The 56,104-nt window shown below is 65.0% G+C and carries 54 protein-coding genes and 1 pseudogene (1 of these 55 cut by a window edge); 41 read left to right on the top strand and 14 right to left on the bottom strand.

Features of this window, described 5'->3' with window-relative positions:
• The 5 genes from AC0L3B_RS17975 to AC0L3B_RS17955 form a co-directional block, all read left to right on the top strand.
• Window positions 1-459 carry the 3' portion of a calcium:cation antiporter gene (locus tag AC0L3B_RS17975; RefSeq protein WP_018453047.1) on the top strand. Its footprint begins 624 nt before the window's first position, so the window shows 459 of its 1,083 coding nt (coding positions 625-1,083); its start codon lies off the left edge, out of view; the stop codon is at window positions 457-459.
• 91 nt (window positions 460-550) lie between these two features.
• Window positions 551-1,636, top strand: coding sequence for an efflux RND transporter periplasmic adaptor subunit (locus AC0L3B_RS17970; protein WP_204512565.1), 1,086 nt, complete (start codon window positions 551-553; stop codon window positions 1,634-1,636).
• Window positions 1,633-4,671 (top strand): efflux RND transporter permease subunit, encoded by a 3,039-nt coding sequence (locus AC0L3B_RS17965; RefSeq protein WP_026232448.1) that lies wholly within the window; start codon window positions 1,633-1,635, stop codon window positions 4,669-4,671. Before AC0L3B_RS17970 ends, AC0L3B_RS17965 begins: the two co-directional genes overlap by 4 nt.
• Before the next feature lie 5 nt (window positions 4,672-4,676).
• Window positions 4,677-5,795: an alpha/beta hydrolase gene (locus tag AC0L3B_RS17960; RefSeq protein ID WP_231190189.1), complete on the top strand. Its 1,119-nt coding sequence runs from the start codon at window positions 4,677-4,679 to the stop codon at window positions 5,793-5,795.
• A 76-nt stretch (window positions 5,796-5,871) separates the two neighbouring features.
• Window positions 5,872-6,417 (top strand): hypothetical protein, encoded by a 546-nt coding sequence (locus AC0L3B_RS17955; protein WP_018453052.1) that lies wholly within the window; start codon window positions 5,872-5,874, stop codon window positions 6,415-6,417.
• Window positions 6,418-7,077: 660 nt separating this feature from the next.
• Here AC0L3B_RS17955 and AC0L3B_RS17950 read toward each other — a convergent pair.
• Window positions 7,078-9,099: a YgiQ family radical SAM protein gene (locus AC0L3B_RS17950; protein ID WP_085361149.1), complete on the bottom strand. Its 2,022-nt coding sequence runs from the start codon at window positions 9,097-9,099 to the stop codon at window positions 7,078-7,080.
• A gap of 266 nt (window positions 9,100-9,365) precedes the next feature.
• Between AC0L3B_RS17950 and AC0L3B_RS17945 the strand changes: the two genes are divergently transcribed.
• A complete protein-coding gene (locus AC0L3B_RS17945; protein ID WP_162847272.1) occupies window positions 9,366-9,530 on the top strand; it encodes a hypothetical protein in 165 nt (54 codons plus the stop codon).
• Window positions 9,531-9,536: 6 nt separating this feature from the next.
• Here AC0L3B_RS17945 and AC0L3B_RS17940 read toward each other — a convergent pair whose 3' ends face one another.
• Entirely contained in the window at window positions 9,537-10,202 is a 666-nt protein-coding gene (locus AC0L3B_RS17940; RefSeq protein WP_473380839.1) for a GntR family transcriptional regulator, read from the bottom strand.
• 8 nt (window positions 10,203-10,210) lie between these two features.
• Window positions 10,211-11,623, bottom strand: coding sequence for an FAD-binding oxidoreductase (locus AC0L3B_RS17935; RefSeq protein WP_473380838.1), 1,413 nt, complete (start codon window positions 11,621-11,623; stop codon window positions 10,211-10,213).
• A 178-nt stretch (window positions 11,624-11,801) separates the two neighbouring features.
• Between AC0L3B_RS17935 and AC0L3B_RS17930 the strand changes: the two genes are divergently transcribed.
• The 6 genes and pseudogenes from AC0L3B_RS17930 to AC0L3B_RS17905 all read left to right on the top strand — a co-directional run bounded on the left by AC0L3B_RS17930 (window position 11,802) and on the right by AC0L3B_RS17905 (window position 20,864).
• Window positions 11,802-12,686, top strand: a complete 885-nt coding sequence (locus AC0L3B_RS17930) for a dihydrodipicolinate synthase family protein (RefSeq protein WP_473380837.1) — start codon at window positions 11,802-11,804, stop codon at window positions 12,684-12,686.
• Between the two features lie 206 nt (window positions 12,687-12,892).
• Window positions 12,893-15,217 (top strand): TonB-dependent siderophore receptor, encoded by a 2,325-nt coding sequence (locus tag AC0L3B_RS17925; RefSeq protein ID WP_473380836.1) that lies wholly within the window; start codon window positions 12,893-12,895, stop codon window positions 15,215-15,217.
• Between the two features lie 63 nt (window positions 15,218-15,280).
• Window positions 15,281-16,473 (top strand): annotated as a pseudogene (locus AC0L3B_RS17920) (PepSY-associated TM helix domain-containing protein).
• Between the two features lie 78 nt (window positions 16,474-16,551).
• On the top strand, window positions 16,552-17,784 hold the full coding sequence (locus AC0L3B_RS17915) for a rhodanese-like domain-containing protein (RefSeq protein WP_473380835.1): 1,233 nt from the start codon (window positions 16,552-16,554) through the stop codon (window positions 17,782-17,784).
• A 99-nt stretch (window positions 17,785-17,883) separates the two neighbouring features.
• Entirely contained in the window at window positions 17,884-19,128 is a 1,245-nt protein-coding gene (gene serA, locus AC0L3B_RS17910; protein ID WP_085351563.1) for a phosphoglycerate dehydrogenase, read from the top strand.
• Between the two features lie 77 nt (window positions 19,129-19,205).
• Entirely contained in the window at window positions 19,206-20,864 is a 1,659-nt protein-coding gene (locus AC0L3B_RS17905) for a tannase/feruloyl esterase family alpha/beta hydrolase (protein WP_473380834.1), read from the top strand.
• Between the two features lie 21 nt (window positions 20,865-20,885).
• Here the strand turns inward: AC0L3B_RS17905 and AC0L3B_RS17900 are convergent, their stop codons facing one another.
• Window positions 20,886-22,604: an ATP-dependent Clp protease adaptor ClpS gene (locus AC0L3B_RS17900; RefSeq protein WP_473380890.1), complete on the bottom strand. Its 1,719-nt coding sequence runs from the start codon at window positions 22,602-22,604 to the stop codon at window positions 20,886-20,888.
• Window positions 22,605-22,813: 209 nt separating this feature from the next.
• Between AC0L3B_RS17900 and AC0L3B_RS17895 the strand changes: the two genes are divergently transcribed.
• The 6 genes from AC0L3B_RS17895 to AC0L3B_RS17870 all read left to right on the top strand — a co-directional run bounded on the left by AC0L3B_RS17895 (window position 22,814) and on the right by AC0L3B_RS17870 (window position 29,685).
• Window positions 22,814-23,281: a MarR family winged helix-turn-helix transcriptional regulator gene (locus tag AC0L3B_RS17895; RefSeq protein ID WP_085351560.1), complete on the top strand. Its 468-nt coding sequence runs from the start codon at window positions 22,814-22,816 to the stop codon at window positions 23,279-23,281.
• Window positions 23,282-23,298: 17 nt separating this feature from the next.
• The gene (locus AC0L3B_RS17890) at window positions 23,299-24,069 is read left to right on the top strand and encodes an enoyl-CoA hydratase (protein ID WP_018453065.1); all 771 of its coding nucleotides are present in this window, start codon (window positions 23,299-23,301) and stop codon (window positions 24,067-24,069) included.
• Window positions 24,070-24,207: 138 nt separating this feature from the next.
• Window positions 24,208-26,289: a methyl-accepting chemotaxis protein gene (locus AC0L3B_RS17885; protein ID WP_456653185.1), complete on the top strand. Its 2,082-nt coding sequence runs from the start codon at window positions 24,208-24,210 to the stop codon at window positions 26,287-26,289.
• A 124-nt stretch (window positions 26,290-26,413) separates the two neighbouring features.
• Window positions 26,414-27,355, top strand: a complete 942-nt coding sequence (locus AC0L3B_RS17880; RefSeq protein ID WP_026232453.1) for a dihydrodipicolinate synthase family protein — start codon at window positions 26,414-26,416, stop codon at window positions 27,353-27,355.
• Between the two features lie 258 nt (window positions 27,356-27,613).
• Entirely contained in the window at window positions 27,614-29,014 is a 1,401-nt protein-coding gene (locus tag AC0L3B_RS17875; protein ID WP_085351558.1) for a selenium-binding protein SBP56-related protein, read from the top strand.
• A 77-nt stretch (window positions 29,015-29,091) separates the two neighbouring features.
• Window positions 29,092-29,685, top strand: a complete 594-nt coding sequence (locus AC0L3B_RS17870) for a hypothetical protein (RefSeq protein ID WP_018453069.1) — start codon at window positions 29,092-29,094, stop codon at window positions 29,683-29,685.
• A gap of 3 nt (window positions 29,686-29,688) precedes the next feature.
• Here AC0L3B_RS17870 and AC0L3B_RS17865 read toward each other — a convergent pair whose 3' ends face one another.
• From AC0L3B_RS17865 to AC0L3B_RS17855, 3 genes are read right to left on the bottom strand one after another with little or no spacing between them, the layout of a single operon-like run.
• Window positions 29,689-30,387 carry a DUF1045 domain-containing protein gene (locus AC0L3B_RS17865; protein ID WP_018453070.1) on the bottom strand — a complete coding sequence of 233 codons (699 nt, stop codon included), beginning with the start codon at window positions 30,385-30,387 and terminating at the stop codon, window positions 29,689-29,691.
• Between the two features lie 18 nt (window positions 30,388-30,405).
• Window positions 30,406-31,599 carry an alpha-D-ribose 1-methylphosphonate 5-triphosphate diphosphatase gene (locus AC0L3B_RS17860; protein WP_018453071.1) on the bottom strand — a complete coding sequence of 398 codons (1,194 nt, stop codon included), beginning with the start codon at window positions 31,597-31,599 and terminating at the stop codon, window positions 30,406-30,408.
• Complete coding sequence (locus tag AC0L3B_RS17855) at window positions 31,596-32,255, bottom strand: LbetaH domain-containing protein (RefSeq protein WP_377791257.1); 660 nt, start codon at window positions 32,253-32,255, stop codon at window positions 31,596-31,598. The genes AC0L3B_RS17860 and AC0L3B_RS17855 overlap by 4 nt, the downstream gene beginning before the upstream one ends.
• 183 nt (window positions 32,256-32,438) lie before the next feature.
• On the opposite strand from AC0L3B_RS17855, the gene phnC reads away from it, so the two are divergent.
• From phnC to phnE (AC0L3B_RS17835), 4 genes are all read left to right on the top strand, one after another.
• A complete protein-coding gene (gene phnC / locus AC0L3B_RS17850) occupies window positions 32,439-33,248 on the top strand; it encodes a phosphonate ABC transporter ATP-binding protein (RefSeq protein ID WP_085361140.1) in 810 nt (269 codons plus the stop codon).
• Between the two features lie 63 nt (window positions 33,249-33,311).
• Window positions 33,312-34,247: a phosphonate ABC transporter substrate-binding protein gene (gene phnD, locus AC0L3B_RS17845; RefSeq protein WP_085351553.1), complete on the top strand. Its 936-nt coding sequence runs from the start codon at window positions 33,312-33,314 to the stop codon at window positions 34,245-34,247.
• Window positions 34,248-34,323: 76 nt separating this feature from the next.
• Entirely contained in the window at window positions 34,324-35,208 is an 885-nt protein-coding gene (phnE, locus tag AC0L3B_RS17840) for a phosphonate ABC transporter, permease protein PhnE (RefSeq protein ID WP_085351552.1), read from the top strand.
• Entirely contained in the window at window positions 35,166-36,053 is an 888-nt protein-coding gene (phnE, locus tag AC0L3B_RS17835) for a phosphonate ABC transporter, permease protein PhnE (RefSeq protein WP_473380833.1), read from the top strand. Before phnE (AC0L3B_RS17840) ends, phnE (AC0L3B_RS17835) begins: the two co-directional genes overlap by 43 nt.
• 163 nt (window positions 36,054-36,216) lie before the next feature.
• Here the strand turns inward: phnE (AC0L3B_RS17835) and phnF are convergent, their stop codons facing one another.
• On the bottom strand, window positions 36,217-36,948 hold the full coding sequence (phnF, locus tag AC0L3B_RS17830) for a phosphonate metabolism transcriptional regulator PhnF (protein WP_018453077.1): 732 nt from the start codon (window positions 36,946-36,948) through the stop codon (window positions 36,217-36,219).
• 118 nt (window positions 36,949-37,066) lie between these two features.
• On the opposite strand from phnF, the gene phnG reads away from it, so the two are divergent.
• From phnG to AC0L3B_RS17785, 9 genes are read left to right on the top strand one after another with little or no spacing between them, the layout of a single operon-like run.
• Entirely contained in the window at window positions 37,067-37,531 is a 465-nt protein-coding gene (phnG, locus tag AC0L3B_RS17825; protein ID WP_473380832.1) for a phosphonate C-P lyase system protein PhnG, read from the top strand.
• A 4-nt stretch (window positions 37,532-37,535) separates the two neighbouring features.
• A complete protein-coding gene (gene phnH / locus AC0L3B_RS17820; protein ID WP_473380831.1) occupies window positions 37,536-38,144 on the top strand; it encodes a phosphonate C-P lyase system protein PhnH in 609 nt (202 codons plus the stop codon).
• Window positions 38,145-38,146: 2 nt separating this feature from the next.
• Entirely contained in the window at window positions 38,147-39,250 is a 1,104-nt protein-coding gene (locus AC0L3B_RS17815; RefSeq protein WP_473380830.1) for a carbon-phosphorus lyase complex subunit, read from the top strand.
• A complete protein-coding gene (locus tag AC0L3B_RS17810) occupies window positions 39,247-40,143 on the top strand; it encodes an alpha-D-ribose 1-methylphosphonate 5-phosphate C-P-lyase PhnJ (RefSeq protein WP_473380829.1) in 897 nt (298 codons plus the stop codon). Before AC0L3B_RS17815 ends, AC0L3B_RS17810 begins: the two co-directional genes overlap by 4 nt.
• Entirely contained in the window at window positions 40,136-40,933 is a 798-nt protein-coding gene (phnK, locus tag AC0L3B_RS17805) for a phosphonate C-P lyase system protein PhnK (RefSeq protein WP_473380828.1), read from the top strand. The genes AC0L3B_RS17810 and phnK overlap by 8 nt, the downstream gene beginning before the upstream one ends.
• A gap of 39 nt (window positions 40,934-40,972) precedes the next feature.
• Entirely contained in the window at window positions 40,973-41,671 is a 699-nt protein-coding gene (phnL, locus tag AC0L3B_RS17800) for a phosphonate C-P lyase system protein PhnL (protein ID WP_473380827.1), read from the top strand.
• Window positions 41,672-41,682: 11 nt separating this feature from the next.
• Window positions 41,683-42,837 carry an alpha-D-ribose 1-methylphosphonate 5-triphosphate diphosphatase gene (locus AC0L3B_RS17795; protein WP_473380826.1) on the top strand — a complete coding sequence of 385 codons (1,155 nt, stop codon included), beginning with the start codon at window positions 41,683-41,685 and terminating at the stop codon, window positions 42,835-42,837.
• Complete coding sequence (gene phnN / locus AC0L3B_RS17790) at window positions 42,834-43,430, top strand: phosphonate metabolism protein/1,5-bisphosphokinase (PRPP-forming) PhnN (protein WP_473380825.1); 597 nt, start codon at window positions 42,834-42,836, stop codon at window positions 43,428-43,430. Before AC0L3B_RS17795 ends, phnN begins: the two co-directional genes overlap by 4 nt.
• A 22-nt stretch (window positions 43,431-43,452) precedes the next feature.
• Window positions 43,453-44,064, top strand: coding sequence for a pyridoxamine 5'-phosphate oxidase family protein (locus tag AC0L3B_RS17785; RefSeq protein ID WP_473380824.1), 612 nt, complete (start codon window positions 43,453-43,455; stop codon window positions 44,062-44,064).
• 327 nt (window positions 44,065-44,391) lie between these two features.
• Here AC0L3B_RS17785 and AC0L3B_RS17780 read toward each other — a convergent pair whose 3' ends face one another.
• Window positions 44,392-44,565 (bottom strand): hypothetical protein, encoded by a 174-nt coding sequence (locus AC0L3B_RS17780; protein WP_158091562.1) that lies wholly within the window; start codon window positions 44,563-44,565, stop codon window positions 44,392-44,394.
• Here AC0L3B_RS17780 and AC0L3B_RS17775 point away from each other — a divergent pair.
• Window positions 44,564-44,767: a hypothetical protein gene (locus tag AC0L3B_RS17775; RefSeq protein WP_473380823.1), complete on the top strand. Its 204-nt coding sequence runs from the start codon at window positions 44,564-44,566 to the stop codon at window positions 44,765-44,767. The two genes, AC0L3B_RS17780 and AC0L3B_RS17775, sit on opposite strands and share 2 nt — an antisense overlap.
• On the opposite strand, the gene AC0L3B_RS17770 is transcribed toward AC0L3B_RS17775, so the two are convergent.
• The 4 genes from AC0L3B_RS17770 to AC0L3B_RS17755 all read right to left on the bottom strand — a co-directional run bounded on the left by AC0L3B_RS17770 (window position 44,768) and on the right by AC0L3B_RS17755 (window position 48,303).
• Entirely contained in the window at window positions 44,768-45,271 is a 504-nt protein-coding gene (locus AC0L3B_RS17770) for a DUF6496 domain-containing protein (RefSeq protein ID WP_473380822.1), read from the bottom strand.
• Window positions 45,272-45,338: 67 nt separating this feature from the next.
• Window positions 45,339-46,121 (bottom strand): alpha/beta fold hydrolase, encoded by a 783-nt coding sequence (locus tag AC0L3B_RS17765; RefSeq protein WP_473380821.1) that lies wholly within the window; start codon window positions 46,119-46,121, stop codon window positions 45,339-45,341.
• 4 nt (window positions 46,122-46,125) lie between these two features.
• Window positions 46,126-47,421, bottom strand: coding sequence for an O-acetylhomoserine aminocarboxypropyltransferase (locus AC0L3B_RS17760; protein WP_456653197.1), 1,296 nt, complete (start codon window positions 47,419-47,421; stop codon window positions 46,126-46,128).
• Window positions 47,422-47,502: 81 nt separating this feature from the next.
• Window positions 47,503-48,303 carry an IclR family transcriptional regulator gene (locus AC0L3B_RS17755; protein WP_473380820.1) on the bottom strand — a complete coding sequence of 267 codons (801 nt, stop codon included), beginning with the start codon at window positions 48,301-48,303 and terminating at the stop codon, window positions 47,503-47,505.
• A gap of 132 nt (window positions 48,304-48,435) precedes the next feature.
• On the opposite strand from AC0L3B_RS17755, the gene AC0L3B_RS17750 reads away from it, so the two are divergent.
• Genes AC0L3B_RS17750 through AC0L3B_RS17725 form a run of 6 tightly spaced genes read left to right on the top strand, consistent with a single transcriptional unit; the run spans window position 48,436 to window position 53,041 of the window.
• Entirely contained in the window at window positions 48,436-49,401 is a 966-nt protein-coding gene (locus AC0L3B_RS17750; protein WP_473380819.1) for a Bug family tripartite tricarboxylate transporter substrate binding protein, read from the top strand.
• A gap of 3 nt (window positions 49,402-49,404) precedes the next feature.
• The gene (locus AC0L3B_RS17745) at window positions 49,405-50,022 is read left to right on the top strand and encodes a flavin reductase family protein (protein ID WP_368506954.1); all 618 of its coding nucleotides are present in this window, start codon (window positions 49,405-49,407) and stop codon (window positions 50,020-50,022) included.
• A gap of 44 nt (window positions 50,023-50,066) precedes the next feature.
• Window positions 50,067-50,927: a fumarylacetoacetate hydrolase family protein gene (locus AC0L3B_RS17740; RefSeq protein ID WP_473380818.1), complete on the top strand. Its 861-nt coding sequence runs from the start codon at window positions 50,067-50,069 to the stop codon at window positions 50,925-50,927.
• Between the two features lie 3 nt (window positions 50,928-50,930).
• Window positions 50,931-51,734: a 2-oxo-hept-4-ene-1,7-dioate hydratase gene (gene hpaH, locus AC0L3B_RS17735; protein WP_368506955.1), complete on the top strand. Its 804-nt coding sequence runs from the start codon at window positions 50,931-50,933 to the stop codon at window positions 51,732-51,734.
• A 25-nt stretch (window positions 51,735-51,759) separates the two neighbouring features.
• Window positions 51,760-52,152, top strand: coding sequence for a RidA family protein (locus AC0L3B_RS17730; protein WP_018453094.1), 393 nt, complete (start codon window positions 51,760-51,762; stop codon window positions 52,150-52,152).
• Window positions 52,153-52,165: 13 nt separating this feature from the next.
• Window positions 52,166-53,041, top strand: coding sequence for an amidohydrolase family protein (locus AC0L3B_RS17725; protein WP_473380817.1), 876 nt, complete (start codon window positions 52,166-52,168; stop codon window positions 53,039-53,041).
• A gap of 54 nt (window positions 53,042-53,095) precedes the next feature.
• Here the strand turns inward: AC0L3B_RS17725 and AC0L3B_RS17720 are convergent, their stop codons facing one another.
• Window positions 53,096-54,091: an LLM class flavin-dependent oxidoreductase gene (locus AC0L3B_RS17720; RefSeq protein WP_368506956.1), complete on the bottom strand. Its 996-nt coding sequence runs from the start codon at window positions 54,089-54,091 to the stop codon at window positions 53,096-53,098.
• Window positions 54,092-54,323: 232 nt separating this feature from the next.
• Here AC0L3B_RS17720 and AC0L3B_RS17715 point away from each other — a divergent pair, with 232 nt between their 5' ends.
• The 3 genes from AC0L3B_RS17715 (at window position 54,324) to AC0L3B_RS17705 (ending at window position 56,026) form a co-directional block, all read left to right on the top strand.
• Window positions 54,324-54,746 (top strand): MgtC/SapB family protein, encoded by a 423-nt coding sequence (locus AC0L3B_RS17715; protein WP_018453097.1) that lies wholly within the window; start codon window positions 54,324-54,326, stop codon window positions 54,744-54,746.
• Between the two features lie 135 nt (window positions 54,747-54,881).
• Complete coding sequence (locus AC0L3B_RS17710) at window positions 54,882-55,385, top strand: peptidase associated/transthyretin-like domain-containing protein (protein ID WP_018453098.1); 504 nt, start codon at window positions 54,882-54,884, stop codon at window positions 55,383-55,385.
• 11 nt (window positions 55,386-55,396) lie between these two features.
• Complete coding sequence (locus AC0L3B_RS17705; RefSeq protein WP_473380816.1) at window positions 55,397-56,026, top strand: ferric reductase-like transmembrane domain-containing protein; 630 nt, start codon at window positions 55,397-55,399, stop codon at window positions 56,024-56,026.
• Window positions 56,027-56,104 lie beyond the last annotated feature (78 nt).

Raw genomic sequence — 56,104 nt, 5'->3', positions numbered from 1 at the left:
GACAACAGAACGACCGGTCTGAGTGCCGCTCTCCTCGTCGTCTCCCTTGTGGCCGTCGTGGGCCTTGCAAAGGTCCTGACCCCCAGCGTGGAGAGCGCCATCGATTATCTTCAGGTGCCCAAGGCAGTCGTCGGCACGATCATCGCCGCGCTCGTTCTTCTTCCCGAGGCGGTGGCGGCCGTGAAGGCGGCCCAAAGCGACCGGCTGCAGACCAGTCTCAACCTGGCCCTGGGCTCGGCGCTTGCGACCATCGGGCTGACGATCCCCGCGGTCGCCGCGGTCTCGATCGCGATGGGTTATCGGCTCGAACTCGGGTTGGACATAAAGGATTTGGGCCTGCTGATGCTCACGCTGCTGTTGAGCGTAATCACGCTCGGGACCGGGCGCACCACGGTGCTGCAGGGCGTCGTCCACCTGGTCATCTTCGCCGCGTTTCTGTTTTTCGCGGTGGTGCCGTGATTTGCCGGAACTACGCGGCCGCTCCGAACGGTCGAATTCGGCAGGACTCGAGGAATGCCCGATGATCCGACATCTCGCGCGATTCACCGCTTTGGGCCTCCTTGTCGTCGGCCTGCAGGGCTGTGGAGAGAAGAAGAAGGAAGCGAACGAACAGCCTGTCCGCGGTCTGCGCGCCTACAAGGTCGCTGCGACAGCCGAAAGCCGTGTTCGGCGCTTTCCGAGCGTGCTGCAGCCGGCCGACGTCAGCAGCCTCTCGTTCGAGATCGGCGGGCAGTTGAAGACCGTTGGCCTCACCGTCGGCCAGAAGGTGCAACTCGGGGACGTCCTCGCCGAAATCGACCCGAGATCGCTGCAGAGCCAGGTGGACCAGGCCAGCGCCGGTGTGCAGCAGGCGCAGGCGCAGCTCGACAACGCTCAGTCGGACTTCCAGCGCAAGGAAGAGCTCCTGAAGCGGGGCGTCTCCACCCAAGCGGCTTTCGAACAGTCGAACGCCACCCTGCTCAGCTCCAGGGCCCAAGTTGACCAGGCACGGCGCCAACTCGAATTGGCCAACCAAAACCTGGACCGGAGCAAGCTGCTGGCCCCCTTCGCCGGGACCATCTCCCGGGTCGAAGTCAAATCGTTTGCGCAAGTCGCTGCGGGGCAGCCGGTGGCCACGCTCTACAGCGACGACAGCTTCGAGATGTCCTTTCTGGTCCCGGCCGCGACTTTCCAGAGTCTAAAGGTTGGAGCCAAGATTGCGGTCAAGGTCGCCGACAAGCCTGACCTGCCGCTCAAGGGCGAGATCAAGGAGCTCGGGTCGAAGGCGGAGCAAGTGTCGGCCTTCCCGGTTGTCGTCCGGCTCGAGAACACCGCCCCGGGTCTGAACGCCGGCATGTCGGTCGAGGTCACGATCGAAGAGCCCTTGGTCGTGGGTCGCAGCGGCTTCCTCGTCCCGCTCAGCGTGCTTGTGCCCGACGGCGGAAGGGTGCTGCAGAATACCGGGACCGTGTTTGGTTACGACGAGGCAAGTTCGACTGTGAAGAAACGCACCATCACCGTCGGCGGGATCCGGGACAATCGCCTGGTCGTCGTGGAGGGCGTCAAGCCAGGCGATATCCTGGCCTCGGCCGGGGTGTCGTACCTCGCCGACGGACAGAAGGTGAAGCTGCTTCCCTTGGAGGACGCCGCGCCGTGAATCTCCTCACCCGATTCGGACTTGCACGGTCTCGATTCACGATCATGGCCATGATCGGGCTTCTGATCGCCGGGATCGGGCTCTATCCGAACTTCCCGAAGCGCGAAGACCCCGTGATCGTCATCCGGACTGCGGTCGTGTCGGCCCTCTTCCCGGGCATGGCCCCCGAGCGGATGGAAAATCTAGTCGCGATTCCCATCGAACGAAAAGTACGCGAGCTCGCCGAGGTCAAGGACATCAGGACGCTTGCGGGCGAAGGATCCCTGACGATCTATGTCGACTTGAAGGACGAGGTCGCGAACGTCACTGCCACCTGGCAGCGGCTTCGCGACAAGATGGCCGATGCTAAGGTCGAACTGCCCGACGGCGTCGTTGGACCCTTTGTCAACAGCGACTTCGGCGACGTTGCGATCGCCACCATCGCCATCACGGGCGAAGGCTTTTCGCCGCGCGAGCTGAAGGATGCGGCCGAGGATTTCCGGAAGAAGCTGTATCAGATCGCCGGCATCTCCAAGGTCGAGCTTCACGGCGTACAGGACGAACGGGTCTGGCTCGAACTCGATACCCGGAAGTTGGCCGCGATCGGCGTTCAGGTGAACGCTTTGATCAAGGATCTACAGGGGCAGAACGTGGTGCTGCCGTCCGGCAACATCAACGCGGACGGCACGCGCCTCCTGCTGGAGACCTCCGGAGATTTCCCGAACGTGCGGGCGATCGAGACCATGCTGACCCGTGTGGGCAGCACCGACAGCCTGGTCCGGCTCGCTGACATCGTCACTGTCCGCCGGGATTACGTCTCTCCAAAGGTTAAGCCGATCTATTTCAACGGCCGTCCTGCTGTAGTCCTCAGCGTGATCATGCAGCCGGACCAGGATGTCACCCAGATCGGTGTCAAGCTCCGTACGGCGGCACGCGAATTTGAGCAGCGGCTCCCGATCGGCTTCGCCCTCTCCTTCCCCACCTACCAGGCCGATCAGGTCAGCGCCTCCGTCAATTCGGCCCTCTCCAGCGTGGCCCAGACCTTCGTCGTGGTGGCCGTGCTGGTGGTGGTCTTCTTGGGCCTGCGGGCGGGCACCATCGCCGCGATGATCGTGCCGTTCGCCGTGATGTTCTCGTTGATCGGGATGCGGGCTCTTGGGATCGCGCTTGAGCAGGTCTCGATCGCGGCGATCATCATCGCGCTCGGTCTGCTGGTCGACAATGGCGTCGTGATCGTCGAGGACATCGTGAGCCGGATCGGCCGCGGAGTGCCTCCCGAGGAGGCCGGATTGGCGTCCGGAGCACAGTATGCGCTGCCGCTCCTGATCTCTTCGATCACTACGATAGCGGCGTTCTTGCCGCTCATGCTGCTGTCCGGAGCGTCCGGCGAGTATGCGTTCTCGCTCGCGGCCGTGGTGGCGCTCACGCTTGGGGGATCCTGGATCACGGCGCTGTACATCCTTCCCGCTTTGACCGTGTGGCTCATCGGCCGGCGAGCCGGCTCCGGAACGGAGGATGCCGCGCCCTCACGGCTGCAGCGGCTCTATGCCACCGCGCTCGGCCGGGCCTTGCGCTTCTCGCCCATCGTCCTCGCCGGTTGCGTCGCGCTGGTCGTGATCGCGCTTACACAATTCCCACGCATTCCAAAGGAGATGTTTCCGCTCAGCGAACGGAGCCAGTTTCTGGTCTACATGAACATGCCTGACGGGACCGACATCTCGCAGACCGAAGCTCGCGCGCGCGAGATCGAGCGATGGCTGGGCGACAAAACGGCCAACCCTGAAATCTCCAGCCAGATCCTGTACGTCGGAGATGGCGGCCCGAGGTTCTACCTCACCTTGACCCCCGTCCCTCCGGACCCGGCGTCCGCTTTCTTCCTGGTCAATACCACGGACTATCAAGGCGCGGTGCGTGCGGCCGATCGCGCCTGGAAGTATCTCTACGCCAACCATCCGGAGGCAAGCTTCAAAATCAAGCGGCTGGCCATGGGCGCGGTGGAATCCGGCGTCGTGGAGCTCGAGATCTCGGGGTCCGATGGGGACCGGCTGCTTGGCTTCAGCGAACGGGTCCGATCCCTGCTGCAGGCGGCTCCGGACGTGCGCGAGAACGACGACGATTGGGGCAACAAGATCGTCAAGGTGGTCGTCGAGATCGACCAGGACCGTGCCCGCCAGCTCGGGGTGACCTCGGAGGAAGTGACCCGACTGCTGAACACCTACTTCAGCGGCACCGCGGTCTCGATATACCGCGAAGGCGACAACGCCATCCCCATCGTACTGCGCGCCGGCGCCTACACCTCGCAGAGCCTGGAAGGCCTCACCAGCGCCACCTTCGCGAAGAACGGCGGGCTTATCTCGCTGGCGCAGGTCGCCAGGCTGAAGCCCGGGTTCGACTTCGCGCGGATCCGCCGCAAGAACCAGGAACGGACGATCACGGTCACGGCCCGCAGCACCTCCCTGACGGCCGGGCAGCTACTGGAATCGATCCAGCCCCGGCTCGACGAGATGGACATGACCGGCGGCTATCACGTGACCGTGGGGGGCGAGATCCAGAAAAGCGCCGAGACGAACCAGAAGCTGGCCGCCGGCTTTCCCGTCGCGCTCGCCGTGATGGTGCTGGCGATCATCCTGCAATTCAACTCCTTCCGTCGTACGCTCCTGACCTTCGTCAGCATACCGCTGATCCTGATTGGCATTCCGTTCGGGCTGTTGGCGACGGGACAACCGCTCTCGTTCTTCGGCACGCTGGGCATCATCAGCCTGTCGGGGATCATCATCAACAACGCCATCGTGCTGATCGATCAGATCGACATCGAGCGCGAGACGCTCCCGCTGCGGAAAGCCCTCGTCGCTGCGTCGGAAAAACGGCTTCGTCCGATCCTCCTGACGTCCGCCACCACGGTGCTCGGGCTCGCACCGATGGCACTGGCCGGCGGCGCGTTGTGGCAGCCCATGGCGGTGCTCATGATGTCGGGACTAGCCGTCGCATCCGTCCTGACACTCTTCTTCGTGCCGGCAGGATACTTTCTGCTGTTCCGCTCGGCTAAAGGAGCCTGACTCCCTTGTGGCGCGCGCCCCTCAGCCATGGCGAAACCGGGAAGATCTGCCGGTCAACCCTCGGCCTCATCGTCTTGGCGCTGTGCTGCTGCGCCTGCAGCCGCGTGCCTCTGGACACGCTGCTACCCGTCGGACAGGTCGAAGCGGAAGGCGTGTCGGTCGTCCCGCTGCTGGTGGCAACGACGCGCAACCGAACGGCTGCCGGAAATGCAGCGATGTTCGACAGCGAACGGGCGGACCAGGTGAACTACGCCTCCATCGCCGTTTCCATCCCGCCGGACGCATCGCGCACTGTCGGTCAGGTTCAGTGGCCGACTTCCTCGCCCGGGGATCCACGACTAAACTTCGTGACGGTCTCGGCCGAAGCGGCCGAAAAACCGGCATTTGGCGCTGCGCTGGCGGCGGCCGCAAAGAAGCCGCGAGCACGTGGAAGAGTCCTTGTATTCGTCCATGGCTTCAACAACAGGTTCGATGAAGCCGTGTACCGGTTCGCCCAGATCGTTCATGATTCCGGAGCGCCGGGGGCTCCCGTCCTGTTCTCCTGGCCGTCGCGGGGGTCCGTCAGCCTGGAAGCCTACAAGGAGGATGCGGAGAGCGCGGCGCAGTCTCGAGATGCATTTTCGCAAGTGCTCGATGCGATCGCCGCTACTCCGAACGTCAAGGAAGTGACCGTCCTGTGTCACTCGATGGGGTGCTATCTCACGTTCGAAACCTTGCGCGCGCGAGCGATAGCTGGCCGCATTGGGGCCAAGATCAAGAACGTGCTGTTCGTTGCGCCCGACGTAGACGCCGACAGTTTCCGTACGCAATTGCACGACATGGGAGCGGTACGGCCAGGCTTCGCATTGTTCGTGTCGCGGGACGATGCCCCATTGAAGCTATCGAAGTCTCTCCATGGAGGCGCAATCCGCCTCGGCGGCATCGATCCGGACCAAGAGCCGTATGCCGCTGAATTTCGGCGGGAGGGCGTCGAGCTATTCGATTTGACCCGCCTGCATGGACGCGCTCATTCGCGAGCGTTCGACGACGTGACGACCGTCATGAGTATGATCCAGGCACGCCTTGTCGGCGAGCAGCAGGGTACGGGCGGCGTCTCGAGGCGCCAGGGAGCCGCGCTGCGATGATACGGTGGAGTGGACTCGCATTGCTCATTCGGAAGGCATTGGCCGAAATCGAAACCCAATCAGTTGGAAGGCGCCCTTGATCAAGCGCGGAGAAACACCATCCGATTCCATAGCTGAGGAAATCCCTGAGCCCCTGGCAGAGCCGATTTCCCATTCTTCCGCGGGGCGCGGTGTGCTCACCTACCTGCTCTTGATGGCGGTCCAATTGTTCGGATCGGATTTCATCGTATGGAAGGGCCTGCCGGCCTTCCGGGAGCTGGTGCTCGCGCCTGGTCAGCAGCCGGCCAATACGCCCTATGACGACAATCTGACCCTTGCTGTTCTCATGCTTATGCAGGCGGCTTACTGGTACCGCCTCTTGAAGGTGGCGATCCCGTTCAAAGGCGGACGGCTGTCCCTGAGCCACCTCTTCCTGTTCCTAGGCCGGCTGAACTTCATCTTCGGCAGCGCTGTGTTCTCGATCGTGCTGTTTCGCCACCTTCCCGAACTCGGCCCCGATACCGACGTGGTCTTGATGGCCCGACGTGGGGTGTTGATGGTGATTACGCTGTTCGCGCTGTTCTGCTTCACGTTAGAACTCGAGCGTCTGGGGGATGCACTTGGCGAGAACAAACGAGAGTAGCGCATGCGGCTCGACCGCGCTCTCCACCGAGGTCTGCCGGAGACTATCACCGCTACTACCAGGCCGCCGCGATTACTGTCCAATTTCCTCCTGTGCTTCGGAGGGACCAGGGATCCCGAGCGGAGCGACGCGAAGTCACCGTACTCTGCGATCGCCCCCCTTTAAGAGAGCACTGTCATGACCGCCGTTGGCCCCTAGCTGACTCACAAGGCGGGACTGGCTATGTCCGGTTTCGCGGACAGAGCGGACACCGGCTACCCCGCGAGCTATCGGGTTTACGACTACGCTCCCCAGCGCATCCGGGCGCGCATCGACGCCTGCTGTGTTGAATGGATTCAAGTCGGAGGACGGTTGCTTCGAGCCTCCGCGCGGGACGCGGTGTGAAGCTCGAGGATATCGATACGGAGTAGCGGTTGGGGCTCGCCCTGCCACGCGTGCCGCGACAATGGCATCTTGCGCCTGTTTTGCCCGACGAGTCAATATTTCGTCAAAACATAATTTCGGTTTTTCCGTTATCTCACCCCGCGGATTCAACGGATTCGGCAATCGCCTAAGTCATTGATCCCGCTCATGCCGGCTACTGTGCATGGGGTTGTTTTCGAGGTTTTTGTTTTGAGGGCGACAATGCGAAGCTGAACCGGACCTGATCCGGCTCGCCCGCTACTTCATCACCCGCAAATTCTTGGTCGTGAACCGCTGCGTCTTGCCGTCTGGACGAACCGGCCGCCGCGTGCCGGCGGCCTTGCCGGTGCCGGGCGGCTGGTGCGCGGGGACCAGCTGGTCGGGGCGCGAACCGATCAGATCGGCGCGGCCCATCTCTTTCAGGGCTTCACGCAGTACCGGCCAATTGTCGGGGTCGTGGTAGCGCAGGAACGCCTTGTGCAAGCGGCGCTGGCGCAGGCCCTTGATCGCCTCGACCTTGTCGCTGCCGCCGCGCCGCACGCCGCGCAGCGGGTTGACGCCGGTGTGGTACATCGCCGTTGCGGTCGCCATCGGCGAGGGCAGGAAGGTCTGCACCTGATCGGCGCGGTAGCGGTTCTTCTTCAGCCACAGCGCGAGGTTCATCATGTCCTCGTCGGTCGTGCCCGGATGCGCCGCGATGAAATACGGGATCAGGTAGTATTTCTTGCCGGCCTGTTCGGCCGCGGCATCGAACATCCGCTTGAACTGGTTGTAGGCGCCGATGCCGGGCTTCATCATTTTGTCGAGCGGTCCGCGCTCGGTATGCTCCGGCGCGATCTTCAGATAGCCGCCGACGTGATGGGTGACGAGCTCCTTGATGTATTCGGGGCTCTCGACCGCGAGGTCGTAGCGCACGCCGGAGGCCACCATCACCTTCTTGATGCCCTTGGTCTCGCGCACCTTGCGATAGAGCCGGATCAGATCGTCATGCGAGGTGTTGAGATTCGGGCAGATCTCGGGGAAGACGCAGGACGGCCGCCGGCACGCGGCCTCGACCTTCGGGTCCTTGCACGCCATCCGGTACATGTTGGCGGTGGGACCGCCGATGTCCGAGATCACGCCGGTGAAGCCCGGCGTCTTGTCGCGGATCTTCTCGATCTCGCGCAGGATCGAGCCCTCGGACCGGTTCTGGATGATGCGGCCCTCGTGCTCGGTGATCGAGCAGAAGGTGCAGCCGCCAAAACAGCCGCGCATGATCGTCACCGAGAACTTGATCATGTCCCACGCCGGGATCTTCGCGTCACCGTAGGACGGATGCGGGGCGCGCGCGTAAGGAAGATCGTAGACGGCGTCCATCTCCTCGCTGGTCAGCGGAATCGGCGGCGGGTTGAGCCAGAGATCGCGATCGCCGTGGCGCTGCACCAGCGGCCGCGCATTGCCGGGATTGCTCTCCCGGTGCAGCACGCGGGACGCGCGCGCATAGGCTTCCTTGTCCTGCTCGACCTGCTCCAAAGCGGGCAGCCGGATCACGGTCAAGCCTTTCGTGCGCGAAGCGCCCTCATCGGCGGAGTCGATATCGTCGGCGTGCAGCTCGGTGTAATCGTCGGGCACGCGGCGGAACAGCGCGACGCCCCTGATGTCGTCGAGCTCGCGCGGCGCCTCGCCGGCGGCGAGACGATTGGCCACTTCGACGACGGCGCGCTCGGCATTGCCGTAGAGCAGCAGGTCCGCCTTGGCGTCGGCCAGCACCGAGCGGCGCACCTTGTCGGACCAGTAATCGTAATGCGCGATCCGGCGCAGCGAGGCCTCGATGCCGCCGAGCACGACCGGGACGCCCTTGAACGCCTCGCGGCAACGCTGCGCGTAGACGACGGTGCAGCGGTCCGGCCGCTTGCCACCTTCGCCGCCCGCGGTATAGGCATCGTCATGGCGCAGGCGACGATCCGCGGTGTAGCGGTTCACCATGGAGTCCATGTTGCCGCCGGTGACGCCGAAGAAGACTTTTGGCTTGCCCAACGCCTTGAACGGCTCGGCCGAATGCCAGTCCGGCTGCGAGATGATGCCGACCCGAAAGCCCTGCGCCTCCAGCAGCCGGCCGATGATGGCCATGCCGAAGCTGGGATGGTCGACATAGGCATCGCCCGTCACCAGCACGATGTCGCAAGCGTCCCAGCCGAGCGCATCCATCTCGGCGCGACTCATCGGCAGGAACGGCGCCGGCTTGTGCGGGCGTGCCTGCGCCATCAGGGGTTTTTCGGCGGCGATGATCTGGATGTCCATGGCGCATACGCATAGGACTCCGGGCCTCCGAATACAACCGACGGGCAGGTGAAAGATCCGGTTCCGCGACCGGCAGCCCGGGCGTGCGACCGCGTTAACCGTTCGCGAGCGCCGCCATCAGCTGTCTGCACCTTCTCGGGTCACGCGCAGGAACCAACTGCCCTCGCGAACATTCTGATGCAGGGTTGCGCTGGGCCCGGCTGGCGCGCGCTCGCCTCCGGGGTGTAATATTGCCTCGATGTTCGCCCCTGGCGGATGGGGGAGCCGTGAGTACAGTCATAGAGAACTTGCTGCTCCGAAAGCAGAAGCTGGTTGAGCAGCTCGAGAAGGCGCCCACGGCCGAGGACCGCGACAAAATCGAACACCAGCTCGAACAGATCAACACCGCGCTGGATTTTCTGGACAGGCCCGGCACGAAAAATGCGCGGTAGCAGCGCTCAATCGACCTGCAGCGCTTTGGCGTAGACCACGCCAGAATTGGTGACGTGCGTGGTCATCAGCGTCGCGAAGGCGGCAAACTCGCCGCGGGCGAACAGATCGAGCAGCTTGCGATGCTCGTCGAAAGACGTGCGCGTGCGCACGTCGATCGGCGAAGTCAAATTGGTGCGGAGTGCCGCGACGCGGCTAGATGCGAGCTGATAGGATTCGGCGAGATAGCGGTTGCCGCAATGGGCGAACAGCGCCTCATGGAAAGCGGCATCGGCGCGGCCATAGGCGATGTTGTCCCTGGCTGCAATCGCCGGCTCCATCGCCGCGATCGCCTCGCTCATCGTCGCGATCGCACCGGCGCGATCATGGTGGAAGGCGAGCTCAGCGGCCTTGGGCTCCAGCGCGATCCTGAACGTGCAGAGCGCGGTGATGTCTTCCGCGCTTGGCGTAAAGACAAAACTGCCGACCTGCGGCCGGATCACGACGAGGCCCTGCGCCTGCAGCTGACCCATCGCCTCGCGCACCGGGGTGCGGCTGACGCCGAAGGAGTTTGCCACCATCTCCTCGGAGATGGCGGCGCCGAGCGCGAACTCGCCGTCGATGATGGCCTGGCGCAGCCGCTGCATCACCCGCTGCGACAGCGATTTCGGCGCATCGAGCTTCAGCGATCGCATTGGCTCTCTCAGATCACCTTGCCGGGGTTGAGCAGATGATCGGGATCGAGCGCGGCCTTCAGCGTTCGCATCAGCGCGATCTCGGCCTCGCTGCGGGCATGACCCAGCCACTTCTTCTTCAACGTGCCGATGCCGTGCTCGGCCGAGACGCTGCCGCCCATCTCGCGCACGAGACCGTAAATGATCGCGTCCATCTCTTCCTTCGGCTGCTGCTCGACGGCAAGGCCGGTGACCCAGGAGACGAGATGCAGATTGCCGTCGCCGATATGGCCGTAATAGACGCTTTCGCATCCCTCGACGCCATCAGCCAGCGCCGCCTTGCAGCGCGTGACGAACTCGTCCATCCGCGCCACGGCGAGGCCGATGTCGTAGGAGATGTGCGGACCCAACACCTGGCCGAACTCGGCGCAGATGTCGCGCACGCGCCAGAAGCTTCGCGTCTGCGCCAGCGATTGCGCCACGGCGGCGTCGGCGAGCAGCCCGCGCTCCATCAGCTCTTCGAGCCAGCTTTGGAAGCGCGGCGCGTCGAGGCTCTCGTCGGCGCCCTGCGCTTCCACCAGCACGTAGAGGCCGTGGCCTGCGGCGACCGGCGGCTTGACGCCGGCGCGATTCGTGATCACGTCCCAGTAATCCGGCCACATCACCTCGAACGCCGACAGCAGCGGGCCGAGCCCGCTTCGCGCGGCGCCGAGCAGCGCGATCACCGCGGCATAGTCCTCGAGCGCGCAGAGCGCGGCCATGGTCGAGCGCGGCTTTGGAAACAGCCGCAGCACCACGCGGGTGATGATGCCGAGCGTGCCTTCCGAGCCGATGAACAGATGCTTCAGATCGTAGCCGGCATTGTTCTTCATCAGCTTGTTGAGGCTAGTGATGATGGTGCCGTCGGGCAGCACGACTTCGAGCCCGAGCACCAGTTCGCGCGTCATGCCATAGCGGATCACGCGATTGCCGCCGGCATTGGTCGAGAGGTTGCCGCCGATGGCGCAGGAGCCGCGCGAGCCGAGATCGAGCGGAAAGAAGAAGCCGGCTTCGTCGGCTGCCATCTGGATCGTCTGAAGCGGCGTGCCTGCTTTCACCGTCATCGTCATCGAGGCGTGATCGATCTCCTCGATCCCGCTCATGCGCTCGAGCGAGATCGCGACCCAGCCTGCTTCAGGCGATGCGCCGCGGCACAGCCCAGTCAATCCGCCCTGCGGCACGAACGGCAGATGCGCCTGCCGGCAGGTCAGAATCGCGTCGGCCACGCCTTGCGCATCGACCGGGCGGATCACCGCGAGCGGCGTTTGCGGCAGGCTCGCGCTCCAGTCGTTGCAATTGCGCGCGGGCACGTCCGGGCCAACGAGCACGGCGGCCGCGCCGAGGCTGTCGCGCAAGGCGCCGAGCAACTGGGTGGGCCGCTCGACCGGGGTCACCATGTCCATGCGAGACCTCCTCGGAATCTGGCTGCGTGTTATGCGCGCCATGACGGCGGAAAGGATTTGCGCCTTTGTTGTATGTAAGGTACAAGCCGCAAAGTAAAGCAAAAACAAGGCTTGCCAAGCTCTGGGTTTGATCGTCCGAGATCAGACGTGGTGCGAAGCCACAGCAACGGATGGTGCGATGACGGAGGCAATTCGCGGGTTCTGGGTGGCTTCGGCGACGCCGCTGGCGACGGACGGCAGCGTGGACTCCGCCAAGCTCGCCGCCCACGCCAAGCAACTCTTCGGTAAGGGCATCGACGGTGTCGTGCTGTTCGGCACCACCGGCGAGGGCACCTCGTTCAATGTCGTCGAACGCGTCGCGACCATCGAAGCCGTGCTCAAGGCCGGCGTTGCGCCGGACCGAATTGGAATCGGCGGCGGCTTCCCCGCGATCGGCGACAGCATCGCATTGACGCGTGCCGTGCTCGGTCTCGGCCTGCGCCACGTGCTGTATCTGCCGCCTTACTTTGACCGAAGCGTCAGCGCTGAAGGCATCGAGGATGCCTTTGCGGCGATCCTCGACGGCGTCGCCGACGATCGCCTGCGTGCCTATCTCTACCATATCCCGCAGATCTCGGGTGTCGCGATCCCGACCGGCGTCGCCGCGAATTTGCGCAAGCGCTACGGCAAGGTCGTTGCGGGCCTGAAAGACTCCAGCGGCGACTTCAAGCAATTCCAGGCCTTCCGCGCCGCCGCCCCCGAGCTCGCCATCACCGTCGGCAACGAGGTTGACATCACCCGCGCGATCGCCGCCGGCGGTGCCGGCACCATCTGCGGCATGGCCAACATCGCGCCGGAGCTGGTCAAGGCAATGATCGACGGCAAGGATGTCGAAGCACGGATGCAGGCTGCCGTGGACATCGTGGTGAAATCACCATCCTTCCTCACGACGCTGAAAGCCATCCTCGCGGCACAGACGGGCGACGCGAGCTGGCTACGCGTGCGGCCGCCGCTCCGGGCCTTGTCCGACGGCACCGCGCTCAAGCGCAAGCTCGACGAGCTGATGGCTCCCGCGATCGCGTGAGATCGCGCGAAGCCGCGACACGTTGCCGCGAATTCGCGCGCTGCGTGTCGCGGTCGCTGCGCAATCCATCGAGGATTGCCGAACAGCGCGATCAAAGCCTAGAACCATTCAACACTAGAGCGATTCAAGGCCGCTTGCGGTTCTCTTCACGAACAACGGCTGTTAGACGCGCCAGCTTCTGCGTCTGACTTGGAAGTGAATCGAAAGTGCGTGCTCATCTGGATGGCCAGCGCGTCAGCGGCGGTCGAACTCCTGCCGGCACGAGCTGCGCAGTCCTCCTCATTGGAGCAGCCGTTCTGCTCGGCGCACCTTCCTTCAGCGCGACGGCCGCCCAAGCGCAATCGGCTCTGCCGCCGGTGACGGTCGAGGCGCCGGCACCGCGGCCGAAAGCGGCGCGTGCATCGGACCAGTCCCCACGCCGCGCTCAGACCGCCGCGCGCCAGCGCAATCGCAATCCCGCACCCGCAGCGCCGACGCTCTCGGAGCGCGCGGCCGCGGAAGCCGCCGCGCAACAGGCCGCCAAGCTCGGCTACCGCGCGATGCCGAGCGCGACCACGCTGCGCAGCGGCGCTTCGCCGCTCGATACGTCGCAGGCTGTCAACGTGGTGCCCGAGCAGGTGCTGAAGGACCAGCTCCCGCGAAACATCGACGACGCGCTGATCAACGTCAGCGGCATCACCCAGACCAACACGCTCGCCGGCAGCCAGGACGCGGTCATCCGCCGCGGCTTCGGCGACAACCGCGACGGCTCGATCATGCGCAACGGCATGCCGCTGGTGCAGGGGCGCAGCTTCAATCCCGCAGTCGAAAGCGTCGAGGTGCTGAAGGGGCCGGCCTCGCTGCTCTACGGCATCATGGATCCCGGCGGCATCGTCAACACGATCAGCAAGCGGCCGGAGCTGTACCAGCACGGCTCGGTTACGCTGCTTGGTTCGGCCTTCAGTGCTTCCAAGACCGGCGCCGACGGCTTGCTCGACATCACCGGTCCGATCGGTGATCAAGGCCTGGCCTATCGCTTCATCGGCTACGGCGTCAGCGAGGATTACTGGCGGAATTTCGGCCGCCATCGCGAGATGCTGGTTGCGCCGTCACTGGCCTGGTACGGCCAGGACACCACGGTGCAGCTCAACTACGAGCATCGCGAGTTCATCTATCCGTTCGATCGCGGCACGGCGTTCAATCCGGTGACGAAGGCGCCGCTGGCGGTGCCCAAGACGCGCCGGCTCGACGAGCCCTTCAATAACACGTGGGGCACGTCGGACCTGATCCAGGCGTCTGTCGAGCACCGTTTCAATCAGGATTGGAAGCTCTCCGCCGGCTACAGCTACAACACCGAGACCTTCAGCGCCAACCAGCTTCGTATCACCGGCATCAACTTCACGACAGGCGCCGAGACCCGCAGCAACGACGGCACGCAGGGTTCGCTCAGCAACGCAAGCTACGGAACGTCCTACGTTTCTGGCGGCTTCTGGCTCGGCGAGATGCGCAATGACGTGGTGTTCGGTGGCGACGGCCAGTATCGCACCATCTACCGGGACAATCTGATCCGGCAGACAACGCCCGCCTTCAATGTCTACAATCCCGTTTACGGCCTGATCGGGCCGGGAACGACGGTGTCCAATCCAGACAGTGCGCAGACCGACAAGCTTGGCCAGTGGTCGATATTCGTCCAGGACACGTTGCATCTGACAGAGCGGTTCGCCTTGGTCGGCGGCGTGCGCTACATGGACTACGACCAGATCGCCGGGCGCGGGAAGCCGTTTGTCACCAACACCAATGTGTCCCAGGACAAGATGCTTCCGCTCGGCGGCGCCATTTTCAAGCTCACCGACCAGATATCGCTCTATGCGAGCTATACTGAATCGTTGAAGCCGAATTCGACCATTGCGCCGATCGGCGTCACGATCGGCTCCAACGTCGCGCCGGAAGAAGGCGTGTCATACGAGACCGGCGTCAAGTTCGATTTGAACAAGCGCATCTCCGGAACGCTGGCGCTCTACGATCTCGACAAGAAGAACGTGCAGACGACCAAGACGAACAGCGCAGGCGTCGTGGAACTCCACACCGTGGGCCGTGCTCATTCGCGCGGCGTCGAGCTGGATGTCACCGGCAGGCTCACCGACAGCTGGGCCTTGATCGGCAGTTACGGCTACACCGATGCCCGCGTGACGGCATCCGAGGATGTCACGCTGCTCGGCAGGAAGCTGCAGAACGTCGCGCTGAACACGGCCTCGCTCTATCTGGTCTATGACTTCGGCACAGCCCTGCCGGGTCAGCTCCGCCTCGGCGGCGGCGCGCGTTATGTCGGTGATCGTCCCGGCGATTCGATCAACTCCTTCTTCCTGCCCCCTTATGTGGTCGCCGATATTTTCGCGACCTATGAGATGAAATACCAGAACACGCCGGTGATCTACCAGCTCAACGTCAAGAACCTGTTCGACACTGTCTACTATCCCTCCGCCGTCAATAATCTGAACGTCGCCCTCGGCGACGCGCGGCGGGTCTCGCTGTCGGCGACGGTGAAGTTTTAGCGATGGGCATGTCGCGCAGGGACGCCCTTCGGATGATCGCGCCGAGCAGGAGGGCTCGCGCCGATGCGTGAGTCCTGGCGCGCGATCAAGGCCGCTCTGCTTCATGTCCATTCCATCGCGGGCCTCGTGCTGGCGCTGCTGCTCGCCGTGATCGCACTGACCGGTGCGATCATGAGTTTTGAGGACGAGATCGTCGATCATCTCAACGCCGGCATCATGCAGGTCGCGCCGCGCCAGGCACCGGCGCTGATGCCGGACGAACTGGTTGCGCGCCTGACTGCGGCGCAGGACGTCGGCAAAATCTCCGCCGTGACGCTGGCGAGTGATCCGTCCGCCGCGGTGCATGTGCGCTTCGCCCGCGACGAACGAGGCGCGCGGCCGTCCTCGCTCTATGTCGATCCCTATGACGCGCGCGTGTTGGGCACACCGGACGGCGAAGAGTTTTTCGCGACCGTGCGCAAGCTGCATCGCTGGCTGTTGATTCCCGGCGACGCCAAGGGCTGGGGGCGCCAGATCACGGGCGTGGCCGCGCTCGGCCTGATCGTGATGCTGATCTCGGGCCTCGTGCTGCGCTGGCCGCGTCGTGCAGGCAGCGTGAAGATGTGGCTGAAGCCGAATCTCGGGCTCAGTGGCCGCGGTCTGCATCGGTCGCTGCATGCGGTGATCGGCACCTGGGTCCTGCCGGTCTATCTGGTGATGACGTTCACCGGGCTCTGGTACTCGTTCGACTGGTACAAGGATGGCGTCGTCTGGTTGCTGTCGCGCCCGCAGATCGCCGCGGCGAAGATGCAGCCCAAGATGCCCACAAAGGCGTCGCGTGCTGCCGGTGTCAGCGAGACGGCACAGCCGATCGGCTTGATCGCGCGTGGGCCGCCTTCCTGCACGAAGAGGGCGGCCGTTTCTCCAAGGCGTTGCTGACGCTGCCCGCCGGTCCGGGCACGGTGATACGGATCCGCTCCTGGGGGAAAGACTCGACCCTCGACACCACCCGTGACGAATTCCGCGTCGATGCCATCACAGGCCAATTCGTGTCTGCGGAGCGTTATTCCGATAAGACCCTCGGCGAGAAGACCATCGCGAACGTGCTCGATATCCACCGCGGCGCATTTCTGGGCTGGCCCGGCAAGCTCGCGTTCATGCTCGCGGCTGTGCTGATGCCGCTGTTCGCGGTCACCGGCGTTTTGCTTTATTTGTCGCGTCGAAAGCTGAGGCGGCTGGCGCAGCCACGGCTCGGGCGGCTTGTTCCCGGCGAATGAACGGGCTGCCGCAAAGGCTAGCCAACACTTCTGCAATCGTTCAAAAGCCCATGGCCAATCCTCGTCAGGGTTTACGCCATGAAGATCACCACCGTCACTCCCGCCGACATCCGCCGTGCACTGCTGCTCCGCGAGGAGATCGCGTTGCTTGATCTCAGGCACGAGGCTGGTTTCGCGACGGGACATCCGCTGTTCGCCGCCAACATGGCTGCCGATCGGATTGCGATCGAAGCGGACGTCAGGCTGCCGCGCAAGAATGTGCCGATCGTGCTCTATGATGACGGCGAAGGGCTCGTCACCGCGGGTGCCGAGCGGCTGGCCGCGCTCGGCTATACCAACGTCCGCGCGCTCGATGGCGGACTGAAGGCCTGGCGCGACGCGGGCCATCAAATGTTCGAGGACGTCAACTCCTACTCCAAAGCCTTTGGCGAGCTGGTCGAGTCGCGTAGGCACACGCCCTCGTTCAGTGCCGACGAGGTGGCAAAACTCATCGCGGACAAGGCCAACATTGCCATCCTCGACGTCCGCCGCTTCGACGAATATGCTACCATGAACATTCCGGGCTCGGTCAGCGTGCCCGGCGCGGAGCTGGTGCTGCGGGCAGGACAGGCGGCACCCGATGCCGACACCACCATCATCGTCAATTGCGCCGGCCGCACCCGCTCGATCATCGGCACCCAATCGCTGATCAATGCCGGCGTGCCGAACAAGGTCCGGGCGCTGCGCAACGGCACTATCGGCTGGACGCTGGCGCGGCATACGCTCGACCACGGTGCTAACAGGCGTGGCGCGATCGGGCCGTTCGAGGGCGGTCCGGCCAATGCGCGCGATGTCGCCTATCGCGCCGGCGTGCGCCACATCGGTGCGAGCGAGATGGCTGCGCTTGTCGCGCAGACCGATCGCACGCTCTATCGCTTCGACGTGCGTGACGCCGAGGAATATGCAGCCGGCCATCTCCCGGGCTTTCGCCATTATCCCGGCGGCCAGCTCGTCCAGGAAACCGACATGGCCGCACCGGTACGCGGCGCGCGCATCGCGCTGACCGACGACAAGGGCGTCCGCGCCGACATGACGGCGTCCTGGCTCGCGCAGATGGGCTGGGAGGTCTATGTACAGGAAGGCGGCTACGACGGCGCGCTCGAAATCGGGCCGCCGCACGTCTTCCTCAAGCCGGACCCCGCTCACCGCTACCGCCGCCCCTATGAAGGCACCGGCGTCGACGAACGCGCGATGCAGGCCTATCTCGACTGGGAATATGGCCTGGTCGAACAATTGCGTCTGGACGGGACGCACGGGTTTTACGTGATCTGACGACCGCTCCGCCATCTTCTCCCCGTATCCGAACCCTATTGTGCTGCGCATCCCCCGCGGTCTATGAGCTGCGGCGAAGCTGTGACCCACGGAGATTTCATGTCAGTCCCAGGCCGAAGCCCTGAGCGGAGCGCGAAGGCGCTGCTGCTCGAAGGCGTCAATGACAGCGCCGTGGACCTGTTCAGAACGGCGGGTTTCACCAATGTCGAGCGCCTGACCAAGGCGCTGGACGGCGAGGATTTGCGGCGGGCGCTCAAGGGCGTGTCATTGCTGGGCATCCGCTCGCGCACCCAGATCACCGATGAGGTGCTGGAGGCCGCCGACCAGCTTCTCGCCGTCGGCTGCTTCAGCGTCGGCACCAACCAGGTCGATCTGCTGGCGGCGCGCAAGCGCGGCATTCCGGTGTTCAACGCGCCGTTCTCCAACACGCGCAGCGTCGCCGAGCTCGTGATCGGCGAGATCGTGATGCTGCTGCGGCGCATTTTCCCGCGCTCGGTGTCGGCCCATGAGGGCGGCTGGGACAAGTCGGCGACCGGCAGCCGCGAGGTGCGCGGCCGCACCCTCGGCATCATCGGCTACGGCAATATCGGCTCGCAGCTCTCGACCCTGGCCGAGGCGATCGGCATGCGCGTGATCTATTTCGACCGCACCGACAAGCTCCGCCACGGCAACACCGAGCCAGTCGAGAAGCTGGAGGAGCTGCTCGCGCAGAGCGACGTCGTCAGCCTGCACGTGCCGGAGACGCCGGAGACATCAGGGATGATCGGCGAGAAGGAGCTGCGGGCGATGAAGCCCGGCTCGCTCCTGATCAACAACAGCCGCGGCACCGTCGTCGATCTCGATGCGTTGGCGGGGGCTCTGCGCGACGGCCATCTCGCGGGTGCCGCCATCGACGTGTTTCCGGTCGAGCCGTCCTCGAATTCGGACCGCTTCAACAGCCCGGTGCAGGGCCTCGGCAATGTCATCCTCACGCCGCATATCGGCGGCTCGACCGAGGAGGCGCAGGAGCGCATCGGCGGCGAGGTGGCGCGCAAGCTGGTCGACTTTTTCATCACCGGATCGACCACGGGCGCGGTGAATTTTCCGGAAGTGCAGCTGCATCTGCGTCCCTCCGGCGCGCGCTTCAGCCACGTCCATCGCAACGTGCCCGGCATGCTGCGCCGGCTCAACGAGGTCTTCCTCCAGCGCGACATCAATATCGCCGCGCAATATCTGGAGACCTCCGGCGACCTCGGTTACGTCGTGCTCGATGCCGACCTCGGCGGCCAGGATTCAGGCGCGCTGCTGCAGCAGATCCGCAGCCTCGAGGGCACCGTCGGCGCGCGGCTGGTGTTTGAGCACTAGCACTGCATTGACGAGCGGCCGCAGGGCGCCTTGAATGCGGCCTGCTGGCAGAACGAACAGAAACTCAGGGGGAAACGATGGCGCAAATCCATGTGAAGCTGTGCGCATTGCTGGTGGGCGCAGCGGGCGCGCTGGGCGCGAATTCCGCTTCAGCGGTGACGCTGACTGAGGATGCGGACACTGTCTGCAACGGCCTCGTCGGCGGCGCCGACGCCGTGATCGATTCGGCGACGTTGCTGGCGCCCTCGCAACTGGCCGTCGCCGAACGCGGCCCGACGCCGTCGGGGCGCGTCACGCCCGCCAATCCCGGCTTCTGCAAGGTGCTCGGCCACATCGATCCCACCGATCCCAAGGCGCCGCCGATCAAGTTTCAGGTCAATTTGCCCGTCGAATGGAACGGCCGTTCGCTGCAATATGGCGGCGGCGGATTCAATGGCGTGCTGATCACGGGCCTGGCGCTGCCGCCGGCCTATCCCTTCGACAAGCCGTCGCCGCTCGCGCGCGGCTTCGTCACCTACGGCACCGATTCCGGTCACGAGTCCAAGCCGGGCGAGCCGCCGCAGCTGTTCGCGCTCAACGACGAAGCCTTCGAGAATTTCGCCCATCGCGCCTACAAGAAGGTGCGCGATGCCGCCGTCGCGCTGATGCAGCGCGCTTACGGCAAGGCGCCGGAGAAAATGTACTTCATGGGGTCGTCCGAAGGCGGCCGCGAAGGCCTCACCATGGCGCAGCGCTACCCTGTTGATTTCGACGGCATCTTTGCTCGCGTGCCCGTCATCAACTGGGTCGGCCTGCAGCATGCCGGCACGCGTTCGGGGCTCGTGACCATGGGTGATGGCTGGATCAATCCGGCGCAGGTGAAGCTAGTCGGCGATGCCGTGCGGGCCGCTTGCGACAAGGCCGACGGCTCCGATGACGCGCTGGTGCAAGATCCCGTTTCCTGCAAGGCGGCCTTCAAGGCGGAGACGCTGCGTTGCGCGAGCGGCAAGACGGGCGATCAGTGCCTCACCGACGCACAGATCAAGGCGATCGAGACCTTGCATGCGACCTACAAATTCCCGTTCGCGCTCGCCAATGGCCTCGACGATTATCCGGGCTGGGGCGTGTCGGGCGAGGACACGCCGGCGGTCGGCCCGACCGGCGGCTGGGTCGCGTGGTGGCTTGGCACGGCGCCTCCCGCGCAGCCGCCCGCGCCCAATAATGGCATCGCCTGGATCTACGGCGCCGGCGGCATCCAATACGTGTTCGCGCGCGATCCCAAGCTCGACGTGACGACGTATAAGCCCGAAGCGCACAAGGCGCGGCTGCTCGAGGTCTCCAGCCTGATGGATTCCACCGACCCCGACCTCAGCCGCTTCCGCGCTCGCGGCGGCCGGCTGATCATGCTCGAACATATGGCGGACTACGCGCAAAGCCCCTATGCCGGCATCCGCTATTTCGAGAACGTCGAACGCAAGGTCGGCAAAGCCGAGACGGCCGAGTTCGCGCGGCTCTACACCGCGCCAGGGGTCGACCATGTCGGCTCCGGCGCGCCGGCCAATGTCGACATGCTGAGCGTGCTGGTCGACTGGGTCGAAAAGGGCAGGGCGCCCGGCGATCTGGAAGTTACCGAGCAGAAGGTCGAGGCGCCGTCGTTTGCGACGCTTCGCGCGCAGCCGCTGTGCCGCTGGCCAACGTGGCCGCACTACAAGAGCGGCCCAGTGACGGAGGCGTCGAGCTTCACCTGCGCGCCGTAGCAGGCGCGCCACTTCGGAGCGTCACCCGGTGGCCATTGCCTGCGCGCCGCCGAGCAGCTGCGCGTTAAGCCGGCCGCCGGAGAACAGCATGTCGTCAAGCGCCTCGTCGATATCGGCGGAGATCACGGTGTTGCCGCCGTCCCGCGCGATGCTTCCTTGCGCCAGTCGTCGCATCAATTCCTTGATGAAGGCGCAACTTGTGCCCGCGCTGCGCCGGGCAGCCTCTGCGATCACCGCCCCATCGAGCGGCAGTCCCTTGCCGTAGAGCCGGACCAGCTTGCCGCGGCCGGTCTCGTCGGGCAGCGGCACTTCGATGGCTTGATCGATGCGGCCGGGACGACCCGCGAGAGCTCCCTCGAGGTCCTCCGGCCGATTGGTGGTCAGGACGAACAGGATGTCGGCATCTTCCTTCAGCCCGTCCATCTCGTTGAGCAGCTTGTTCAGCATGGATTCCTCACACGGCCCCATGTCATCGCGGTCACGGGCGATGAGATCGACATCCTCGATCACCACCATCGACGGCTGGAGCAGCCGTGCCAGGCTCATATGGGCGCCGAGCAAACCGATCTGCTCGGCCGTGATGATCAGCGTCGTATGCCCGGGCAAATGCGTTGCCAGATAACGGATCGTGTGGGTCTTGCCGGTGCCCGGCGGCCCGTACAGCAAGATGCCTTTGCGTGTCGATTGGCCCAGCCGGCGCAATTGGTCTCGGGTGTTGACGAAGGTCAGAACGTTGCGATCGAGCAGCCGCAGGGTCTGCTCCGGCAGGATCACCTCGTCGCGCGTGACCTGCGGCAAGCGATGCACCGTGATGCCGCGCGAGCGACCGCGATAGTCGGAATCGGCATCGAGCGACAGGATCTTGCCGCGATAGGTCCGCGCAGCCTGTACGGCTTCTTCCAATTCACTGAAGCATTGCTGGACGAGAGCCGCGCCTGCGGAACCTGAGGGTACCAGGATTTCGATCCGAATTCCGGGCTCGCGACTGTATTCGCGGTGTGCGCAGAGCAAAACCGCATAGCGGAGATGATCCTGCTCACACAGCCACAGCCCGTTATCCAGACACTTGACCGGGCTCTTCTCGCCTACGTCGACGTCGGAATATTGCAGCGGGGCAATCGCGATCGCATAGCGGCCCTCCTTGAGCAGTCGTGGAATCGACAGCGTTTCGTAGCGCTGCTCCTCGTTCAGTCCCACCAGCCGGATGGCCTTGCCGAAGAGCCGGTCGACGGCGGCCTGGAGATCGACCCGCATGTGGCCAGGAAACTGGCGGATCGTGGTCACGAGTTTGCTGCGCGCGGTGCTGGCAAGGTGCCAATCGAGAACGTCGCAAGCAAAGTCGAAATCTTCCTCTTGTTCGTTCGAGGGTTCATCCGCCGCACGCATGCAGTCGCTGCACAGCCAGACCGTTCGGTCGCCGATACGAACGTCGGTCTGTCCCTCAGGCTTGCCACAGAGTTCGCAAGGAGTCTTGACCGCCTCTAGCGTGACCTGCAGTTGGTGGCCGGCCAATTCGATGGATTGTTGCGCAGATTTGAAAAGGGCTTCGGCAACCGATTGCGGGTAAGGTCCGCAAACCGCTTTTTCCTTCTGCTCGATCTGGGTGATCAGCGCGGTCGCTTCACGGTCTGATTTGCCGAAAACCTGCCGAAGCAGATCCATCACGAATTGGTCCGGCGTATCATCGTCATTATGAATTACGAGCTGGGTCGGCTGGTTCTCGCCACGCATACTGTTCATCACGAAAGGTCTCCGGGACAATCTATGATTGAATAGAACGAATAGAGAACATAAAAGGAAGCGGCCGTCAAGCGTGACGGCGGCGGCTAATTGCGATTGGTGGGTGAGGTCCTGGTGCGCCGGGGCGGCCCTGTTCCTCGACGACTGCCGCGGCACATGTCCAGCTGCCGTCCTTTGACAATCTGATCCGCCTCAATTATCTATTTCGCATGCGAAATAAAGACGCGGGCGCGAGACACCATCGGTTGATCTACCTGTTGAGCGTGGCGCAGCGGCGCGTGCAGCGCTGGATGGCGGCGCAGCCTTCGAGCGAGGTCACGCCGGCGCAAGCGGGGCTGCTGTTCATCCTCGGCAAGCAGAACGGCGTCCTGATGGGTGAGGTGGGCGCGGCGCTCGACATGGGGCCGGCCGGCATCTCGGGGCTGGTCGACCGTACGGCGGCGGCTAAACTGGTCGAGCGGCGCGCGGATCACGAGGATGGTCGCGCCTGGCGCGTCTGGCTGACGCCGAAGGGGCGGACGGCACTGGCGCAGGCGAAGGCCAGCGCGGCACAGGTCAACGCGGCGTTGACGGACGGATTCACCAGTGCGGAGATCGATATCGTCGCGCGCTGGCTGACCAGCATTCAGGACAAGTTTCCAAGACAGCTTTCAACAGAGCTTTCTAGAGATCCATAGGAATAGAGGAGAGACCCATGACCGAGCACGTCCGGATCCGGAACGACGGCGGAATTCTCACGCTCACGCTGGCACGCCCCGACAAGAAGAATGCGCTGACGGATGCGATGTACGGCAAGCTCGCCGATGCCATCGAATCAGCCGAGCACGATCCGTCGGTCCGCGTGATCCTGATCCGCGGCGAAGGCGACATGTTTACCGCCGGCAACGATGTCGGCGAGTTCGCGGCGGTCGCGGCGGGCAAGTCGGAAGGAAGCCGCAACGTCGTGCGCTTCATCCAGTCGCTGGCGCGCTGCTCCCGGCCCTTGGTGGCCGCGGTGCAGGGCCGCGCCGTCGGCGTCGGCACCACGATGCTGCTGCATTGCGACCTCGTCGTGCTTGCCGCCAACGCGCAATTGTCGACGCCCTTCGTCAGCCTCGCACTGGTGCCGGAAGCAGCTTCCAGCCTGCTGATGCCGGCGCGCATCGGCTATGCGCGGGCCTACGAGATGTTCGCGCTGGGCGAGACGGTGCCGGCCAAATCCGCGCTGGAATGGGGGCTCGCCAACCGCGTCGTGCCGCTCGACAAGCTCGATGCCGAGGCGCTCGCGCTGGCGCAGCGTCTTGCCCGTCAGCCGGCCGGCGCACTCACCGCCACCAAGAAGCTGATGCGCAACGGCGAGACGCTGGTCGCGCAGATGAATGCCGAAGGCGAGCAGTTCGGGCTGCGCCTGCGCACCGCTGAGGCGCGCGAGGCCTTCACGGCGTTCGCGGAACGCCGCCCGCCGGATTTCACCAAGGTTGCGTGATATCCGGGACTGCGCTGAGGCCCGTCGGGCCGGAAACTCACGCCCATTCGATTAAAACCTTAATGGAACATTGGCATGTCGCGGGCAAGGTGGCGCTCGAAAGAATAGGCCCCCGACCCGACCCAGGCCCCCGACACCATGGCAATGTTTAAGAAATCGGTAAGTTCGCTCCTTCTGACCTTGATGGCCCTGCTGGCTGCGGGTGCGCTGGCCTCCACGGCGATCCAGATGGTTGGGGCGTTCGGCCGCTATAGCGACAGCCTCGAGACCGCGCGGCTTGCCGCGGCCGACAAGGCGATCTTCCATGGCGTGCTGGCGCTGCGCAACAATCGCGGCGATGCCCAGAGCGCGATCCTCGGCGAGGATGATCCGCGAGCAAAACTCGAGGCGGCGGAGAAGGCGGAGCAGGGCGGCTATGACGCCATCGGCGCCGCGCTCGCCACCGTCGACTTCGCCCGCCGCGACGAACTCGCCGGCACATTGAAGCAGGGCTGGAGCGCCGCCGCACCGCAGTTCCAGCTGTTCTACGACGAAGCCAAGCGCCCGCGCGCGGAGCGCAAGATCGAGCGCACCAACTCCTGGTATGATGGCGTCACCAAGGTGATCGAAACGGCCAACCTCGCTTCCACCGCGGTGTCGAACCGCGCCTGGATGGACGACCCCTTCATCGCCCGCATGATCCAGGTCCGGCGCTTCGCCTGGCAGGTGCGCGACCGTTATGGGATCCATTGTTCGTCGCTTCGCTCCAACGTCAACAGCAGCAAGCCGCTCGACGACGCCCAGAAGCGGTCAGTGGCGCAATGGGATGGCACGATCGCCTCCGGCTGGGCAGGCATGGCCGAGTTGCTGGCCTCGCCCGACGTGGCGGCGGAGCTGGTGACGGCCGCGACGGACGCGAAGGCCAAGACCGACGGTGCGCTCAAGCAGATCGGCGACCTCACCAAGAATTTCGACGGCAGCGGTAAGCCCGCGATGCCCGCCGCTGAATGGAATACGCTGTGTCAGTCACCCTTTGCGTCCATCGTCGCGGTGGCCAACAAGGCGCTCGACCAGTCAATCGTCCGGGCGGAAACGGTGCAGGCCAAGGCGCTCACCAATCTCGTCGTGCAGTCGCTCGCGTTCCTGCTCGCGCTCGCCGTGACCCTGACCGGCGTGTACGTGGTGCGCAATCGCCTGATGCGCCCGGTGCGCGCCATCCTGGACGCGATCGCCAAGATCAGCGCCCGCGACTACGCGACGCCCGTCCCGCAATCCAGGTATCCCGACGAGTTCGGCACCATGGCGGCCGCACTCGAAAGCCTGCGCGAGAGCGCGGCGACCGCGGAACGCCTGGGCCAGGAGCGCGAATCGCAGCAGGCGCTCCAGCTCGCCCGCTCCGGCACCGTCGATGCGGCCTGCCGCAGTTTCGACGACACCGTGCAAGCCGTCATTCACAGCGTTGCGGCGTCGACCAAGGAGCTCGATGCCACCGCGACGGACGTCCGCTCACTGGTTTCGGAATCGAGCAGCCAGACCGCGGCGGTCTCCTCCTCCGCCGAGCAGGCCACCAACAATCTCGAGACCATCGCAGCGGCGACCGAAGAACTCTCGGCGTCCGTCGGCGAGATCTCCGCGCAGGTGCAGGCCAGCGCCCGCGAGGCCCGCGAAGCCGTGTCGCAGGCAGCGCAGACCAATGCGACGGTCGAAATCCTCGATCAGACCGCTGGCCGCATAGGCGAGGTCGTGAAGATGATCAACGCCATCGCAGGGCAGACCAATCTCCTGGCGTTGAACGCCACCATCGAAGCCGCGCGCGCGGGCGAGGCCGGCCGCGGCTTCGCCGTGGTCGCCGGCGAGGTCAAGAGCCTCGCTTCGCAGACGGCGACGGCGACGGAAGAAATCTCCCGCCAGGTCGCGGAGATCCAGGGCGCGACGGGCCAGGCGGTCGCGGCCATCCGCGCGATCGGCGGCGCGATCAGCGGCATCGACGAAAAGATGACGGCGATCGCGGCAGCGGTCGAACAGCAGCGTGCGGCCACCACCGAGATCTCCCGCAACTTCCAGCAGGCCGCGCAGGGAACCCGCGAGGTCACCGACACCATCGGCAGCGTCGCCAGGCTGAACCAGGAGACGGGCAATGCCGGTTCGGTCCTGTCGGTGTCCGTGACGAAAATGTCCGCCGACGCCGATCGTCTCCGCGTCGCGGTCGAGGGCTTTTTGGGCGCGGTGAGGACCGCATAGCTTCGACAATCTTCCGTCCTTACGTCGCGCGATCGGCATTGCCGCCGATGCGCGCGGCGGGTACATCTGTGGCGCTGTGCGAGCGTCGCGGCAGATGTAAGAGATATCAGGGATGGAGAGTTCGATGCCGGTCACGCCCCACCACAAGGCCCAGCGCCCCTATCGCGGCGTGTTCCCGGTCGCACCCACCATCTTCGACGAGCGCGGCGAACTCGACCTTGAGGGACAGCGTCGCTGCATCGATTTCATGATTGACGCAGGCTCGAACGGTCTGTGCATTCTCGCCAATTTCTCCGAGCAGTTCGTGCTCACGGATGCCGAGCGCGAGACCGTGATGCATGCGGTGCTGGAGCATGTCGCGGGCCGCGTTCCCGTGATCGTCACCACCACGCATTTCAGCTCGGCCGTCTGCGCCGCGCGCAGCCGGCAGGCCGAGGCGGCCGGTGCCGCCATGGTCATGGTGATGCCGCCCTATCACGGCGCCACCTTCCGCGTGCCCGAAAAAGGCGTCGTCGAATTCTTCAAGGTGCTGTCGGGCGCGATCAAGATTCCGATCATGATCCAGGATGCGCCTGTCGCCGGCACCCCCCTGTCGGTTGAGCTGCTCGCGCGGCTGGCGCGCGATTTCGCCAACATCCGCTATTTCAAGATCGAGGTGCCGGGCGCGGCTGCAAAGCTGCGCAGCCTGATCGACGCCGGCGGCAGCGATATCGAGGGTCCCTGGGACGGCGAGGAAGCGATCACGCTGCTCGCCGATCTCGATGCCGGCGCCACCGGCGCGATGACCGGCGGCGGCTATCCCGACGGCATCCGCCAGATCGTCGATCCTTATTTCGCCGGCAAGCGTGAAGAGGCCAAAGCCGCCTACGAACGCTGGCTGCCGCTGATCAACTACGAAAACCGCCAATGCGGCCTGATCGCCTGCAAGGCGATGATGCAGGCCGGCGGCGTGATCAAGTCGGACACGGTGCGGCATCCGCTCCAGCCGTTGCACCCGGCGACGCGGGCCGGGCTGCTGGAGTTGGCCAAGGAGCGCGATGCGCTGGCGTTGAGGTGGGGGAAGTAGCGCAACGCTGTCGTCCCGGCGAAGGCCGGGACGACGCTGAGTGTGAGGTGCGCACCCTGGCCTGATCCCGCCAGCTTCCATCTGGCTGAAGGCGTCGAATTAACGCGGTTCGGGCGGTTTCCCGCAGCCCGGCGATGACATATTGTACGCTCGCCAACCTGGCCCGCGGAGCAACTCAAGACATCGCGCAACAGCTCTTCATTATGCCGCTATTCCGAACCAGGTTGGTGCGAACCAACGAAACAGGGAGGCAGTGCCATGACGATGAGGCCGGATCCCACCTTTCACGCATCGCCCAAGCTTGCGATGGAAGCTCCTGCGGAGAACTTTGCCTACACGTTGCTGCTCAGTCCGGATTTCTCGAAACCGGATGCTCTCGCGGTGATCGACGCCAAGCCGGGATCGCCGACCTACAGCCAGATCGTCCACACCGTGACGATGCCCAACAAGGGCGATGAGTTTCATCACTTCGGTTGGAATGCCTGCTCCTCCGCCTTGTCGCCGCTCACTGGGCATGCCTTCATCGAGCGGCGCTATCTCATCATCCCCGGGCTGCGCTCGTCGCGGATTTACATCATCGATACCAAGCCCGATCCGACCAAAGCCAAAATCCACAAGATCATCGAGCCCGAGGAAGTCTTCAAAAAGACCGGCTATTCGCGGCCGCACACCATCCATTGCGGGCCGGACGGCGTCTATGTGAGCACGCTCGGCGGCGGCGGCAAGGACGGCACCAACGGGCCTCCAGGCGTCTTCATCATGGATTGCGAGACGTTCGAGGTCCTTGGACGATGGGAGATCGACCGCGGTCCGCAGACGCTGCACTATGATTTCTGGTGGAACCTGCCGCGCGACTACATGGTGACGAGCGAATGGGCATTGCCGCCGCAGTTCGAGAACGGGATCGTCCCGGAAGATCTGCTGGCGAACAAATATGGCCATCGTCTCCACTTCTGGGATCTCCGCGCCCGTCGCAACGTGCAGACCATCGACCTCGGCGCCAATCATCAGATGGCGCTGGAGGTACGGCCGGCGCACGATCCGGTTCGCGAATACGGCTTTGTAGGCGTTGTGGTCGACACCACGAATCTCGAAGCCTCGATCTGGACCTGGTGGCGCGAAGGCGGAAAATTCCATGCGGAGAAGACGGCGACGATCCCGCCCGAGCCTGCGCCAAAGGAGAAGCTCCCGCCGCTGCTTCAGGGCTTTGGCGCCGTGCCGCCGCTGGTGACCGACATCGACCTGTCGATGGATGATCGTTTTCTCTATGTCTCGTGCTGGGGCACGGGTGAAATGCGCCAGTACGACGTGAGTGATCCGCGAAAGCCGAAGCTTGCGGGCTCGGTTCACATCGGCGGCATCGCGCGCCGCACCCCCCATCCGAACGGCAAGGCATTTGCGGCCGGTCCGCAGATGGTCGAGATCAGCCGGGACGGCAGGCGGGTGTACTGGACCAATTCGCTCTATTCCACCTGGGATGACCAGTTCTATCCCGATGGCGTTCCGGGTTTGGAAGTCATGGCCAATGTCGGTCGCAATGGTGGCCTCGAGCTCGACAAGAACTACTTCGTGAGCTTCCCCGACGGATATCGTGCGCACCAGATCAGGCTGGAGGGCGGCGATTGTTCGACGGACTCCTTTTGCTACCCGTCGGCCTAGATTGGGCACACGCGAGCCTCGGCTGGCTGTGGCTCGCTCTTGTTGCGAGCGGTCTCTATCACGGGGTCAATCCGGGAATGGGCTGGCCGCTCGCCGTTTCGGCCGGGCTCATGGACAAGAGCCCGCGCGCGCTCTTTCGTGCGTTGTGGGCTCTGGCCGCCGGACATCTCCTGGCAACGCTTCTCGTGCTGCTGCCATTCGCGTTCCTGCTCGTGCTGGCCGAGTGGCAGCGTTCGATCCAGCTCGGCGCGAGCCTTTTCGTCATCGGCTTCGGCGTCTATCGGCTGGTCGAGCGGCGCCATCCGCGCGCGCTGGCACGAATTCCGCCGACGCAATTGGCGCTCTGGTCATTTGCCGTTGCCATTGCTCACGGCGCCGCCTTGATGCTCGTGCCGATCTATCTCGGGCTCTGCCAGGCCTTCGAACTCGATGCCGGCCATGAGGCCGCCGGCGCGCTGATGAAGGCGAGTCTCGGGATGGCGGTTCTGGTGTCTTTGGTGCACGTCGCTGCCATGGTCAGCGCCGGCGGATGTCTGGCGTGGCTGGTCTACCGCCATCTGGGATTGAGGTTCGTCTCGCGAAGCTGGTTCAATCTGGATGTAATCTGGGCCACCAGCCTCATTCTGGTTGGCGTTGTGGCCTTCGGCTTCAATCTCGCGAGCTGGCACTGACGCTTACTGGGTCAAAGCCCACTCGCCGATGATGCGGAAGCGAGCCTTGGCGTGGTCCTGTTTGAACAGCGCGACGCGATCGATCGCAAGCGTCTTGAGGCCGAGCGCAGCAAACCTTCCCTGCAGCATTTCCAGAATCGGCCCGCGCCGCTCCACGTCGAGCCGGCCCGTCAACGTCATGTGGAAACGGAATTCCTCCATCACGTAAGGATAGCCCCAGCGGTCGAGATAGTGGCGCTGCCGTTCGCTCAGCTTCTCCGGCTTGCGCCGCGCACGGTCTTCCGCGCTCAGCGGCGCGCGGAAGGAGTCGAAGTCGCGCGCGCAATCGGCGGCGAGCTGCTGGAGTTCGCCGACCGGCTCCCCGGGAATGACGGCGATGAAGCCGCTGATGGAATCGACGACCGGGCGGATCACCGGAATTGCGCGTGCCCTGCCGGCGAATGTCGCGCAGGCCGCAACAAGCTCGACCTCGCGCCTGTCGGACGCCAGCGCCATCGGCGCCTTCAGCGTGGCGTGAAAGCCGTATTTGCGGGGATCGGCGGTAACATCACGCCAGTCCGGCGCGAGACGCGATGCGTCGGCGGGAAACGGCAGCTCGTTGCCGGTATAGGCATCGTAGCCGAGCAACTCCGCGCCGAAGCGGGTGAGCGCGCTGTCGCTGCCTGCGGCAAAATAGATCGCGTAGCGGGGGAAACTCGTCATCGTCCGAGCATAGCGGGTTTATGCCGCGGCGACAGCTTGGCGCGGGGTAGCTGGCATGCCAAGCAACCGCGTCGCCTCGGTGAGATGCACGAGCTTGCCGCCTGATATCACGGCGATCAGCCGCGGCCGCAGCGGCATGCTGTCGTCGACCAGCAGAATGTCCGCGCGCCGGCCTTCCGCGAGCACGCCGCGATCTGCAAGACCGGTCGCGCGCGCGGGCGCGGCGGAGACCAGATTCCAGGCCTCGGTCAGCGGCAGCACGCCATCGGCGGCGAGCCGGAACGCAGCGAGCAGCTGCGCGGGATAGTAGTAGTCCGAGGCCAGAACCGAGCAGAGCCCTTTGGCGATCATGTCGGATGCCCTGGTCCAGCCCGTGTGGCTGCCTCCGCGCACGACGTTCGGCGCGCCGTAGACGATGGCGTCACCGTGGCTTGCTGCCGCCCGCGCTGTCTCCTCGTTGATCGGAAACTCCGCAATCGCCACGCCCATGGCGCGAAAGCCTTCGCGCATCGCCGGCGTCGCATCATCGTGCGAGAGCATCCGCACGTCGGCGGCGCGGGCCGTCGCGGCCAGCCGTGACACGGAAGCCGGCACATCCGCGGCGCGGGACATTATGTGTCCGACCAGCCGGTCGAATTCCTCGCTCGACAGGCCGGTGCGCTCCACCATGCGATTGCGCTTGCGCGGCTTGGCCATGTCCCCAACCGTGCCGTCCATGTGGTCGTTGAAGGCGAACAGGTCGACGCGGCCCTCAGTGAGCCATTGGCTGATCTCGGTTTCGGCGTCGAGATTGTAGGTCTCGTGGCGCAGGTGAAAGCGGGTGTCGGCGGCGAATTGCGGGCGCTGCCGTTCGATCGCCTCCATCAGGCTGCGCGCATTGCCGGCGCTGCGCAGGCCCGGCTCCCACGAACAGGTCGTGGCGTGAAAAACCGTGGTGATGCCGTTGCTGATCGCCTGGCGGTCGCTGTCGGCGAGCGCGACGTCGATCGGGAAATCGACCCCGGCGCGCGGCATCATCTGTCGCTCGAAGGCATCGCCATGCAGATCGACGATGCCCGGCAGGACCAGCAGATCGCGCGCCTTGATCGCCAGCCGCGCCCGGCTGCGCGAGGCATTGATCTCTGCGATGTCCGTTCCGGACACGAGAAGCGACGTTTCGGCGAACTCGGAGCCGATCAGGGCCCGCCCGCCCTCGAGGAATATGTCTGTCACGCGACCGCGCTTCGTTTGCTGGCAGAAGAGGGTGCCCCTGCTTCGTATGCCGTGAGGAAATCCTCAATCCCGAGCTTGCGGAAATTGGGCAGGGCTTCACGCAACTTGTCGTGATCCCAGTCCCACCAAGCGAGCCTCGCAAGCCGCCCCGCAACCTCTTCCGAGAACCGCCGGCGAACGATGCGCGCCGGATTGCCGGCAACGATGGTGTAGGCCGGCACGTCCTTGGTGACGATGGCGCCGGCCGCGATCACCGCGCCGGTGCCGACGTTGCGGCCCGGCAGCACGATCGCGCCATGGCCGATCCAGACGTCATGGCCGATATGGACGTGATGCTGGCGCCGCCAGTCGAAGAACTCGGTGTCGTCGCTCTCGCCTTCGAAATAGGCGCTCGAACGATAGGTGAAATGCGCCTGCGTGGCGCGGTGCATCGGGTGATTGCCCGGATTGATCCGCGTCATCGCCGCGATCGAGCAGAATTTTCCGATGGTGGTGTAGGTGATCTGGGCGTCGTTCACGACATAGGAGTAATCGCCCATCGTCACTTCGTGCAGCATCGTGCGGGCGCCGACCTCTGTGTAGGCCCCAAGCCTGGTGTCGTGCAGCTTCGCCGAGGAATCGACAGTCGGCTGGAGCGAAAGAGCTTTGGCGGCCATGTTGTATCCGAACGAGAGGGCGAGTGTTTCTCTTCGAGCGGCTTGATGACAATGTCATGACGGCGCGATGACAGGGGATGAACAGGGGATGAGGTGTGTAGGATCGCCGCATCGCAACGTCCGTGTCACACAAGTGTCAAGCGCCGGCGTTAGCGGTGGGTCCCAGCTACTCTGGAGCCCTGCATGCTGGTGGTTGAAGGTCTGACGTGTCGCTTCGGCGTGAAAGCCGCGGTGGACGACGCCTCGTTTCAAGTCTCTCCCGGCGGCTTCGTCGGCGTGATCGGACGGTCCGGCGCCGGCAAGTCGACCCTGCTGCGGACCATCAACCGTCTCGCGACCCCTTCGCAGGGTCGCATCCTGTTCGACGGTCTCGACGTCACCGCGCTACGCGGCAAGGAGCTGCGGCAGTGGCGGGCGCGCTCGGCGATGATCTTTCAGCAGTTCAATCTGGTCGGCCGGCTCGATGCTCTCACCAACGTTCTTATGGGACGGCTCGCGACGATGCCGGCCTGGCGCTCGCTGTCGCAGAGCTGGCCCGAGCAGGACAAGGCGCTGGCGATGTCCGCGCTCGAGCAGTTCGACATCGCCCCACTCGCAGCCCAGCGCGCCGACCAGCTCTCCGGCGGCCAGCAGCAGCGTGTCGCGATCGCCCGCGCGCTGGTGCAGCAGCCCGACATCATCCTTGCCGACGAGCCGATCGCCTCGCTCGATCCGCGCAACACCAAGATCGTGATGGATGCGCTTTTGCGCATCAACAAGCATTTCGGCATCACCGTGCTCTGCAATCTGCATTCGCTCGACCTGGCGCGCAGCTATTGCGACCGCCTGATCGGCATGGCGCAGGGTCGCGTGGTGTTCGACGGCGCGCCGGCCGAGTTGACCGAGCACGTTGCGCGCGAGCTCTACGATCTCGAAGCCGCCGAAGTCATGGGCGGCACGCCTGCACCGGTGCGACAGGGCATTCCGGCGCTTGGAACGGCGGCCGCCGCCTGAGCTGCGCCGCATCAGGACTTACCAATTTTGCGTCAACCGACCTCAACCAATGAAGAGGCTATCATGATTACTCGCAGATTGATTCTCGCCGGCGCCGCCGCGCTCGCGTTGACGACTTCGGCCTCCGCCGAAGACTGGAAAGCCAAATATCCCGAGCTGACCTTCGCGGTCATTCCGGCGGAAAACGCCTCGGGCGTGACCGAGCGCTGGGCGCCGTTCATGAGCTATCTCTCCAGGGAATTGGGCGTGAAAGTCACGCTGCGCATCGCCAACGACTACGCTGCCGTGATCGAAGGCCAGCGTGCCGGCAACATCCACATCGCGAGCTATGGCTCGGCTTCGTTCGCTCGCGCCCGCCTGACCGGCGTCAAGACCGACGCCTTCGCCAACGACATCAACTCCGACGGCTCCACCGGTTATTACTCGGTGTTCTTCGTCAAGGCGAGCAGCCCCTACAAGAGCATCGATCAGCTCAAGGGCAAGAACCTCGGCCTGGTCGATCCGAACTCGACCTCCGGCAACAACGTGCCGCGCTTCGAGCTCGACAAGATGGGCATCGCGGACGCCGACACCTATTTCAGCAAGGTCGTCTTCACCGGCAGCCATGAGAACGCGATCCTGGCACTGGCGCAGGGCACCGTCGACGTCGCCGCCAACCAGTGGACCAGCGACGACGATTCGACATTGGCGCAGATGTTGACCAAGGGCATGCTGAAGAATGCCGACGGCTCGGCGATGAAAAAGGACGATTTCCGCATCATCCACAAGTCGGCGCCGATCATCAACGGTCCGTATGCCTACAATTCCGACCTGCCGGAAGAGGCCAAGGCCGCCATCGCGAAGGCGTTCTTCGACGCGCCGGCCAAGGACAAGGCTGCCTTCGACCGCCTACAGGACGGCCAGAAGAAAGGTTTTCATCCCGCGACCAGCAAGGATTGGGATGGCACGATCGAGCTGATCAAGTTCGTCGATGCGCTGCGTAAGAAGAAGGCGTCCTGAGTTTCGGGACGATGCCACTGGAGCCGGGTCGATGGACCCGGCTCTTTCTCTTTGATCGACCACCTTTCCTGATCAGATGACCGTCGCGGTTTCGATTCTCCCCGAGCAGCAGCTCGCCGTGCTCAACGCCGGCTATCGCCAGGCGGTGGCGCGCAAGCGGCTCCGAATCCTGTCTGGAGCCGTGATCTTCGCCGCAGCACTGTGTCTGGCCGCGATCGGCGCTGAAGTGAATCTGCGCACGCTGTTCGCCCACTTTGGCAACTTCATCAGCTATTTCGACCGCATCCTCACACTCGACACCGGCCAGCGGGTCTGGACCGATGTCGGCGAGTGGCTCTGGGGCTGGCGCAAATGGCTGAGGATGCTGGGCGAGACCCTGCTGATCTCCTATGTCGGCACGCTGATCGGCGCGACTCTTGCGTTCTGCCTGAACTTCTTCGCCGCTGAAAACACCTCGCCCGCGCCCTGGCTGCGTTTCATGGTGCGGCGCCTGCTCGAATTCGCGCGCACGGTGCCTGGCATCGTGTTTGCGCTGATCTTCGTGATCGCCTTCGGGCTCGGTCCGATGGCCGGCGTGCTTGCGATCGCGATCCACTCCACCGGCGCGCTCGGCAAGCTGTTCTCGGAGATCGTCGAGAATGCCGACATGAAGCCGGTCGAAGGCGTCCGCTCGACCGGCGCAAGCTGGCTCTCCTGCATGCGCTTCGCCATCCTGCCGCAGGTCACGGCAGGCTATGCCAGCTACGCGCTGCTGCGGTTCGAGATCAACGTCCGCGAGGCCTCCGTGATGGGCTTCGTCGGTGCCGGCGGCATCGGCCAGGAGCTCGTCGTCGCCATCCGCAAGTTCTATTACTCCGACGTCAGCGCCATCCTGCTCACCATCATCGTCACGGTCTTCATCATCGACATCAGCACCGGATGGCTGCGCGGCCGTCTGTTCGGCAAGGAGGCGCGGACGTGACGGGACCGCAGGAGACCGACACTGCGGCGCTTCGCGCGCGCTATCCTGACGTGTTCGACCGGCCGGCCTCGGCGCGGCTCGCCATGCCGGCGATGAGCGTCGCGGCGCTCGCGATCCTGATTTACGGCCTCGTCGATCTCGACTTCTCGCCGTCGCGGTTCGTCGCGGGCCTCAACCAGCTCGGCTGGATCAGCCTGATGATGATCCCGCCGGATCCCGGCTCGTCGCTGCCGGTCTATCTGAAGGCGCTGGGCGAGACGCTGTCGATCGCGCTGCTCGGCACAACGCTCGCCGCGCTGTTCGCACTGCCGGTCAGTCTTCTTGCGGCGCGTAATGTCGTGCCATCAAAGCTGCTGCGCTTTCCGGTCCGACGTTTCCTGGATTTGATTCGCGGCGTCGACACGTTGATCTGGGCGCTGGTGTGGATCAACGTGGTCGGGCTCGGCCCGTTTCCCGGCGTGCTCGCCATCGCCGTGTCGGATTTCGGCGCCTTCGGAAAACTGTTCTCGGAGGCGATCGAGGGCGCCGACCAGAAGCAGGTCGAGGGCATCCGCGCCTCCGGCGGCAGCGCGCTGCACGAGATTCGCTTCGGCCTGCTGCCGCAGGTTTTGCCCGTGATTGCGGGGCAGGTGCTCTATTTCATCGAGTCGAACACGCGCTCGGCCACCATCATCGGCATCGTCGGCGCCGGCGGCATCGGCCTCCAGCTCGCCGAGCAGATCCGCGTGCTGGAATGGCAGAAGGTGTCGTTCCTGATCCTGATGATCCTGGTCGCAGTCGCTGCGATCGATTTCGTTTCGGGCAAATTGCGTTTTGCGATTATCGGGCGGCGGGCGGTGGCGTAACCTTCTTCCTTCTCCCCTTGTGGGAGAAGGTGGCGCGAAGCGCCGGATGAGGGGTCTGCATCCTCAATTCAGATCAGTGCGCGGAGGCAACCCCTCACCCGTCTCGCCGCTAGCGCGGCGAGCCACCTCTCCCGCAAGGGGAGAGGGGCAGAGGGCAGCCAGTTCACCCGTTCTCCACCAGAAATTCCACCCGCTCCGCGGCAAAGCGCGAATGCTTGGTCACCAGCGGCTTGCCGTCGAGATCGTGATCGGTGGCGTCGACCACCAGGATCGGCCGTCCCAGCGCCAGATCGAGCCGTGCGGCGTCGGTTGCGTCGACGATACCGGCGGTGATCCGGGTCGCGCCGCGGCGATAGTCCCGGACGCCGTAATGCTCGAGCAATTTCGTCATCGAGCGGGTCGCGGCAAAGACGTCGCCCGCAGCCGGGAATAGCTGCGCCGACAGCCACGTCGTGGAGACACAGATCGGCGTGCGGTCGGCGAGGCGCATCGCCTCGATCCGGACCAGCGGTGCGCCGGTCTTGAGGCCAAGCTCCCGCGCGAGTTCGCGGGTCGCAACGTCAGCGGACGCCTCGATCAGCCGGCCATGCGGTTCGCGGCCGTCCGCGCCGACGATCTCGGAGAAACGGGTCCGCGAGCGCAGTGGATAAGCGAGCTTCTGCGCCTCGACATAGGTTCCGCTGCCGCGTTCTGCCCGCACGATGCCGCGCTCGGCAAGCGCGGCCAGCGCGCGTCGCACGGTGTGGCGGTTGACGCGATAGGTTTCGGCGATCTCCACCTCGCCCGGCAGCTTGTCGCCCGCCGCAAAGCGGCCGTCGGCGATGCCGCGCTCGATGCCGTCGGCAACGAGACGCCACAACGCGACGCCGGAGGAGGCTGTGTCCTGCATGCTCATGTGGCCGGGAAGCTACTCCAGAAATCACGCCTTTGTCACGAAACAGTCATGGCGCTCCCGTATCAAGTTGTCTAGTATCATAGACAACTTGGATTCGGCAAGTTCTGCAGAGAAGTCGGTGGATGCGGTGACCCAGCACAATAATCAGCAAGCCCAGCGCAAGGCCGCAATGGCCGTGCTGGCGCACGCGGAGGCGGGCGAGATCGCCGCTCGCCTCGACGCTCTCGTTTTGCCGGCGCATCAGGATCTGCGCGCGCCGGAAAACGGCCTCGTCATGCTGCGCGGCCGGGTCGGCGGTGACGGTGCGCCGTTCAACCTCGGTGAAGCCACGGTGTCGCGCGCCGCGGTGCGGCTTGCGAGCGGCGAGGTCGGTTTCGGCTACACGCTCGGCCGCGACGGCGAGAAGGCGCGGCTGATCGCGCTGTGCGATGCCCTGGTGCAGTCCAGCGATTTCGGCGCCGCGGTGGAGCGGGACATTATCGCGCCGTTGCGTGAGCAGCTGATGGTCAGGCGCAAGCAGGTGGCGGCCCAGACCGCCGCGACGAAGGTTGATTTCTACACCATGGTGCGCGGTGAGGGGTGAGATCATGACCACGATTGCGGAACTGCCCCCGGGGTTCGCCGATAAGGTCTTGTCGGCGCAATCGACCTTTCGCTCGGTCATGGACGCGATGGCGCGGCCGGGATCGGTGCAGCGCATCGTGCCGACATCAGGAGCGCCTCGTGTGATGATGCGCGGGACGGCCGCGATCGCGCTGACGCTGTTCGATCACGACACGCCGCTCTGGCTCGATGCGCGCATGCATGAGACTTCCGACGTCGTGAAATGGCTGAAATTCCATACTGGTGCGCCGGTGGTGCAGGATTCTTCCATCGCCAGCTTCGCGCTGATCAGCGACGGCGGGGCGCTGCCTTCGCTGGAGCGCTTCGCGCTCGGCACCAGCGAATATCCGGATCGGTCGACCACGTTGATCCTGCAGGTCGAGAGTCTCGATTCGGGACGCAGCTTCGAGCTGCGCGGGCCCGGCATCGACGGCGTCGCCACGCTCCAGGCGTCGATCAAGCCGTTCGACGTGTTCGAGCGACTTCGTATTAACGAGGCGCTGTTTCCGCGCGGCATCGATGTGGTGCTGGTCGCCGATGATGCCGTGGTTGCGATTCCGCGCACCACGCGTGTCGTGAGCAAGGGAAGCTAAGCATGTATGTCGCAGTCAAAGGCGGCGAACGCGCCATCGAGAACGCCCATCGCCTGCTCGCCAGTGCGCGGCGTGGCGACCAAAGGGTGCCGGAAATTTCCCTCGACCAGATCTCGGAGCAGCTTGGCCTCGCCGTGGACCGCGTCATGAGCGAAGGCTCGCTCTATGACCGCGAGCTCGCGGCGCTCGCCATCAAGCAGGCGCGCGGCGATCTGATCGAGGCGATCTTCCTGGTCCGCGCCTTCCGCGCGACGCTGCCCCGCTTCGGCGCCAGCGAGCCGGTCGAGACCGGCGCGATGCGGGTACGGCGGCGGGTGTCCTCGACCTTCAAGGACATTCCCGGCGGCCAGATCCTCGGCCCGACCTTCGACTATACCCACCGCCTGCTCGATCCCTCGCTCGCCGAGGGCTTTGTGCCGGAAGCGCCGGCGACGGCCGAAGCATCGTCTGCGCCGACCCCGCGGGTGACCGACATCCTCGGCCGCGACGGGCTGATCGAATCCTCGCCTCAGGCTGAGGACGGCGCCAGCGTCGGCGATCTCACCCGCGAGCCGCTCAATTTTCCCGCCGATCGTGACCTGCGCCTGCAAAATCTCGCGCGTGGCGACGAAGGTTTTCTGCTGGCGATGGGCTATTCCACCCAGCGCGGCTACGGCCGCAACCATCCCTTCGCCGGCGAGATTCGCTTCGGTGAGGTCGAGGTTGAATTCTCCGCGGAAGACGTCGGCTTCGCCGTGCCGCTCGGCTCGATCGAGCTCACCGAGTGTCAGATGGTCAATCAGTTCAAGGGCTCCGCGACGGAGGCGCCGTGCTTCACCCGCGGTTACGGCCTCGCCTTCGGCCAGAGCGAGCGCAAGACGATGTCGATGGCGCTGGTCGACCGCGCGTTGCGTGCGCGCGAGCTCGGCGAAGAGGCACTCGCCCCCGCGCAAGACGAAGAATTCGTGATGTCGCATTCGGACAACGTCCAGGCTACCGGCTTCGTCGAGCATCTGAAGCTACCGCATTATGTCGACTTCCAGTCTGAGCTCGGCCTGTTGCGCAAGCTGCGGAAGGAATTCACTGAGGCCAATGCGCCCGATGCCATGAAGGAGGCCGCGGAATGAACGCGCCCGCCTACAATTTCGCTTATCTCGACGAACAGACCAAGCGGATGATCCGCCGCGCGATCCTCAAGGCGATCGCGATCCCCGGCTATCAGGTGCCGTTCGCCAGCCGTGAAATGCCGATGCCCTATGGCTGGGGCACCGGCGGCGTGCAGGTCACCGCCGCGATCCTCGGGCCCGAGGACGTGCTGAAGGTGATCGACCAGGGCTCCGACGACACCACCAATGCGATCTCGATCAGGAAGTTCTTTGCCAAGACCGCCGGCGTCGCCACGACGACGGCGACGATCGATGCGACCGTGATCCAGACCCGCCACCGCATTCCGGAGACGTCGCTACACGCAAATCAGGTGCTGGTCTACCAGGTGCCGATCCCGGAGCCGCTGCGCTTCCTCGAGCCGCGCGAGACGGAGACGCGGCGCATGCACGCGCTCGCCGAATACGGCCTGATGCATGTGAAGCTCTACGAGGACATCGCCCGCTTCGGCCACATCGCGACGGCTTACGCCTATCCGGTGAAGGTCAATGCGCGCTACGTGATGGACCCGTCGCCGACGCCCAAATTCGACAATCCCAAGATGGACAATTGCCCGGCGCTGCAACTGTTCGGCGCCGGCCGCGAGAAGCGCATCTATGCGATCCCGCCCTATACGCAAGTTGTGTCGCTCGACTTCGAGGACCATCCCTTCGAGCCGTACCGCTTCAACGCGCCGTGCGCGTTGTGCGCCGCTGAGAATTCCTACCTCGACGAGATCGTGACCGACGACAAGGGCGGGCGCATGTTCGTCTGCTCCGACACCGATTATTGCGAGGGACGTCGGGCCGCCGGCCATCACGGCAGCCTCAGCGCCGCGCCGTACAAGGACAAGGCGCAGGAGGCATCGAATGGCTGATCAAGACATGCTCGAGAACGACGAGCCGCTGCTGGTCGCAAAATCCCTCAGCAAGTCCTATGGCCGGATCGCGGCGTGCCGCGACGTGTCCTTTGCGCTCTACCCCGGCGAGGTGCTGGCGATCGTCGGCGAATCCGGCTCGGGCAAATCGACGCTGCTGCAGCTGCTGTCGGGTCAGCTCGCGGCCAGCGACGGTGAGGTGTCCTACCGGATGCGCGATGGCGTCACCCGCGATCTCGCCACGCTGGGCGAGGCCGAGCGGCGCTTCCTGTTTCGTACCGATTGGGGCTTCGTTCATCAGGATCCCGCGCGAGGGCTGCGCATGGCCGTCTCGGCCGGCGCCAATGTCGGCGAGCGGCTGATGGCGGTGGGGTGGAATCACTACGGCCGCATCCGCGATACCGCGTCGGACTGGCTGACTCGCGTCGAGATCGACATCGCGCGCATCGACGATGCGCCGCGGACCTATTCCGGCGGCATGCGCCAGCGGCTCCAGATCGCCCGCAACCTCGTCACCGAGCCGCGGCTGGTGTTCATGGACGAGCCGACCGGCGGCCTCGATGTTTCCGTGCAAGCCCGTCTGCTCGACCTCGTGCGCAGCCTGGTCGCGGAGCTGCATCTCGCGGTCATCATCGTCACCCATGATCTCGCGGTCGCGCGCCTGCTGTCGCATCGGGTCATGGTCATGAAGGGCGGCCGAGTCATCGAGACCGGCCTCACCGATCAGGTGCTCGACGACCCCCGCGAGCCCTATACCCAGCTGCTCGTCTCCTCGATCCTGCCGCCATGAGCCTTCCAACGTAATGAGCCTTGCAAGAAGAGTTCTCCAATGACCGCCATGATCGACATCGCCGACGCCAACAAGACCTTCACGATGCACCTGCAAGGTGGCATCGAGCTGCCCGTGGTGCGCGGCGTGACCTTTCACGTCAATCCCGGCGAATGCGTCGTGCTGTCGGGGCCATCAGGCGCCGGAAAATCGTCGATCCTGAAGATGATCTTCGGCAATTATCGTTGCGATTCCGGCCGGATCGGCATCCACCATCGCGGCGCGCTGGTCGATCTCGCCACCGCCGAGCCGCGGCAGGTTCTCAACATCCGCCGCGCGACCATTGGCTATGTCAGCCAGTTCTTGCGCGCGGTGCCGCGCGTCGCGACCCTCGACGTGGTCGCCGAGCCGCTGATCGTCAACGGCCTGGCGCGCGCGGAGGCGCAAGCCCGTGCTGGCGAACTGTTGCATCGCCTCAACATCCCCGAGCGGCTCTGGCAGCTTCCGCCCGCGACCTTTTCCGGCGGCGAGCAGCAGCGCGTCAACATCGCGCGCGGCTTCATCTCGGATCTGCCGATCCTGCTGCTCGACGAGCCGACCGCGTCGCTCGACGCCGCCAACCGCGCCGTCGTGGTCGGGCTGGTAGCCGAAAAGAAGCGCCACGGCGTCGCCATGGTCGCCATTGTCCATGACGACGAAATCCGTCATCAGATTGCCGACCGCATCGTCGACGTCACCAGCTTCGCCGCCGCGGCCTGAAGGAAATGGACATGAACGCCAAGAAGGACATCGTGATCGCCAACGCCAGGATCGTGCTGGCGGAACGGGTGATCGAGCTGGGCTGGCTTGCCCTCGCCGATGGACGCATTGCCGAGATCGGCGAGGGCAGGGCGCCCGCGGGGGCAGAGGATGCCGGCGGCGATCTGATCATGCCCGGCTTGATCGAGCTCCACACCGATCACCTCGAGGCGCATTACGTGCCGCGACCAAAAGTGTTCTGGAATCCAGTCGCCGCCGTCGTCTCCTATGACGGCCAGCTCGCGACATCAGGCATCACGACGGTGTTCGACTCGCTCCGGGTCTGGCGCGAGGATGGCGCCGAGGAAGTCGACGGCCGCGCCGGCACGCTTGCCGCCGCAATCACGACCGCTCGCGATGCTGACCTGCTCCGCGCCGATCACTTCCTGCATCTGCGCTGCGAAATCCCGATGCCGAGCGTGGTCGAGGAGGCCAGGGAGCTGATCGACCGTCCCGACGTGCGGCTGATGTCGCTGATGGACCACACCCCCGGCCAGCGCCAGTTCCGGGACGAAGGCAAGCTGCGCGACTATTATCGCGGCAAGGGCGGCGGCAAGACCGACGCCGAGCTCGACGAGCTGTTCGCGAAGCGCTTCGAATATCAGAAGGCCTATGCCGCGACCAACATGCGCGAGATCGTGGCGCTGGCCCACAAGTACAAGATCCCGCTGGCGAGCCATGACGACACCACTGAGGAGAACGTCGTGGACGCCGTGCGCGATGGCGTTTCGGTGGCGGAATTTCCGACCACGCTGGAGGCCGCGCGCGGCCTGCACGAGGCCGGCATCGACATCCTGATGGGCGCGCCGAACGTCGTGCGCGGCGGCTCGCATTCCGGCAATATCGCCGCGGTCGATCTCGCCCGCGAGGGCCTGCTCGACATCCTGTCGTCGGACTACATCCCCTCGAGCCTTCTGATGGCCGCGCTGCACTTGCCCGAGCACGTGCCCGCCATCACTCTTCCGGCGGCGATCCGCACCGTGACGAAGGCGCCCGCGGAGGCAGTCGGCCTGTCCGACCGCGGCGAGATCGCGATCGGCAAGCGTGCCGATCTGATCCGCGTGCATGTCGCGGGCCGCGTCCCCGCGGTCCGCAGCGTCTGGCGCGAAGGAAGCCGTGTCGCATGAGCGAGGCCGTCACCGTGGCGGGAAAGACAACGGGTGCGATCGGGCCCGGGCGGCTCGTGCTCGTGGTCGGTCCCAGCGGTGCCGGCAAGGACACGCTGCTGCGGCTGGCGCGGGCAGCCTGCATCGAGGATCACGACATCGTCTTCCCGCGCCGTGTCGTGACGCGGGAATCCTCGGCCGACGAAGACAATATTGCGGTGAGCCCTGACGAATTCCGTCGCGCGCGCGAGCATGGCGGATTCGCCGTGCATTGGGAGGCGCATGGGCATTGCTACGCGCTGCCCCGCGACCTCAACGACGATATTCGTGCCGGACGCGCCGTCGTGGCCAATGTTTCGCGCACGGTGATCGGCGCGCTGCGCCAGGCCTATGCAAACATCGTGGTGGTCGCGGTCACCGCGCCGCCGGATGTGCTGGCGCAGCGGCTTGCTGCTCGCGCCCGGGACAGCGACGGCAATATCGCCGAACGGTTGACGCGCAGCGTCGACGACGCATCGGCCCAGGCCGATGTCACCATTCTCAACGCGCACAGCGCGGAGTATCATGGCCGCCAGCTTCTGCGCGTGATCAGGAATCAAGGCTGGCACGAATAGCCGGCACAACAAGGAGACTGGAATGTCGGTGATCGAAACGGTCGAGCAGCTGGAGGCCATCTACGGCGTCACCAACGACGCCTCGACCGTGAAAGTCGCCGACCACGTCACCCCACTCTATCGCGTCTTCATCGAAAAGGCCCCGTTCGCCGCGCTCGCTACCATCGGACCCGAGGGGATCGACTGCTCGCCGCGCGGCGATCTCTCCGGCTTCGTCCGCATTCATGACCCGAAGACGCTGATGCTGCCGGATCGCCGCGGCAACAACCGGGTCGATTCCTTGCGCAACATCGTGCGCGATCCTAGGGTATCGCTGATGTTCCTGATCCCCGGCTCCGGAAATGCGGTTCGGGCCAATGGCCGGGCGCATCTGTCCATCGATTCCGAATTGCTGGCCTCGTTCAAGGTCGACCGCAAGGCGCCGCGCAGCGTCATGGTGATGACGGTCGACGAAATTTACTTCCAGTGCGCCCGCGCCATCGTCCGCTCCGATCTCTGGAATCCCGACAAGCGCATCGACCCTAAGACGCTGCCGACGCCCGGCCAGATCCTCGCCGAGATGAGCGAGAACAAGGTCGGCGGCGCGGAGTATGATCGCGCCTGGCCGGAGCGTGCGGCCGCGACGATGTGGTGAGTTCGTTCTTCCCCTCTCCCCTTGCGGGAGAGGGTGGCTCGCCGCGTAGCGGCGAGACGGGTGAGGGTCTCTCTCCGCGTGCGACTCTCTTGAGGATTCGCGGAGGCAAACCCCTCATCCGGCGCTTCGCGCCACCTTCTCCCGCAAGGGGAGAAGGAAGAACTCATCGCGAGATGAATTCGTTTGTCGGCGCTCGCACCCCGAGACGCGCCCCTGCGCGCTCATCGCAATTATGGATAGCCATTTCATTGACCGTTCGCGCTAAACGCTCGATATTCGACGCATCGACACTGCTCCTTCGAGCCGAAGCCGCGATATGAGAACCGATCACCAGCGCAGTAACAATGACATGCATGCGTGCATGACGCGCCGCTGTTTCTCGGCGGCCACCGGCGCATGTTGTTGTTGCTGACCGCCGCCTCCTAGCAGCACCTCACCCAGCAAATCCCAAGAAGCAAATCCAAAGACAGGAACGCCGAGACCCGGCGGACGAGCAGTCATGTCCCGAACTCAATGGAATGCCTACATCATCGAGATCCACGACCGCGCCGCCGGCATCGTCACGAGGGATACGCGCGGCTTCCGCTTCTTCTCCTCCGAGCGTCTGTTCGACAGCCTCGAAGGCCGCCAGTTCCGCTCGGCGCGCGAGGCGGATCGCGCCGCCCGTGCGGTATTCTCCGAGCGGGGCCGGCGCGCGAACTGATCAGCTCCGGCGGCGCGCCCTGGTGCGTGCCGCCTTCTTTGCGGCGGTGGAGCGGGCCTTGGCGCCCTTGGTGCGGCTCGCCTTGCGCGCGGCGGCTGAACGCGACGCGGCCGTTCGTCGGCTCGCGGCACGTTTGCCCTGGTTCGACAGTGCACTGCGCGAGGCGGTCGAGCGCGGCTCCTTCTTCAAAACCTTTTCGACTGCTTGCGACACGCGCGGCCGGCGCTTCGGGGTGCGCTTGCCCTGACCGACCTCGTAGGCATATTTGGCGCTGCGTCGCGTCGATTTCTTGACGCTTCCCTTGCGCGGTGGCGGCAGATCGATGCCGGCGCGGCGCGCTTCGGAGAGACCGATGGCAATGGCCTGCTTCGTCGAGCGGGCGCCATGCTTGCCCTTGCGGATCTTGTCGATCTGGTCCTTGACGAATTCGCCGGCCTGCGTGCTTGCCGATTTACCGGCACGCTTGTCTTGCTTGGCTTTGCGAATGACTTCCTGTCTTGGCATGGGTCCTGTTCCCTCGATCTTCACAGGGATATCTGACCGCAACGCGCAAGATGGATGATTGATCCTGTCAGTTCCGGAGCGCAGCCAACAACTCATCCGGGCGTTCGGCCATGATCATGTGGCCCGCGCAGGGCACCACGACGGTCTTCGCATGCGGGATCGCGGCGGCAAGTGCCTTGCCGGCCTTCACCGGCGTCATCATGTCCCGTTCGCCGAGGATGAGCGTCGTGGGCACCTTCACGCTTGCGGCTGCTTGCAGCGCATTCGCGTAAGCATTGCAGGCCGACAAATCCCGGAACAGCACGCCCGGCTCGCAGTGTTTCAATACGGCCTGCGCGCCGCCATGCATCCACAGGCCCGGTGCGAGGCTGCCGCCGAGCTCGGCGTTGAAGCCGAGGCCCCAGATCGAGACCATGTCGTTGGCATCCTGCGAATTGGCTTCGGCCGCCTTCAGCAGATCCGGGCCGACCGTCATGGTCGCGGCCGTGCCGATCAGGCTGAGCGCGGAAACCTTGTCGGGGTGACGTGCGGCCGTCTCCAGCGAGATCAGCGATCCCATGGAATGGCCGATCAGATGCGCTTTCGTCGCTCCGGCCGCATCGAGCAGGGCCGCCGTCCAGTCGGCCATTTCGGCGATGCTGCCGAGCGAAGGTCCGGGCGAGCGGCCGTGGCCGGGCAGATCCGGCGCCAGCACGCCAAAGCCGTGATGGGCGAACCAGCGGGTGTGCAGTGCCCAAGTCGAACGGTCGAAACCGGCGCCGTGGAGGAAGACGACGGCGGGCAGGGATCTGTCGAAGTCGCGGCCGCCGGTTGCGACCAGCACCTCGGCGCCGTTGACGGAGAGCTTCATGGTGTCAGACCTTTTGCGAGATGCGCAGCGCTTGGGTGAGATCGTCGATGATGTCGCTTGCGGTCTCGATGCCGACCGAGAGTCGCACCAGCTCCTCGCCGATGCCGGAGGCCTTGAGCTGCTCGGCGTCCATCTGCTGGTGCGTGGTCGAGGCGGGGTGGATCACCAGCGTCTTGGCGTCGCCGACATTGGCGAGATGACTGATCATGCGCAGCGATTCGATGAATTTGCGGCCCGCGGGCCGGCCCCCCTTGATGCCGAAGGAGACGATCGAGCCGGCGCCGCGCGGCAGTAATTGTTTTGCGAGCTGGTAGTCCGCATGATCTTCCAGCGAGGGATGCAGCACCCAATCGACCGCCTTGTTGGCTTTCAGTGCTTCCAGCACGAGGTGCGTGTTCTGCATGTGGCGGTCCATGCGCACGCCGAGCGTCTCGACGCCCTGCAACAGCTGGAAGGCGTTGGTCGGCGATAGACAAGCGCCGAAATCGCGCAGGCCTTCGGTGCGCGCGCGCATGATGAAGGCGGCGGTGCCGAACTGCTCGTCGAAGACGATGCCGTGATAGCCGCCATAGGGCTCGGTCAGCACGCCGAATTTTCCGGATGAGCGCCAGTCAAAACGACCGCCGTCGACGATGGCGCCGCCGATCGCGATGCCGTGGCCGCCGATCCATTTGGTCGCCGAATGCATGACGATGTCGGCGCCGAGCTCGATCGGACGGCTGAGATAGGGCGTGGCAAAGGTGTTGTCGATCAGCAGCGGAATCTTCGCGTCATGCGCGATCGAAGCGACTTTCGGAATGTCCAGCACCTCGAGCCCGGGATTGCCGATGGTCTCGCCGATCATCAGCTTCGTGTTCGGCTTGATCGCCGCGCGGAACGCGTCGAGATCGCGCGGCTTGACGAACGTTGTGGTGATGCCGAAGCGCGGCAGCGTGTGCGCCAGCAAATTGATGGTGCCGCCATAGAGCGAGCTCGATGCCACGATATGGTCGCCGGCGTTCAGAAGCGTGGCGATGGCCAGATGCAGCGCCGCCATGCCGCTCGCGGTGCAGATCGCGCCGACGCCGCCTTCCAGCGCCGCAAGCCGTTCTTCCAGCACGCCGGTGGTCGGATTGGAGATGCGCGTATAGATGTGGCCGGCGCGTTCGAGATTGAACAGCGCGGCGGCGTGATCGGAATCCTGGAACACGTAGGACGTGGTCTGGTAGATCGGCACCGCGCGGGCGCCGGTCGCGGGATCCGGATGCTGGCCCGCATGCAGGCTCAGGGTCTCGAAGGCAGGCGGTTTTGGCGCGGGCATGCGGGGCCTCGTTGCTCGGTCGGCGGAGGCGGCTCTTGTGCCATAAAATGGCGCGCGGCGTCAGCCCATTGACAGCGTTGTCTAACCCCGGATCGCCTGCTCGATGATCCGCGCCTCCCGCAGCAGGATCTCCGCGACCTCCTGTTCGCGTCGTGGGCCGAGCCTGGTGCGAACGGCGGAGACGGTCATGGCGGCAGCGGGACCGCCGTCCGGGGTCTTGATCCAGGTCGAGATCGACTTCGTGCCCTGCACGAGACCAATTTCCCTCATGCCGTATCCCAGCCGTCTTGCGGCGGTGACCTGGCCCAGCACCGTCGCAACATCGGTCCGGTAGGCCTCCAGTCTCTTCTCGTTGGCTGCGACGATTTTTCGCGCGTCCTGCGCCGGCATCGCGGCGAGGATGGCGACGCCTGCGCTGGAGACGCCGAGCGGTCGGCGCGCGCCGACCTCGATCGACAGCACCTGGATCGGATAGACGCCAATCCGGCGATCGACGCACAGCGTGTCATTGCCGGTCCGCACCGTCAGGAACAGCGTGTCGCCGATCTCGGCCGAGGCGCGTTGCAGCGACGGATTTGCCGCGATCAGCAGCCGCGACGGCCGAGGCCGTGCGAGCGCGAGCTCCGGCACCTGGTTGCCGATTGCGTAGCGGCCGGTCCGGTCATGCCGTTCGACGATGCCTTCCTCGATCAGCACGTGGACGATGCGGTGCACGGTCGGGCGGGTGAGGCCGGTCGCCCGCACCACCTCGGCCAGCAGCACGCCGTCTTCGCGGCCTGCGGCAAGGATGCGCAGCACCGCGAGCGCGCGCCGGATCGCCTGCGCGCCCTGTCGCGGTCCCGTGATGCGGCGGGTGGATTTCGCGGAAGTCGTCTTGTCCATAATATGGACGAGAACGCCACAATTCACTCGACAGGTAAAGCGCCCATCTGGAGATTGCGCTCCGAATCGACATGCCGTGTACGACGTCAGGCAAATCGACGTAAAATTTGGAAGCGCCGCCGGGAGGTTAACATGCGATTAATCTGGATTGCCCTAGCTGCCGCAGCGGCGATGTTGACGGGACCGGCGTCGGGCCAGCAATGGCCGGCGCGCAACGTCAAGCTGATCGTGCCCTATCCGGCCGGCGGCAATGTCGATAGCGCCGCGCGCATCATCGCGGACAAGCTCCAGGAAAAGCTCGGTCAGCCCTTCATCATCGAGAACAAGGCGGGCGCCGGCGGCATGATCGCGGGCGAGGCCTTCGCGAAATCCGCGCCCGACGGCTACACGCTGTTCGTCGGCGCCAACGGCCCGGTGCTGTTCGCGACCGAAATCAACAAGCGCGACGCCTACAATTGGAAGAAGGACTTCCTGCCGATCACGACGATCTCGATGACGCCGTTGGTGCTCGAGGTGCATCCGTCGGTGCAGGCGACCACCTTCAAGGAATTCATCGACCTCGCCAGGCGCGAGCCGGGCAAGCTGACGATGGCCTCGCCCGGCCCCGGCACCACCAATCATCTGCTCAGCGAGCTGATGCAGTCCAGCCTCGACCTGCAATGGGTCACCGCGCATTATCGCGGCAATGCGCCTGCCGTCAACGATCTCTTGGGCGGGCAGGTGCAGTTCGCGTTCGACCAGCTCACGGTCAGCCTGCAGCACATCAAGGCCGGTCTGTTCCGGGCGCTGGCCGTCACCAGCCCGCACCGCCTGAAGTCGCTGCCCGACGTGCCGACCTTCGCCGAGCTTGGTTACAAGGATTTTGACGGCCAGACCTTCACCGGCCTGTTCGCACCGGCAGGCACGCCGGCGCCCGTGATCGACAAGCTGCACGAGGCACTGACCGCGATCCTGAAGGACCCAGCCGTGGTCGACAAGTTCGAGAAGCTCGGCGGCGAAGCCGTCGCGATGACGCCCGACGAATTCAAGGCCTATCTGGCGCGCGAGGACGCCAAATGGATTCCGATCGTCCGCAAGGCCAACATCAAGGCGGATTGATCGATGCGGATCGACCCCACCGAGCTCGGCGCCGAGCGCATCTACCGGCTGATGACCGGCATCGTGGTGCCGCGTCCGATCGCCTGGGTGACGAGCCTGTCGCGCTCCGGCGTGCTCAACCTCGCGCCGTTCAGCGCCTTCACCTTCGTCTCGCAGAAGCCGCCGATGCTTGCCATCAGCGTCGGCCGCAAGGGCGCCGACTACAAGGACACCGCGCATAACATCCTCGACACCGAGGAATACGTCATCCACATCGCCGATACCCCGCTGATGCAGGCGGTGCACGACTCATCGGTCGAGCATCCGCCCGAGATCAGCGAGGTCGCGGAGCTCGGCCTTGAGACGCTCCCGAGCGAGCGCATCAAGGTGCCGCGGCTCAGCGTTGCACCCGTTGCGATGGAGTGCCGCTTTCGGCAGTGCCTCGAATTCGGCGACGCGCGCAGCCGTCTCATCGTGGGCGAAGTCGTGATGTTCCACCTCCGCGACGGCCTCGTGAACGACGGCAAGGTCGAAACCGTCGCGCTCGATCCGATCGCGCGCATCGGCGGGCCGCGCTACGCCCGGCTCGGCGAGATCGTGACGCTGCACGGCGTGTTCCAGACTCCCAAATCGAAAGACTGAGCGCGCCGCCCCCGCGCGCGCCCCAAAACCATTGGAGAACGACCATGCGACTCCTAAGCTATCTCGTGGACGGAGAGCCGCGCTACGGTGCCGTCATGGAAGGCGGTGTCGTCGATCTGACCCGGCGGATCGGCCGCGACTTCTCCGACGTCAGGGCGCTGATCGCAGCCAACGCGCTGGCCGACGCGCAGGAAGCCGTCGCCGGACAAAAGCCGGACTACGCGCTGGAAGAGCTCGTGCTGCTTCCGCCGGTGCTGGCGCCGGAAAAGCTCTGGTGCATCGGAGTCAATTACGCCGAGCGCAATGCGGAGTATAAGGACAGCTCTGACCTGCCCAAATATCCCAGTCTGTTCGTGCGCAGCATGTCCTCGATGACGGGCTCAGGCCAGCCGCTGGAGAAGCCTCACGTCTCCGAGCAGCTCGACTATGAAGGCGAGCTCGTCATCGTGATTGGCCAGGGCGGCCGCCACATTCCGCGCGAAAAGGCCTGGGCGCACATCTTCGGCATGACGCTGTGCAACGAGGGCACGATCCGCGACTGGCTCCGCCACGGCAAGTTCAACGTCACGCAGGGCAAGAATTTCGACCGCTCCGGCAGCGTCGGTCCGTGGATCGTCACCGCGGACGAGCTCGACCCGCGCGGGACTCACGACATCGTCACCCGCGTCAACGGCGAGGTGCGGCAGCAGGACACCACCGAACGGCTGATGTTTCCGTTCGATTTCCTGATCTCCTATCTCTCGACCTTCGCAACCCTCAAGCCCGGCGACATGATCGTGACGGGCACGCCGACCGGCGCCGGCGCCCGCTTCGACCCGCCGCGCTGGCTCAAAGTCGGTGATGTCGTCGAGGTCGAATCCAGCCGCATCGGCGTGCTGCGCAACACCGTCGCGGCGGAGCAGTAGGTCATGCTGGACACTGCCACGATCGAACGCCTTGCCGCGCGGCTGGACGAAGCCGAGCGCACCAAGTCGCTGATCACGATGTTCACCAAAGACTATCCCGATTTCAGCATCGAGGATGCCTATGCCGTTCAGCGCGCCTGGACCAAGCTCCAGCTCGGTCGCGGCCGGGTCATCAAGGGCCACAAGATCGGCCTGACCTCGAAAGCGATGCAGAACGCGGTCGGCATTTCCGAACCCGATTACGGCGTGCTGTTCGCCGACATGTTCTATGCCGACGCCACGCCGATTGCGTTCGACCGCTTCCAGGCGCCGCGAATCGAGGTCGAGCTCGCCTTCGTGCTGAAGGCGCCGCTGCGCGGGCCCGATTGCACCATCTTCGACGTGCTCAACGCCACCGACTACGTCACCCCGGCGCTGGAGATCCTGGAGACGCGCATGCACCGCGTCGATCCCGAAACGGGCAAGGCGCGAAAGGTCATGGACACGATCTCGGACAACGCGGCGAACGCCGCGCTGGTGCTTGGCGGCCGGCCGTTCCGTCCGATGGACGCGGACATGCGCTGGATAGGCGCGCTGTTGTTCCGCAACGGCGAGGTCGAGGAAACCGGGCTTGCCGCCGGCGTGCTCAACCATCCCGCCAACGGCATTGCCTGGCTCGCCAACCGCCTCGCGCCGCATGACGAGCATCTGGCCGCCGGCGAGGTGGTGCTGGCGGGATCGTTCACGCGTCCGGTCGACATTCGCCGCGGCGACACGTTTCATGCCGATTATGGCGCGTTCGGCTCGGTGTCGTGCCAGTTCGTCTGAATCAACACATGAAAGGGAGCGCATCATGACCGGTCACACGCGGCGCAAGAGCATCCATATCGGCGGCTTCAAGCATGCCAACCCGATTCCGAACGCCTGCCGCATCGGCAATCTCGTGATGTCGGGCGTCATTCTCGGCCGCGATGCGACTGGTGCGATGCCCGAGAGCCTGGAAGCGCAATGTGCCAACATGTTCGCGCATATGAAGGCGACGGTCGAGGCTGCCGGCGGCACCACCGACGACATCATCAAGATGACGGTGTGGCTGAAGGACCGTACGCAGCGCGGCCCGGTCAATGTCGAGTGGCTGAAGATGTTTCCGGACGAGCATTCGCGCCCGGCGCGCCACGCGCTGCCGATGGACAACATGGACGGCGGCGCGCTGGTGCAGTGCGACTTCACCGCCGTAATCGACTGAGGGAGTTTTGCGCATGCCGACCTATCTTCCGTTCGACCCGAACCCGCGCCGCCCGGTCAAGGGGCCGCCGCCCAAATCCGTCGACAGCCAGTTTCACGTGCTCGGCCCCCTCGACAAATATCCGGAGCGTCCCGGTGCTGCCTATCGGATGCCGACCGCGACCTGGGAGGCGGCGCTGCGCGTGCACAAGACGCTCGGCATCGAGCGCGGCATCATCGTGCAGACCACGACGTATGGCGCCGACCATGCCGTCGTGCTCGACGGTCTCGCCGCGATGGGCCCGAACTATCGCGGCTGCGCCAACGCGCTGGTGTTCGCCGAGGCGAACGATTCGTATCTCGCCAAGCTGCATGATGCTGGGGTCCGCGGCGCGCGCTTCAGCTTCCGCCAGGAGCTCGGCGCTGTGCTGTCGGATGCCGATTTTGCCCGCGCGATTGCGCGCATCCGCGAGCTTGGTTGGTACGTCAAGATCCAGCCCGAGAAGGACGGCATCGTCTCCAGCGTTGCCAAATACGAGAATCTCGACGTGCCCGTGCTGATCGACCACATGGCGCGTCCCGATCCGGAAGCCGGCAAAAACGATCCGAACCTGCGCAAGATGCTGGAGCTGCTCGGCAAGGGCAATTTCTGGGTGATGCTGTCGCTCGGCGAGAAGACCTCGAAGCTCGGGCCGCCCTACGACGACGTCATCCCGATCGCGCGTGCCTATATCGAGGCAGCAGTCGACCGCTGCGTCTGGGCCAGCGACTGGCCGCACCCGGTCTCGGTCAAGCAGCCGCCCAACGACGCCGATCTGCTGGAGTTGATGTACCGCTACGCGCCCGACCAGTCGACGCTGGAGAAGATCCTGGTGCACAACCCGGCCAAGCTGTTCGGCTTTCCGGATTAGGGCGCTCACGGCCTGCCACGAGCGCAGCTTCACCGTCGCAACAATCGCACCCGCTCACCCCGCCAACCGATCCCTTACCCCGGCCGCGATCTCGAACGAGCGCAGCCGCGCGGCATGGTCGTAGATCTGGCCCGTGGTCATCAATTCGTCCGCGCCGGTCTCGGCGATCAGCGCCTTCAGCTTCGCTTCGACCATGTCAGGCGAGCCGACCGCCGAGCACGACAGCGACTGGCCGACCATCGCCTTCTCGGCTGGCGACCACAGCGCGTCCATGTCGTCGACCGGCGGCGGCAGCGGGCCGGGCGTGCCGCGGCGCAGATTGATGAACTGCTGCTGCAGTGAGGAGAACATGCGCTGCGCGTCCGCGTCGCTGTCGGCGGCGAACACGTTGACGCCGACCATCGCATAGGGCTTGTCGAGCTGCGTCGAGGGTTCGAACCGCGCCCGATACTCCCTCAGCGCCGGCATCATCATTTGCGGTGCGAAGTGTGAAGCGAACGCGAACGGCAGGCCGAGCATCCCTGCGAGCTGCGCGCCAAAGGTGCTGGATCCCAGGATCCACAGCGGCACCTTCGTCCCCATGCCCGGCACGGCCCGGATGGCCTGGTTCGGCTGCACGTCGCCGAGCAGCGCCTGCAACTCCAGCACGTCCTGTGGAAAATTCTCTGAGCTGGTGGCGAGATCGCGGCGCAGCGCGCGTGCGGTGAACTGGTCGGTGCCCGGTGCCCGCCCGAGCCCGAGATCGATCCGCCCGGGATAGAGCGAAGCCAGCGTGCCGAACTGCTCGGCGATGACGAGCGGCGAATGGTTCGGCAGCATGATCCCGCCGGACCCGACCCGGATCGTCTTCGTCCCGCCCGCGATATGCCCGATCACCACCGACGTCGCCGCGCTCGCGATCCCCGTCATGTTGTGATGCTCGGCCAGCCAGAACCGCTTGTATCCCCAGCCCTCCGCATGCTGCGCGAGATCGAGCGAATTGCGGAACGCTTGTGACGCATCGCCGCCTTGGCGGATGGGCGCGAGGTCGAGCACGGAGAAGGGGATCATGGAAGGGTCCGGATGGAGCGTGCGGCGGTAACGTGGACTCGACATGTAGGAGCCGGTCGCAGGAATACCAGCCGAAACGATCATGGTGCTGCGCCGGCGGCTCCATCGCGCGGAGACGGGGCCATCGCTGCGCTGCATGCGGCAAATTCGCCTGTATGGAAACCGCGGGCCGCATTGCCGCGTTGCCGGCCGGTTTGATCAACGGCGACGATTTTCATTTCGGGGGCTTTCTTTGGACAGATTCAACATTGGTGTTCATGTCGTTGCGCTGGCTGCGGCCTTCGCACTCGCCGTTCCCATTGGCTGGGACCGCGAGAAGCGGGCGCGAAGCGCGGGCTTGCGCACCTTTCCACTGGTCGCAATGGCAAGCTGCGGCTTCGTGCAGGCCAGCGAAAGCCTGCTCGTGCATTCGCCTGACGGAATGGCGAAGGTGATCGAGGGCCTCATCACCGGCATCGGCTTCATCGGCGGTGGCGCAATTCTCAAGCAGGGGAATTCGGTGCAGGGGACCGCGACGGCCGCGAGCCTCTGGGCGACCGGCGCCATCGGCGTCTCCGTCGGGCTCGGCGCTTTTGATGTCGCGGTGACGGTCGCCGTATTCACGTTCCTGACGCTTCGCTTGTTGACGCTGGTCAAGGAAGAAGACGATCACTGATGCATGTGCGAGCGGCCTGCACCCCGTTCACAACAACGTCATCGCGACCCGCTGCGTCCCCCGGCCCAACTGTGCGTCTGGCGCGTTTTCTTGTACACTCGCTGAGCCATTGGACGCTCGCCAGGAGGAACCGACATGACCACGGTCGTACTCAATCGCCGGAGCCTCCTCGCCGCGGGCGGCTCGATCCTCGCAACCGGGCTCTTGGCGACCGGCGTCCCCGGCCTGCTGTTGCCTGCACGCGCGGACGGCCTCGCACCGACCGAGACGATGTCGGGCGGGGCGAACAACTACCGCAAGGGCGCGGCGATCGTGGAGCGGATCGGAAAGGGTGGCTTCTGGATGAGCGGCACCGTGCGCCGCGCCGGCGACGGGACTCCCTTGGCCGGGCAGCGCATCCAGATCTGGGCGCACACGGTCGAAGGCCAGGAGCACGAGCCGCAGAGTCATGGCGCCACGCTCACCGACAAGGACGGCAAGTTCCGGCTCGAAATGCCGCAGATCATTCCCATCTTCGGCCAGCCGCATGGCCACCTCGCCTATGACAGCGGTGAATTCAAAACCGTCTTCCTGCGGCCGATAATGCGGAGCGCAAAGGAAACCAGCCTCGAGGCGCACTTCGTCCTGCAGCCGGCCTGATCGCATTGGAGATGAAGGGGCGGAGATCGGCCCGGGCGCCCCTGATCTGGATCGCCCTTGCCTTGGCCATCGGCGTGCCGATCGCGCTCGCTGCGGGAAGCGAACAGCTCACATGGCGCGGCCCGGTCTACATCCTCGCCGGCTTCGCCGGGATCATCGCGCTCGGTCTCGTGCTCGTTCAGCCCCTGCTGATCGGCGGATACCTGCCGGGCTGCTCGGCCTATCGCGGCCGGCGCGCCCACCGCTGGATCGGCGGCGCGCTTGCTCTGGCGGTGGTGATCCACGTCGCCGGCCTCTGGATCACCAGCCCGCCCGACATGATCGACGCCCTGACTTATACGTCACCGACACCGTTCTCCCCCTTCGGCGTGACCGCCATGTGGGCCATCTTCATTGTTGCGCTCCTGGCTCTGCTGCGCCGGCGGCTGGGATTGCGGTTGCGCACGTGGCGCATCGTCCATATTCCCCTCGCGATCGTCATCGTCGCAGGCAGCGTCGCCCATTGCCTGCTGATCGAGGGGACGATGGAGACGATCTCGAAGGCTGCGCTTTGCGCAGCTGTGCTGGCGGCGACCGTCAAGGTGATGGTTGATCTCTGGAGAAGGCGGACGTTGCGCGATAGCAGCATTGCGCGGCCGTAAGCGTAGCAACCATTAAAGGCTAGGCGGCTTTTTCGATCCAGGGCGTGCCCCGTTGCACGACAGTATTGGCGTAGATCA

The sequence above is a fragment of the Bradyrhizobium sp. Kon56 genome (genome assembly GCF_055807635.1).
This window is presented reverse-complemented; position numbering and strand designations above follow the sequence as displayed.

Excerpts from the sequence above, each read along its gene's own strand:
- AC0L3B_RS17750 (WP_473380819.1), top strand. The coding sequence starts at position 48,436 with ATGCGATTAATCTGGATTGCCCTAGCTGCCGCAGCGGCGATGTTGACG.
- AC0L3B_RS17880 (WP_026232453.1), top strand. The coding sequence starts at position 26,414 with ATGCCGGTCACGCCCCACCACAAGGCCCAGCGCCCCTATCGCGGCGTG.
- phnE (WP_085351552.1), top strand. The coding sequence starts at position 34,324 with ATGACCGTCGCGGTTTCGATTCTCCCCGAGCAGCAGCTCGCCGTGCTC.
- AC0L3B_RS17775 (WP_473380823.1), top strand. The coding sequence starts at position 44,564 with ATGTCCCGAACTCAATGGAATGCCTACATCATCGAGATCCACGACCGC.
- AC0L3B_RS17890 (WP_018453065.1), top strand. The coding sequence starts at position 23,299 with ATGACCGAGCACGTCCGGATCCGGAACGACGGCGGAATTCTCACGCTC.
- AC0L3B_RS17745 (WP_368506954.1), top strand. The coding sequence starts at position 49,405 with ATGCGGATCGACCCCACCGAGCTCGGCGCCGAGCGCATCTACCGGCTG.
- AC0L3B_RS17725 (WP_473380817.1), top strand. The coding sequence starts at position 52,166 with ATGCCGACCTATCTTCCGTTCGACCCGAACCCGCGCCGCCCGGTCAAG.
- AC0L3B_RS17895 (WP_085351560.1), top strand. The coding sequence starts at position 22,814 with ATGCGAAATAAAGACGCGGGCGCGAGACACCATCGGTTGATCTACCTG.
- AC0L3B_RS17930 (WP_473380837.1), top strand. The coding sequence starts at position 11,802 with ATGACGGAGGCAATTCGCGGGTTCTGGGTGGCTTCGGCGACGCCGCTG.
- AC0L3B_RS17900 (WP_473380890.1), bottom strand. The coding sequence starts at position 22,604 with ATGAACAGTATGCGTGGCGAGAACCAGCCGACCCAGCTCGTAATTCAT.
- AC0L3B_RS17855 (WP_377791257.1), bottom strand. The coding sequence starts at position 32,255 with ATGGCCGCCAAAGCTCTTTCGCTCCAGCCGACTGTCGATTCCTCGGCG.
- phnD (WP_085351553.1), top strand. The coding sequence starts at position 33,312 with ATGATTACTCGCAGATTGATTCTCGCCGGCGCCGCCGCGCTCGCGTTG.
- AC0L3B_RS17940 (WP_473380839.1), bottom strand. The coding sequence starts at position 10,202 with ATGCGATCGCTGAAGCTCGATGCGCCGAAATCGCTGTCGCAGCGGGTG.
- AC0L3B_RS17760 (WP_456653197.1), bottom strand. The coding sequence starts at position 47,421 with ATGCCCGCGCCAAAACCGCCTGCCTTCGAGACCCTGAGCCTGCATGCG.
- phnC (WP_085361140.1), top strand. The coding sequence starts at position 32,439 with ATGCTGGTGGTTGAAGGTCTGACGTGTCGCTTCGGCGTGAAAGCCGCG.
- AC0L3B_RS17705 (WP_473380816.1), top strand. The coding sequence starts at position 55,397 with ATGAAGGGGCGGAGATCGGCCCGGGCGCCCCTGATCTGGATCGCCCTT.
- AC0L3B_RS17810 (WP_473380829.1), top strand. The coding sequence starts at position 39,247 with ATGAACGCGCCCGCCTACAATTTCGCTTATCTCGACGAACAGACCAAG.
- AC0L3B_RS17765 (WP_473380821.1), bottom strand. The coding sequence starts at position 46,121 with ATGAAGCTCTCCGTCAACGGCGCCGAGGTGCTGGTCGCAACCGGCGGC.
- AC0L3B_RS17730 (WP_018453094.1), top strand. The coding sequence starts at position 51,760 with ATGACCGGTCACACGCGGCGCAAGAGCATCCATATCGGCGGCTTCAAG.
- AC0L3B_RS17815 (WP_473380830.1), top strand. The coding sequence starts at position 38,147 with ATGTATGTCGCAGTCAAAGGCGGCGAACGCGCCATCGAGAACGCCCAT.
- AC0L3B_RS17865 (WP_018453070.1), bottom strand. The coding sequence starts at position 30,387 with ATGACGAGTTTCCCCCGCTACGCGATCTATTTTGCCGCAGGCAGCGAC.
- AC0L3B_RS17770 (WP_473380822.1), bottom strand. The coding sequence starts at position 45,271 with ATGCCAAGACAGGAAGTCATTCGCAAAGCCAAGCAAGACAAGCGTGCC.
- AC0L3B_RS17870 (WP_018453069.1), top strand. The coding sequence starts at position 29,092 with ATGGGCTGGCCGCTCGCCGTTTCGGCCGGGCTCATGGACAAGAGCCCG.
- AC0L3B_RS17885 (WP_456653185.1), top strand. The coding sequence starts at position 24,208 with ATGGCAATGTTTAAGAAATCGGTAAGTTCGCTCCTTCTGACCTTGATG.
- AC0L3B_RS17915 (WP_473380835.1), top strand. The coding sequence starts at position 16,552 with ATGAAGATCACCACCGTCACTCCCGCCGACATCCGCCGTGCACTGCTG.
- AC0L3B_RS17950 (WP_085361149.1), bottom strand. The coding sequence starts at position 9,099 with ATGGACATCCAGATCATCGCCGCCGAAAAACCCCTGATGGCGCAGGCA.
- phnE (WP_473380833.1), top strand. The coding sequence starts at position 35,166 with ATGGCTGCGCGGCCGTCTGTTCGGCAAGGAGGCGCGGACGTGACGGGA.
- phnN (WP_473380825.1), top strand. The coding sequence starts at position 42,834 with ATGAGCGAGGCCGTCACCGTGGCGGGAAAGACAACGGGTGCGATCGGG.
- AC0L3B_RS17905 (WP_473380834.1), top strand. The coding sequence starts at position 19,206 with ATGGCGCAAATCCATGTGAAGCTGTGCGCATTGCTGGTGGGCGCAGCG.
- phnL (WP_473380827.1), top strand. The coding sequence starts at position 40,973 with ATGACCGCCATGATCGACATCGCCGACGCCAACAAGACCTTCACGATG.
- AC0L3B_RS17740 (WP_473380818.1), top strand. The coding sequence starts at position 50,067 with ATGCGACTCCTAAGCTATCTCGTGGACGGAGAGCCGCGCTACGGTGCC.
- AC0L3B_RS17780 (WP_158091562.1), bottom strand. The coding sequence starts at position 44,565 with ATGACTGCTCGTCCGCCGGGTCTCGGCGTTCCTGTCTTTGGATTTGCT.
- AC0L3B_RS17785 (WP_473380824.1), top strand. The coding sequence starts at position 43,453 with ATGTCGGTGATCGAAACGGTCGAGCAGCTGGAGGCCATCTACGGCGTC.
- hpaH (WP_368506955.1), top strand. The coding sequence starts at position 50,931 with ATGCTGGACACTGCCACGATCGAACGCCTTGCCGCGCGGCTGGACGAA.
- AC0L3B_RS17875 (WP_085351558.1), top strand. The coding sequence starts at position 27,614 with ATGACGATGAGGCCGGATCCCACCTTTCACGCATCGCCCAAGCTTGCG.
- AC0L3B_RS17710 (WP_018453098.1), top strand. The coding sequence starts at position 54,882 with ATGACCACGGTCGTACTCAATCGCCGGAGCCTCCTCGCCGCGGGCGGC.
- AC0L3B_RS17720 (WP_368506956.1), bottom strand. The coding sequence starts at position 54,091 with ATGATCCCCTTCTCCGTGCTCGACCTCGCGCCCATCCGCCAAGGCGGC.
- AC0L3B_RS17795 (WP_473380826.1), top strand. The coding sequence starts at position 41,683 with ATGAACGCCAAGAAGGACATCGTGATCGCCAACGCCAGGATCGTGCTG.
- AC0L3B_RS17935 (WP_473380838.1), bottom strand. The coding sequence starts at position 11,623 with ATGGACATGGTGACCCCGGTCGAGCGGCCCACCCAGTTGCTCGGCGCC.
- phnK (WP_473380828.1), top strand. The coding sequence starts at position 40,136 with ATGGCTGATCAAGACATGCTCGAGAACGACGAGCCGCTGCTGGTCGCA.
- serA (WP_085351563.1), top strand. The coding sequence starts at position 17,884 with ATGTCAGTCCCAGGCCGAAGCCCTGAGCGGAGCGCGAAGGCGCTGCTG.
- phnH (WP_473380831.1), top strand. The coding sequence starts at position 37,536 with ATGACCACGATTGCGGAACTGCCCCCGGGGTTCGCCGATAAGGTCTTG.
- AC0L3B_RS17755 (WP_473380820.1), bottom strand. The coding sequence starts at position 48,303 with ATGGACAAGACGACTTCCGCGAAATCCACCCGCCGCATCACGGGACCG.
- phnF (WP_018453077.1), bottom strand. The coding sequence starts at position 36,948 with ATGAGCATGCAGGACACAGCCTCCTCCGGCGTCGCGTTGTGGCGTCTC.